Genomic DNA, 57,671 nt, shown 5'->3' with positions numbered 1-57,671 from the left:
GCTAAGCTGGCACCAGCGCGTACCGAAAATGACCTTTCAGGAGCAAAAATCGATGGACGTTAAAATTGTTGATTTCCCCCAAACTCACGTGGCCATGCTGCAACACCGTGGCAGCCCGGATCGGGTTAATGACAGCGCGGCGACATTTATCGCCTGGCGTAAGGCCACGGGGCTATCGCCAGTACGCGAAAGCAGCACGTTTGGCATCGCCTGGGACGACCCGGCAACCACACCTGCCGATGCCTTTCGCTTCGATATCTGTGGCAGCGTTACGGAGGCAGTACCAGAAAATGCGTTCGGGGTTGCCAATGGTGAAATCAAAGGCGGACGATACGCTGTCGGGCGTCACACCGGCTCGCTGGATACGATCTCCAACACGGTATGGGCGATGTTCCGCGACTGGCTACCAGACAGCGGCGAAACGCTGCGCGATGCACCGGTATTTTTCCACTACCTCAATTTTGTCCACGAGGTGCCGGAACATGCGCTGCAAACGGATATCTATCTGCCGTTAAATTAAGACGGATGACTTCCCCCGCCATCAGCTGAACGTCTTACCGCCTGCGCCAGTTTATGCAGTTCCTCCTTAAGCCAGCGGGTCGCCCCCCGCTGGCCGCTGCGTTTATGCGAGTAAATTTTCACTTCAAACGCGCGGATTGAAAACGGTAAAGCAAATATCCTGAGATCCGCAGCCGCGACCAGCTTCTCAGCCGCAAACCGCGGGATCGCCATCAGCAGATCGCTTTGTGCAACGATAAACGGGGCGCTGAGCATCGACGGCGTTTTGATCGCTATGTGCCGGGTATAGCCCAACTGTTCAAGCCGCAGATCCAGAACCCCTTGTTTCTCATTCCAGGGCGTGACCACCAGATGTCGGGCCGCGAGATAATCCTCCAGCGTCAGCCGTGTCCGGCTGGCGTTACTGATGACCACATACTCATCTTCGAACCAGCCTATCTCCTCCAGTTCCGGATGACGAATATCCTCCGAGGTACTGAACCCGAGCGCCAGATCCACTTCCCCGGCTAATAGCTCCGTCAGCGCCGGGCTGTGGGGCAAATAACGCAATTCAAAACGCAAACCAGGGGCAGCATGCTGCAAGGAGTGCATCAGGGTCGGAAAAACGCAAAGCGCGGTAAAATCCGTAATCGCAATGTGTAAGCTCTCGGTACTGCTGGGGGCGTCAAACTCCGGCTGCGGGGTCAGCTCATGATTCAGGAATGACAGTGCGGAAGCGATGGAAGGTGCGAGCTGAGAAGCATACACGCTGGGGGACATACGATGCCCTTCCCGAAAAAAGAGCGGATCGTTCAGCGTCGCGCGCAGACGCGAAAGCGCATGGCTCAGTGCCGATGTGCTCATCGCCAGCTCATCGGCTGCCAGACGAACAGAACGATGGCGGTAAATCGCGTCGAAAACGGGCAACAGGTTTAAATCAAGACGTCGTAAAGCCGGATGCATAATATTCATCATTTGTTGATTTCATTGCACTTAATTCTTCGGACAATACTCCGTATGCTTAACGCCATCAATCGCGAAACAGACAAAAAGCAGGAATAACAATGAGCATTATCCTTCGTCAGGCCCGTCCCGAAGATGCCGCGGCCATTTATGCCATGATCTACGAGCTGGCAGTCTATGAAAAAGCGCCGGAAGAAGTGGTTACCACGCCAGAGGAGATCCGTGAAACGCTCTTTGGCGCGGGAAGTCACACCGAAGCGTTGATCGCTGAGTATGAAGGCGACATCATCGGCTATGCCGTGTTCTTCACCAGCTATTCAACCTGGCTCGGACGCAACGGGATCTATATGGAAGACCTGTACGTTTCCCCGGAGTATCGCGGTAAAGGCGCGGGAAGAGCGTTACTGAAACATATCGCGCAACTCGCGGTAAAGCGGCAGTGTGGTCGCCTGGAATGGAGCGTTCTGGACTGGAACCAGCCCGCCATTGATTTTTACCTGAGCATTGGCGCGCTGCCGCAGTCTGAATGGGTGCGCTATCGCCTTGATGGCGACGCGCTGCTGAGTTTTGCCGAATAACAGCGTCTCTCTGTGCGAGTCCTTTCGCACAGAGATATATCCGAAAACAGCCCTGCCAGGTGCCGAAATTAACCTTTCGTCTCTCATATCTGCAAAGAGCGGCTATCCTTTAATTATCAACACAAGGAGGCAAAGATGTCTGATTTCGGTACTGATAAAAACACCCAGTTTGCTGAAGATAAAGCAAAAAATAAGCTCGATGAAATTGCAGGTTCTGCACAGCAGCAGTTTGGTGAATTCGTCGATTCACCAAAGCACCAGGTAAAAGGCGCGGCTAAAAAATATGCCGCGCAGGCCAGCGATGCGGTTTCTGATGTAACAGAAGCGGTCAGAAATAACCCGCTAACCGGCCTTATCGCCGCCGGTGCCGTCGGTATTGTTCTCGGCCTGCTACTGGGTCGTAAATAATCAAGGCCCTTCGGGGCTTTATTTTTAGCTAAACTGTCTTACCATGCGATCTAATTCCTCCTCCTTCACAGCCCGTGAGAGATAATATCCCTGAAAGTTTTTCACGCCCAGTTCGACTAATTTTTCAAATTTCTCTTCACTGTCCACCCCCTCAGCAATGCAGTCCGTTCCGGTCATGTCGCTGTATATCTGAATCGCTTTAATCAGATTATAATCGTTGTCGTTCGCCACAAAATGCTCGACGATGTCGCGGTCCAGTTTCAACCCGTCAAAATGCACCTGCCTGACAGGAAACATGGTGTGATGGTTAGAGAAACAGTCATCCAGAAACAGTCTGCACCCGGTATTACGCAGATGCCGCATGGTTTCAGGGATCTTCTTGTCTTTGGTCACATCGATATCTTCTGCAAATTCAAAGACAAGCTTTTCCGCCCACTGGGGTTTGAGCAACATGCCGATGGCTTTCCGGGCCATCTCCGGCAACGCTTTCCCGGAAGCGAGACGAGGCGGAATATTGACTGAAAAATAGAATTTCCCATTATATTTATTAATCCCGGACACGGCAGCGTGGATCACCAGGGCCGTTATTTTTAACCATATCTCGTGATTTGAAATGTCATTAAGAAAACAGGCTGGCTTGACTATTTTGCCGTTTTTATTCCAGCGGATCAGTATCTCAAAGCCCACCCCTTTTTTGTCGCGATCGGTAATGATCTGGTAGGCCGGGAAGATCTCCCTTTTCACCAGAGCATTAAAAATATCTGCTTCTTTATCCGTGAATTCTGCTTTAAGACGTTGGTTTTTGTGACTTCTTTCCGCTTTAAAGTTATGCGGATCGTTTAACCATCGTTTAATATAATGTAACTTCTGCACACCTTCCTTACGATGGGTATAAACCGTTTTATTAGAAAGCCCTAGCTTTTCGCACAGATCTTTTACGGACATACCGCGGTAGAAATTTAATAAAACGTCAATTTCTCTTCTTGTAAGCCATTTCAGATTTTCCTGCGGAGAATACCCCAGACAGTGATCGCGTAATAATCGCGAGTGGTCTTTAAACCCCTTATTATGGGTGTGGAAGCAGTTGATGACATCAGAAACGCTGGCGATCCGAATCAGTGATAATTGATGGCTGTTATGTAAAAGGCTACCCAGGGTGCGATATAACCAGCTGTCAGGTATATCACTATAAAGGGTCACGCATCGGATAACAGGCAATGCATTCAGTACGGATGCCAGCCGCGTCAGACTTTCCAGCAGAGTGACAATCCCTTTACCCGGAAACACAACAATGTGAGCTTTTTGATTATTAAGGATATTTTCCCTATCCCTTTGGCAGACATCATCTCCCTCAAAGTGGATATGCGAAGCGTCTATGCCGTACTTTTTCAGGAGCAAAGCATACCCCTGGAAGGTAAAACCGCAGGTTGAGATGACAAACCGCCGATCGTCGCGAGCAACATTTCTGTGAGAAATTTTGTGGGTCATAACCTGCTCCTGGGCACAAAATCGCCATTCTTATTATGAATACGGAATATGTAATACAGCTGGTGTATAGAATAATTTTACAGTACGCCATCAGGTTAAGATACTGTTATCAACGTTCCGCACCGGAACATCTTTGCGTTAATCACTCTCTCTTCTGTCGACAAATGTAAATATATCTTTCTTTTCAAATAACGACGGCAAAACACTGTTTCTCAGGTATAATGAAAATTCCGAAAAAGAAGACTGGATACTTCATCTATCGGTTCATCAAACACGAGAAAAATGCTATGGATAATCACATCTCATCCAGGGCCTTGCTACATCGACGGGATGTTATAAAGAGCAACCCACGATTTGGTGAGGCAATATTAGAGCACTACACAATTAATGACACCATCTATAAAAAACAACCTTTGTTCTACAAGACAATGCTTCAGGAAGCGCGGTTCAACATTATTCTCGCCATGTGTTGTTTTATATTTGGCAATCAGGCCGAGTCAGTATCAGAGATTAAAGAGCTATGCTCCCGCTATAAAATAGCCAGCCCTAATAGTGTGATTGCGATCATTACTCTTCTCAGAACCACGGGGCGCATCAGGACCTGGCGCTGTACGGATGACCGTCGTAAAACACGAATAGCCCCGACCGAAAAAGGATTGAGTGAACTTAAACGCTATATGTCCGGTGCATTTTTGCCCGTCAGCATTCTTTACCCGACGTTTAATATTGATGTAAACCTGCTGGATAATGACACATTGAGAAATAATTTTTTCCGCCGCGCAGCGGAATATCTCTTCCGGGGATTAACCTTCAGGAAAGTGTTACCCGAGGTAGGATTATTTATTGATAAAGATGGCGGACGCATGATTATGCTTTATCTTTATCTGCAGGCCATAAAAAACAAATCTGCTCATGGTGCAGTGATTGATTATTCAGCCAGCACGCTCGCGAAAGAATTCTTTGTTTCGCGGATCCACGTCAACCGGATTATCAAAACAGCGCAAGAGGCAGGATATCTGAAAGATCGCGGTGACGGTCGCCTGTCGGTGTATCCGGCTTTTCTCGAACTGGTCGAAAACTATGCCGGACTCTATTTCGCGTATGTCACCCATTACATTAACGTGGTACCGAAAGAACGACGCCACCCCAACAACGTCACATTAACGGTATAATAAAAATGGCGTTCGGTTCCCCGAACGCCCTGCCCTTATCTCTCCCGCAGCGCTTCTTTCGCTTTGTTGAGCGGCTTCAACAGATAATCAAGAATGGTTTTACTGCCGGTTTTGATATCCACCGTCGCAATCATCCCCGGAAAGACCGGAAATTCCTTACCTTGCTTATTGGTCAGATGGTTACTGTCGGTGCGGATATAAACGCGGTAGTAGTAAACATCCCTTTTCACCTCATCCTGCAAAGTATCCGGTGAAATCATGGTCACTTCCCCTTCCAGCCCACCGTAAATGGAGTAGTCATAGGCCGTCACTTTTACCAGCGCTTTCTGGCCGGGATGGATAAATGCCACGTCGCGCGGGGAGATTTTTGCCTCAACCACCATCTGATCGTCCAGCGGCACCAGGCTCATCAGTTTGCCATTCGGCGGAATAACGCCTCCCACGGTCGTCACGTCAATATCCTTCACGATGCCACGCACCGGCGCATTGAAGGTCAGCCGGGTCAGGGAATCCTCACGCCCTTTCATCACCGAACGCTGAGCTTCAATTTCCGCGTTGGCTTTTGCCAGTTCTTCACGGGCGCGAACGTAATACTGGTTTTTCATCTCGGTGATTTTATTCTCAAGCTCATTTTTTTGACGCTCAAGACGTAACACCTCCACCTTGCTGGCCGCCCCCTGGGTCACCAGCGGACGGGTTAACGACAGTTCACGCTGCACCAGTTCAGCCCCCTGACGCAGGCCGGCCAGCCCTTTTTCCAGGCTTTCGCGACGGGACTGATAGAGCGCCGTCTCTTGTTTGACCAGCTCAACGTCATCATCCAGTTCTTCGGGAAAAATCAGCGCCGTGTCGTTGACCTCGGCCTTCAGGCGCGCCGCCGTTGCCAGCGCGGCATTCAGGCGGGACTCACTCTCCAGCACGCTGGACTCGGTTTTTGTCCGGTCTAACTGCGCAAGCTGCTGACCGCGTTCGACAATGTCGCCTTCGCGCACCATCAGGCTGTGAATAATGCCCCCTTCCAGGGACTGAATCACCTGCTCATGCGAAGACGGAATCACCTTGCCGCTGCCGGTGGTGACTTCATCAAGCTCGAACAGGCTCGCCCAGGCGATAAATACCGCCAGCAGGGCGAACAGCGCCCATGCCACCCGCGACGACCTCGGTAGGCGTGGCTCTTTCAGACGGCTATTAAAACGGGTTAAATCATTCATGCCACACCCTCCTCAGCAACCGCCGCCGCTTTCATGGTCACGGTGCGCTGCGCGGCTTTTGGCGTCGCCATACCGTGCTGATGCAGGATCGCGTCGCGCGGGCCGTCCGTCACCACCTTGCCGTTTTCCAGCACAATGATGCGGTCAACCAGGTCCAGAATTGGCAGGCGGTGGGTAGCCACCACCAGCGTCCGGCGCTTGCCCAGCCACTGGTGAAGATGCTGAATAAACTGCTTCTCGCTCACTTCATCCAGCCAGGCGGTAGGCTCATCCAGCAGCAGAATCGTCGGAGAAGTGATCAGCGCGCGCGCCAGCAGCAGCGCCTGACGCTGCCCGCCGGACAGCCCCGTGCCGCCTTCATTGATAAGGGTGTTCAGCCCCATTTTCTGCTTGCGCACAAACTCCAGCGCGCCGCTGTTCACCAGCGCCTGATGAATTTCTTCGTCAGTCGCCAGTGGGTTACCCATCAGGATATTGTCCCGCACGGAGCCAAAGAACAGCCGCGCCTGCTGGCTGAGCAACTGCATGTCGCGACGCAGATCGGCCGGGTCCAGATGGTTAAGCGCGATATCGTCCAGCAGGATGCTGCCCTGCTGCGGCTCCTGCATGCCCGCCAGAAGTTGCAGCAGCGTGCTTTTGCCGGAGCCATTTCGGCCAAGCACCGCCACGCGCTCCCCGGCACGGATCTGTAGCTTGCTGATGTTAAGCACGCTGAGTTTCTCTTCTTCATCGTAGTAAAACCCGACGTCCTCCAGCACGTAGTCGCCGCGCAGATGGGCTTTATGCACCTTCTTCCCGTGCTGCGGATCGTCAATCGGTCGCTGCATCAGGTCGTCCAGCCCCTTACGGGCCACTTTTGCCGACTGCCAGCGGGAGAGCACGCCTGAGATCTGCGACAGCGGCGCGATGGTGCGCGACGCCAGAATCGAGGTTCCTACCAGCGCACCGGTGGTCATATCCCCGCTGATCACCAGATAACAGCCCACCAGCAGGACTACCGCATAGACGATAGACTGCACTTCCTGGGTCCAGGTCAGCAGCAGGCCCGTCAGCCAGCGCTGCTTCATGCCGACGGTGGCGGCGACATCGTTGGTGTTATTCCACTGGTTCTGGAAACGCTGTTCGGCGCGCATCAGCTTGATGTCCTCAATGCCCTGCACCGCCTCCACCAGCGTGGCGTTACGGATAGCAGATTCGCGCATCCCCTCGCTGGAGAGTTTGCCCAGCGGACGCTGCACCAGCAGGCCCGGAATCAGCAACAGCGGCACGGCGAGCAGCACCACCAGCACCAGCGGGCCGCCGATCATCCACAGAATAAAGACGAACAGCAGGAAGAACGGCAGATCGGAGATCGCCGCAATGGTAGTGGAGGTGATGAGTTCACGCACCGACTCCAGCTCGCGGATCTGCGCAATAAACGAACCGGTTGATTTGGAGCGTGCGCCATTTTTAATCCGCAGCGCGTGGGCAAACACACGCTCTGAAATGCGCAGGTCGGCGCGTTTCCCCACCACGTCAGATATATGCACGCGCAGCATGCGCATGACGAATTCGAAGACAATGGCAATCATGACGCCGCCAAACAGCACCCACAGCGTGGCTTCTGATTGCGACGGTACGACCCTGTCGTACACCTGCATGGAAAAAACCATGCCAGAGAGAGCCAGTACGTTAGCCACCAGCGCCACCAGCATAATGTCGCTGTAGCGTCGCCAGTCTTTCAGCGCCAGCTGCCAGAACCAGTTTTTCTCATACGGTTTAATGTAATCGTCCACGCGGGCATCCGGTGTGGACTCCAGCGGGCGCAGCACCAGCAGGGTCTTTAACCGTGTCCCGAGCGCTTCCAGCGTCAGCGTCGTCTCCAGGCCACCGTCTCCGCTAAACTGCAGGCTGACGTTGCCTTCGTTGTCCATGCGGGTAATCACTGCGATTTGTCCGCCGGTGAATTCCGCCAGCAGCGGTAAACGCCACGGATCGAGAGAGACCGCCTCCGCCGCCACTACACGCATCCCCAGCCCTAGCTGGCGAGCCATCTCCTCCAGCACCAGCTGGCGCGGAGACTGACTTTCATGGTTAATCGTGACCCGAACATGTTCCGCGGAAAAGTCCAGCCGATAGTGCTTCGCGATGATCAGCATGCCCTGCAGCCAGGGTTCGTACTGTGGATGTGTCTTCATAATCTCCGGGTTAACGCTATTCGTGTATAGAAATGCCAAAAGGCCGCGGGGATCGCTCCCCGCGGCAGGGTTTTACGCAATTAACAGTTGATGATTAGCCAGCAGCGTCGCCAGATCCGTCTGCACGCCGTTCAGCGTCACCAGAGTGGTTGGCGAGAACTGGCCGCCGGTACCGTCCAGGTCAACCTGGATCTCGGTATTGCTTCCGTTTCGCACCACGCGGATGTAATCGGTGATATTGCCCGCGCTACTGTCCAGCGTCGCCACGCCGTTCACATAGCTCGCTGAGCCCGTGCCGGTATAGCCGCTGTCTGAGAGCAGATCGCGCAGGTCAATACGGTCCGTGTCCGCCGTCCCTTCCCAGGTGCCGACGGTAAAGCCGTTCACCACATCGTGACCGTTACCGCCCGTGGCATCCGACGCGTTGATCAGCTTGTAGAGCAACGTATCGTGACCGCCGCTGCCGATGTTGAAGGTGTCATTCCCGCCGCGGCCTTCGAACCGGTTATCAGCGCTGTTGCCGGTGATAACATCGTCGAAGTCCGAACCGTTAATGCCTTCAATATTCAACAGCCGTGTGGTACCAAAGCCAGTGTCCTGTGCGGTTGAAAGGCGCAGGTCAACGGTCACGCCGGAGGTCGCATTGCGGTAATCCACCACGTCCATCCCACCGGTGTTGCTCCAGGTGTCGTAGTCGGAATGGGTATTCCAGCCGCCGGAGCCGTTGTAGGTATAGGTGCCATCTTCTGCAATGAAGGTGTCGTTATACCCGGTCCCGGTGATTGTCCCGCTGTGGCCGCCGGTCGCCGCTTCGGCCGTCAGGACGTAGCCCTCTTTGCCGTTGCCCGCGTCCAGACCGCTCCAGGTGACGTTATCCGACACACCGTTGGTGATCTTCACAATCTCTGCCGAGTAGGTTTCATTCGGATCCAGACCGTAGAAGCTCACCAGCGCAGAGGTATCGTTCGACCCGATACCGGACTGGGCGTTGATGATCTGCGAGGCCACCAGCACGCCTGCGGCGTTATACAGGTTGACCGTGTTGCCGTAGTAAGCGTTGATACCCTCGCTATCGACAATGTGCAGATGCATCGCGGTGCCGTCCGCAATGGTTTTGCTGTTCTGAACCAGCACCACCTTGCCGTTCTGCTGAGACACCAGCAGATCCTTCGCGCCGTCCCAGTTGTAGTCCACCGCGGCCACGCCGGTAGCGTAGGCGATACCGGATGCCAGCTGGCTGGAGTTCCAGGTGGAACCGTACCCGTTGTTGGTGAACAGGGTCGCCGTTTGTGACGCGCCGTAGGTGCTGAGCTTGATGATGTCCATCTGCCCGTCACCGTTCCAGTCCACCGCCACCGACAGATACCCCGCCGACGCGTTAGAGGCTTCCACCGCGCTCTTGGTGGTAGAGAGCTTCCCGGTGCCGTCGTTGTAGTAGATCACCCCGCCGTTGTTGTTGTAGCTGCTGCCCAGGTACAGATCCATGTAGCCATCGCCGTTGAAGTCTGCCCACGTCATGGACGCCGCCGTGGTGGTGTTCGCGGCGTTGACCACAAACACGTTGGTCAGGTTCTGGCCGATAGAGAGCGTGCCGTTGCCGTTGTTGTTGATTACGGTTAACGAGTACGCGCCGCTGCGGTTGGTGTGCTGAACAATATCCACCGTGCCGTCGTTGTTCAGGTCAACGCCGGAGATTTCACGCATGGTGGTGAATTGTCCCCAGAAACCTGCGCCGCCGTTGGTGCCGTCCGGCGACAGAACCCCGTTGTTGTTGATCAGGTACGTAATGGAGTCTGCACCCGCATCGCCGTAGGCCAGATCCAGATAACCATCACCGGTTTTGTCGTACGCAATCACGCCGCCGTACCAGATGGTAGTGCCCATTCCCAGCTGGCTGGCGTTATAGGTGCTACCATCGTAGGTCCACATCACCTGCGTGGATCCCGCGTAGGTGTTCTCCGTGGCGAAAATGTCCTGCGTGCCGTTACGGTCAAAGTCAGCGGCGGTCTGGCTCACCACGTAGTAATTACGGGTGTTGGTCAGCGTATTTCCGGCATAGGTCGAGCTATCGCTGCTGGAGTAAGACTGGCCGTTCGCAATGATATTCCACAGACCGCTGCTGTTCATGCCAAGGGTCATGGTGGAGTTGTTGCTGTTCCCCGCCGTGGTTGCCCAGTCGGTATTCACCGTGGTGGTGTCAATCACCAGACTGCCGGTGGTCGTCCCGGTGGTATTGCCGTTACCCGCGCTGCTCTTCACCTGCGCCGTCACGCTGTAGCTCGCGACGTTCAGCGCATCGCTGTCCGGGATCTGCAGATACCAGGTGTTGTGATCCGGATCGACCACCACCGCACCGCCCGTCTGGGAGGTGTAGGTTTTCCCGTTCACCGTCACCACCAGATACTCACCGTTCACCAGATCGGCGGAGACGGTCCCGCTGACGATCGGCGTGGTATCCGGCGTGGTCTGCGCGGTAATCGCCGCCGTGGTGGTCGGTATGCTGGTATCCACGCTCAGCACAAAGCCGTCCGATTCCGTATAGTTACCGGCCTTGTCGGTGACACGCACAATGTAGGTGTGATTGCCATCGCTCAGGCCGTTATCCTGGAAGGACCAGCTTGCGCTGCCGTTCATGGTCACCTGGCCGAGCAAGACGCCATCGCGGTAAAGCTGGACGATCTCGCCGTCGTCCGGGGCGCGGTTGAGCGTCCCATTGATCACCGGTGAGTTATCGTCAGTGGCGACCGAGCTGCCAAAGGTGCCCGTACGTTCCCCTTCAACGTCGGTATAGCTCACGACCGTTCCCACCGTGTCTGGCGGCGTGGTATCCACCGTCACCACCTGCGACGCGGTAGAGCCCACGTTGCCCGCCTGGTCGATGATCCGCACCTGGTAGGTGTAATCGCCGTCCGCCAGATCGCGGGTATCGGTGTAGCTCCAGCGCTGGTTGGTGACCGTGGCGTCAGACCAGGTATTCCCGCCGTCGAGGCTTATCTGCACGCGCTCGTCGTTTGCCAGCGCGTTGCCCAGCGAGCCGTTAATGGTCAGCGTGGTGTCCATAGTGATGAAATCACTCCCGGACTGACCGGTATCTTCGCTGATGCTGTCGATGGTGATGCCATACTGCGGCGCCTGAGTATCCACCGTCACCGCCTGCGAGGTGGTTGCCCCGACGTTACCCGCCTGGTCAATTACCCGCACCTGGTAGTTATGGCTACCGTCGGTCAGGGTACGCGTATCGCTGTAGCTCCACTGGGTCCCGCTCACGGTGGCATACACCCAGGTGGTGCCGCCATCCATGCTCACCTGAACGAACTCACCCGCCCCCAGCTCTGCGCCAAGCGTGCCGTGCAGCGTGTACGAGGTCGAACTGGTCAGGAAGTCATTGTTGTCAAACCCGGTGTCGACGGTAATGTTATCCACGGTCACCGTAATCGCCGCATCCGGGGCGACCGTATCAACGGTCACCTGCTGATGAGCGCTGGCCCCCACGTTGCCCGCCGCATCCACCACGCGAACGTAGTAGTCATAGGTCTGGTTCCCGAGCGTGCGGCTGTCGACGTAGTACCAGCTGTTGCCGGTCACAATCACGTTCTGCCAGGTGACGCCGCCGTCGATGCTGATCTGGGCGTACTCGCCGTCAGCCAGCGTCGCGCCGAGCGAGCCGTGCAGCGTCAGGGACGTATCGTTGGTGATAAAGTCGCTGCTGCTCAGGCCGGTATCGTCGCTGATGCGGTCGATGGCGATGGTTTTGCTGGCGTCCGGCGCGACGGTATCAATGGTCACTACCTGGCTGGTGGTGGCGCTGATATTCCCCGCGTCGTCAATCACGCGCAGCTGGTAGTTGTAATCTCCGTCGGCCAGCGTACGGCCATCGACATACGTCCAGCTCAGCCCGCTGACGCTGACGTCGGTCCAGGTCAGACCGCCGTCGAGGCTGATCTGCGCGTGGTCACCGCTGCCCAGCGCCGCGCCGAGCGTCCCTTTCAGGCTGATCTGGTTGTCGCTGGTGATGAAGTCACTGTCGGACAGGCCGGTATCCTGGGAAACGGAATCCACGGTAATGGTCGTTGCCGCCGGTTTCGTCAGATCAATGACCACGTCCTGGCTGTCCGTTGACCCCACGTTGCCCGCGTTATCAATCACCCGCACCTGATACTGATAGGTCCCGTCGGTCAGGGTGCGGCCGTCCGTATAACGCCATGTGGTGCCGGTCACGGTCAGGTCAATCCAGGTTGCCCCACCGTCGAGGCTGATCTGCGCCTTCTCGTTATTGCCGAGCTGCGCGGTCAGCGAGCCGTTGACCACGACCTGAGCGTCGTTGGTGATGAAATCACTCGCGCTCAGGCCGGTGTCGTTTTGCAGAGAATCAATGCTGATGCCCATCGACGGCGCGGTGAGATCCACGGTGACGCTGTGGTTATCGCTGCCGCTGTTGCCGATGGTGTTGCTGACCTGCGCGTTAATGACGTACGAACCGCCGTCCGCCAGCGCGGTCACGTCTGCGTTTCCGACCGTATAGCGCCAGGTACCGTCATTCTGAACGGTCGCCGTGTAGGTTTTACCGTTCAGCGTGATGGTCACCGTCTGGCCCGCAGGCGCGTCGGTGGTGCCGCTGATGACCAGCGGCGTGCCGTGTTCGGCGGCGCTGACAATGTCATCTTCCGCAAAGGTGTTGATGGTGATAGTTGGGACATCACCGTTCAGCGTTACGTCGTGCGTTGCGCTGCCAGGGTTACCTGCTTTATCACTCACCGTGGCGGTAATCGCGTACTGCCCGTCACTCAGGCCGAGGAAGTCACGGCCCGGCACGAAGACCGACCACGATCCGTCTGCCCCGACGGTGGCCTGATAGCTGTGCCCGTTGAAGGAGACGGTCACCGTCTGGCCCTGTTCCGCCGTGGTGGTACCGCTGATGGTCTGGCCCGCCAGCTGCTCGGCATTGTTAACGATGTCGTCATCGGCCACGGTGCTGATGGTCACGGTCGGCGCGACGGTATCCACCGTTAAGGTGTGCGTCGTCTGACCGCTGTTCCCGGCTTTGTCGTTGACCGAGGCGGTCACCGTCAGCGCCCCCTGGCTCAGCGCGGCCAGATCCGCCGCGGGTACGTCCAGCGTCCAGGTGCCGTCGTTGGCCACGGTAGCGGTATAGGTTTTGCCGCCCAGCGTCACGGTAACGGTCTGGCCGGCCTCGGCGCTGGAGGCACCGTGAACCGTCAGCGGCTGCTGCGCTTCTGCCGCGTTCAGCACATCGTCACCCGACAACGTCGCAATGCTTACCACCGGCGCGGTGGTATCTACGCTGATGTCGTGCGTTGCCGAGGCGCTGTTACCCGCGCTGTCCTGCGCCGAAACAGACACCTGATAGCGCGCGCCATCGGCCAGTGTGCCTACGTCGGCGGCCGGGACGGTAGTCGTCCAGGTGCCGTCGCTCTGAATCGTGGCGGTGTAGGTCTTGCCGTTCAGGGTCACGGTCACCTGCGTACCGCTGGCAAACTGGGCGCTGGAGCCATTAATCACCAGCGCGTTACCCGCTTCTGCCGCGTTGATAACGTCATCGCCGCTGAGGGTATTTACCGTCAACGCCACGGAGGCGGTGTTGACCACCACGTCGTGCGTCTGGGTGCTGCTGTTGCCCGCGCTGTCGGTAATGGTTGCGCTCAGCGTCACTGTGCCGTCGCTCAGCGCGGAAATCACGCTGGCCGGCACGCCCACGCTCCAGTTGCCGCTGGCGTCAACGGTGGTGGTGTACTGGTTCGAACCCAGCGTAATGACCACTTTATCCCCGACGTTCGCGCCGGTTGCCGTGCCGCTGACGATCTGCGCCTGTCCGTGTTCCACGCTGTTGATCACGTCATCGCCCGCCACAACGTTAACGCTGACGGTCGGTGGCGTGGTATCAAGCGTAATCGCTTTACCCGCGCTGCCCGGGTTACCCGCCGCGTCGCTCACGCTGACCTGCACGGTATAGCCGTTATCCGCCAGTGCGGAGAGATCGGTGCCCGGCACGTTGACGCTCCAGATACCGCCCTGCTGCACCTGCGCGGTGTAGCTCTTACCGCCCAACGTCACGGTAACCGTCTGCCCGGCTTCCGCGGTGGTGGTACCGGAGATAGCCACGCCTGCGGACGCTTCGCTGGCGTTGATCACGTTATCGCCCGCGACCGTATCAATGGTGACGGCTGGCGCGGTGGCATCCACGCTGTACTCGCGGCCCGCAGAGGCGCTGTTGCCGTTCACGTTAGTCACGCTCACCTGCACGCTGGCATCGCCATCCTTGAGGCCCGCCAGATCGGCGGAAGGCACGGTAGCCGTCCAGTTGCCGTCGGCATCCACTTTCGCGGTGTACGTCTTCCCGGCGAAGGTGATGGTAACGGTCTGGTTTTCCTCAACGTTCGACGTGCTGCCTGAAAGCACCAGATCCGCGCCTTTCTCCGCCGCGTTAATCACGTCATCGGTAGCAATCGCATCAATGCTGATGGCGACCGCGGCCAGATCCACGTTCACATCGTGGCTGATGGAGACCGGGTTACCCGCGGTGCTTTGGCCTGCCACGGTAACGGTGACCGTGCCTGCTGCCAGCGCACCCACGTCTGCCGCCGGGATTGCCGCGCTCCAGGTACCGTCTGCCAGCACGGAGGCGGCATACGTTTTGCCGTTGACGGTCACGGTGAGCGTGGTTCCCACCGCCAGCCCGTCGCTGGAACCGGTGACGATCAGGTTCTGACCGTGTTCGATGCTGTTGATCACGTCGTCACCCGCGACGGTATCAACGCGCAGGCCCGGCAGACTGGCGTCTATAGCGATTTCGCGCTCGCCCGCCCCGGTATTGCCGTGGCCGTTGGTCACGGTCGCTGACACCGTCAAATCGCCGTTGCCCAGCGCCGTCAGAACAGACTCCGGCACGTTCACGGACCAGGTCAGATCGTTCTGCACCGTCGCGGTGTAGCTGTTGCCGCCAAGGGTCACGGTAACGATATTGCCCGCCTCCGCGTTCGTCACGCTGCCGCTGATGGTCTGGCCTGAAGCCACTTCCGCCGCGTTAATAATGTTATCGCCCGCCACGGTGTTGATAGTGACCGTTGGCAGCGCGGTATCCACCAGCAGGTTCGCGGTGTTGCTGACGCTGTTGCCCACGCCGTTGGTCGCCGTCGCGCTCAGGGTGTAATTGGCCTGACCGAGACCCGCCAGATCTGCCGCCGGAACGGTCAGGCTCCAGCTGCCGTCCGCCGCCGTGGTGGCGGTGTACTGCTTGCCGTTCAGGGTCACGGTGACCACGGTACCTTCTGCCAGGTTGGCGCTGGTGCCGCCGACGCTCAGGTCCTGGCCTTTCTCCACCGCGTTCAGCACGTTGTCGCCGCTGAGGGTGTTGAAGCCGACCGACGGCAGGCCGGTATCGACGGCCACGTTATGGCTGCCGGTGCCGGTATTGCCTGCGGCATCGGTGACTGACGCCGTGACGGTTACGGTGCCGTCGCTGAGGCCGGAAATCACGCTCGCCGGTACGCCCACGCTCCAGTTGCCCGCCGCGTCCAGCACGGTGATGTACGTCTGGCCGCCGAGGGTAACGGTGACCTTATCGCCCGCTGCCGCCCCGGTGGCGGAACCGCTGATAATCTGCGCCTGAGCGTGCTCCGCGATGTTAATCACGTCGTCGCCCGCCACGGTGTTGATGGTGACCGCTGGCACGGTGATATCTACCGTCAGGTTATGGTCAACGGAAGCAGGGTTACCCGCTTTGTCGCTCACGGACGCGGTCACGGTCACGCTGCCGTCGCCGAGCGCCGCAACATCCGCCGCCGGAACGTTCAGCGTCCAGCTCCCGTCCGCGCTGACGGTTGCGGTGTAGTCTTTACCGTTCAGCGACACGGTGACCGTCTGGCCCGCTTCGGCGGTGCTGGTGCCGGACACGGTCAGATCGCTCTTCGCTTCGGCCGCATTGAGAATGTCGTCACCCGCGATCGTGTTGATGGTCACGGACGGCGCGGTGGCGTCCACGCTGTACTCGCGGCCCGCCGAGGCGCTGTTGCCGTTAACGTTTGTGACGCTCACCTGCACGCTGGCGTCGCCGTCCTTAAGGTGTGCCAGATCCGCGGACGGTACGGTATACGTCCAGTTGCCGCTGTCATCAACGGTAGTGGTGTAGATCTTGCCGTTCAGGCTCAGGGTCACGGTCTGCCCGGCTTCCACGTTGGTGGTCGCACCGGACAGCACCAGGTCTGCCCCTTTCTCCGCCGCATTGATCACGTCGTCGGTGGCGATGGCGTTGATGCTGATGGCAACGGTCGCCAGATCCACCGTCACGTCGTGGCTGATGCTAATCGTGTTACCCGCCGCGCTGTCGCCGGTGACGCTGATTTTCACGCTGCCTTCCGGCCACGCGCTCACGTCGGCAGACGGGATCGCCGCGCTCCAGGTGCCGTCCGCCAGCACCGTAGCCGCATAATCTTTGCCGTTAACGGTGACGGTCAGCGCCGTGCCCGCCGCCACTCCGTCGCTGGATCCAGTGACGATCAGGTTTTGCGCATGTTCGATGCTGTTGACCACGTCGTCGCCCGCGACGGTATCGACGCGCAGGCCCGGCAGGTTAGCGTCTATAACGATTTCGCGTTCGCCGGAACCGGTGTTGCCGTGGCCGTTGGTCACGGTCGCCGTCACGCTCAGGCTGCCGTTGCCCAGCGCGGTCAGCACGTCAGACGGTACGTTTACGGACCAGCTCAGATCGTTCTGTACCGTCGCGGTGTAGGTATTGCCGCCAAGGGTGATGGTCACGGTGTTACCCGCTTCGGCATTCGCCACGGTACCGCTCAGGGTTTGCCCGGCCGCCACTTCCGCCGCGTTAATAACGTTATCGCCCGCCACGGTGTTGATGGTGACGGTCGGCAGCGCAGTATCCACCAACAGGTTCGCGGTGTTGCTGACGCTGTTGCCCACGCCGTTGGTCGCCGTCGCGCTCAGGGTGTAGTTGGCCTGACCGAGACCCGCCAGATCCGCTGCCGGAACGGTCAGGCTCCAGCTGCCGTCCGCCGCCGTGGTGGCCGTGTAGTTTTTACCGTTGAGGGTCACGGTCACCACGGTGCCTTCCGCGAGGTTAGCGCTGGTGCCGCTGACGCTCAGATCCTGACCTTTCTCCACCGCGTTCAGCACGTTGTCGCCGCTGAGGGTGTTGAAGCCGACCGACGGCAGGCCGGTATCGACGGTCACGTTATGGCTGCCGGTGCCGGTATTGCCTGCGGCATCGGTGACTGACGCCGTGACGGTTACGGTGCCGTCGCTGAGGCCGGAAATCACGCTCGCCGGTACGCCCACGCTCCAGTTGCCCGCCGCGTCCAGCACCGTGGTGTACGTCTGGCCGCCGAGGGTGACGGTGACCTTATCGCCCGCTGCCGCCCCGGTGGCGGAACCGCTGATAATCTGCGCCTGAGCGTGCTCCGCGATGTTAATCACGTCGTCGCCCGCCACGGTGTTGATGGTGACCGCTGGCACGGTGATATCTACCGTCAGGTTATGGTCAACGGAAGCAGGGTTACCCGCTTTGTCGCTCACGGACGCGGTCACGGTTACGCTGCCGTCGCCAAGCGCCGCAACATCCGCCGCCGGAACGTTCAGCGTCCAGCTGCCGTCCGCGCTGACGGTTGCGGTGTAGTCTTTACCGTTCAGCGACACGGTGACCGTCTGGCCCGCTTCGGCGGTGCTGGTGCCGGACACGATCAGGTCACTCTTCGCTTCGGCCGCATTCAGAATGTCGTCACCCGCGATCGTGTTGATGGTCACGGACGGCGCGGTGGCGTCCACGCTGTACTCTCGGCCCGCCGACGCGCTGTTGCCGTTCACGTTAGTGACGCTCACCTGTACGCTGGCGTCGCCGTCTTTCAGACCTGCCAGATCGCCCGCTGGCACCGTGGCGGTCCATTTACCCTCAGCATCCACCGTGGCGGTATAATTCTTGCCGCCAAAGGTAATGGTGACGGTCTGGTTTGCTTCCACGTTCGAGGTGGTGCCGGAGAGCACCAGATCCGCGCCCTTCTCGGCCGCGTTAATCACATCGTCTGAGGCGATGGCATCAATGCTGATGGCAACGGTCGCCAGGTCCACCGTCACATCGTGATTAATGGAAACCGGGTTACCCGCACCGTTCTGGCCTGCCACGGTAACGGTCACCGTGCCTGCCGCCAGGGCACCCACGTCCGCCGCCGGGATCGCCGCACTCCAGGTGCCGTCAGCCAGGACGGTCGCCGGGTAGGTTTTATTGTTCACGGTGACGGTCAGCGCCGTGCCCGCCGTCAGCCCGTCGCTTGTACCCGTAATAATCAGGTTTTGATTATGTTCGATGCTGTTGATCACATCGTCGCCCGCGACGGTATCGACGCGCAGCCCAGGCAGGTTAGCGTCGATAGTGATATCGCGCTCAGCGGAGCCGCTGTTACCCACGCCGTTGGTTACGCTGGCAGATACGGTCAACTCGCCGTTGCCCAGCGCTGTCAGTTCGGCTTGCGTCACGTTAACGGACCAGGTGAGATCGCTCTGGACCGTCGCGGTATACGTTTTGCCTCCGAGAGTCACGGTAACCGTGTTGCCTGCTTCGGCATTGACTACCGAGCCGCTGATGCTCTGGCCTGCCGCCAGTTCAGCCGCGTTAATGACGTCATCGCCCGCCACGGTGTTGATAATGACACCCGGCAGAACGGACTCGACATTCACGGTATGAGAGGTACTGGTGCTGTTGCCAACGCCGTCCGTTGCTGACGCGGTAACGGTATAAAGCGCTTCACCCAGTTGACCGACCTGATCCGCCGGAACCGTGGTCGTCCATTTACCGTTAGCGTCCACCGTTGCGCCGTACGCTTTGCCGTTGAGCATCACGGTCACCGCCGCGCCTGCCGCCAGGCCGGAAGCCGTACCGGAGATCGTCAGATCCTGGGTTTTCTCTGAACTGTTGATCACATCGTCACCGGAAACGGTGTCAATGGTCAGCACCGGCGCGCTCAGGTTTACCTCCACGCTGTGTGTGGTGCTGTTACTGTTGCCCGCTTTATCGGTCAGCGCCGCGGTGATGGTGTAATCTCCCGCGGTCAACGCGGTCACATCCGCCGCCGGTACACCCACGCTCCAGTTGCCGGAGGCATCCAGAGTGGCTGTGTATGATTTGTTGTTGATCGTCACGGTGACCACATCACCCGCCGCCGCGCCGGACACAGAACCGGTGACAATCAGCGCCTGCGCATGTTCGGCGCTGTTGATCACATCGTCGTCGGATACGGTGTGGATGGTCAGCTGTGGAACGGTAGTATCAACCAGCACGTCGCGATCGGCAGAGGCCGGGTTGCCCGCTTTATCCGCGACGGCGGCGCTGACGGTGTAGTTACCGTCAGCAATCGCGCCCAGATCCGCAGACGGCACGGTTACGCTCCAGCTGCCGTTTGCCGCTACGGTGGTGGTGTAGTCTTTACCGTTCAGCGTGACCGTCACCGTCTGGCCCGCTTCGGCGTTGGTCACGCCATTAATGACCAGATCCTGCTGCGCTTCGGCCGCATTGATGATGTTGTTGTCGCTGATGATGTCAATCGAGACCGTCGGCGCCGTCGCGTCCACGCTGTACTCACGGCCAGCTGACGCGCTGTTGCCGTTCACGTTGGTCACGCTCACCTGTACGCTGGCGTCGCCGTCTTTCAGGCTGCCCAAATCGGCAGACGGTACGGTGGTCGTCCAGTTGCCGCTGGCATCGACCGTCGCGGTGTACGACTTGCCGCCGAAGGTGATGGTGACGGTCTGGTTAGCTTCCACATTGGTGGTGGAGCCGGACAGGACCAGGTCCGCGCCTTTTTCCGTCGCGTTAATCACGTCGTCGGTGGCAATCGGATTAATGCTGATGGCGACTGCGGCCAAATCTACCTTCACGTCGTGGCTGATGGTGACCGGCGTGCCCGCCGTGCTCTGGCCGTTAACCGTTACGGTGACCGTGCCTGCGCCCAGCGCGCTAACGTCTGCCGCCGGGATCGCCGCCGCCCAGGTGCCGTCTGCCAGCACGGTTGCCGCGTAGGTTTTTCCGTTGACGGTTACCGTGAGTGCCGAACCGGCTGCCAGGCCATCGCTTGACCCGGTGATAATCAGGTTTTGCGCATGTTCGATGCTGTTAATCACATCGTCGCCCGCGACGGTATCGACGCGCAGACCGGGCAGGCTGGCATCGATGGTGATGTCGCGCTCGCCGGTGCCGGTATTGCCATGGCCGTTGGTGACGCTGGCGGACACCGTCAGATCGCCGTTACCGATGGCGGTTAAGACCGTGGACGGCACGTTGACCGACCAGCTCAGGTCGTCCTGTACCGTGGCGGTGTAGATGTTGCCACCGATGGAAATAGTGACAGCGTCACCGCTCGCTGCCCCGCTCACTTTCCCGCTCAGGGTCTGGCCTGCGGCGACCTCTGCCGCATTAATCACATCATCCGTGGCGACAGGATTAATGGTCACCACCGGGAGCGCGCTGTCGACCACAACGCTGTGGCTGGTACTCGCGCTGTTACCTGCCGCGTCGGTCACGTTTGCCGTCACGGCGTAGCTCGCTTCGCCCAGCGCCGAGACGTTTGCCGCCGGTACGGTGACGCTCCAGTTGCCGCTGGCGTCCGTGATGGCGGTGTAACTGATGCCGTTCAGGGTCACCGTAATGCTGGTTTCCGGCTGGTTACTGCTGCCGGAAACCAGCAGGTCCTGGCCTTTTTCGGCCGCGTTGATCACGTCGTCAACCGCCAGGCTATTGATGGCAATCACCGGCGCGGTCAGGGAGACCTCAACGTCATGCGTTGCGGTGGTGCTGTTACCCGCTTTATCGGTGAGTGTCGCCGCAATCGTCAGGTTGCCGTTCACCAGCGCGCCCACGTCCGTTGCCGGAACGCCCACGCTCCAGCTCCCGGACGCATCCAGCATTGCGGTGTAGTCTTTCCCGTTCAGGGTCACCGTGATGACATCGCCCGCCTGCGCGCCCGTCACCTTACCGGAGACGATCAGCGCCTGACCGTGCTCAGCAATGTTCACGATGTCATCGCCCGCGACGATGTTGAAGCTAATCTGTGGCACGGTGGTATCCACCAGAACGGAGGCATCCGCGCTTGTCGGGTTGCCGGCTTTATCGGAAACCGATGCCGTGACCGTGGCGTTACCGTCGCTGATGCCTGCCAGATCCGCCGCCGGCACGTTGAGTGTCCAGCTGCCGTCCGCCTGCACCTGCGCGGTGTACTGCTTGCCGTTGAACGAGACCGTGACCGTCTGGCCGGCTTCGGCCGTGGTGGAGCCGCTCAGGGTCAAATCCTGCCCCGCCTCAGCCGCGTTGAGCATATTGTCATTGCTGATGGTGTTGATGCTGACCGTTGGCGCAGTGGTATCGACGCTGAATTCCTGCGCGGACGATGCCGCGTTGCCGTTCGCGTTGGTGACGTTAACCTGCACGCTGGCGTCGCCGTCTTTCAGGCCGCTCAGATCGGCTGCCGGTACGGTATACGTCCAGTCGCCGTTGGCATCCACGGTCGTGGTCCAGGTTTTACCCGCAAAGGTAATGGTCACGGTCTGACCCGCTTCCACATTGGAGGTGGTGCCGGAAAGCAGCAGATCCTGACCTTTTTCCGCCGCGTTCAGCACGTTATCGTCAGTCACGCTGCTGATAGTGATGGCGACAGGCGCGAGATCGACATCCACAACGGTGCCAATATTCACCGGGTTGCCGGAGGTATCCTGTGCGCTTGCCTTGATATCGAGCGCACCCTCCGCCCACTGCGACACATCCGCGGCCGGGATCGCCGCCTTCCAGGTGCCGTCCGCCAGCACGGTGGCGAAATAGTTGCTGCCGTTAATGGTTACCGTGACGGTGCTGCCCGCGACCAGATCGGTGCTGGAGCCGGACACAATCAGGTTTTGACCGTGTTCGATGATGTTAATCACGTCATCGCCCGCCACGGTGTCAATACGCAGTCCAGGAAGCTGGGCGTCGATGGTGAAGTCCAGAGAGGATGAGCCGGTATTACCGTGGGCGTTGGTGACGCTGGCTGACAGCGTCAAATCGCCATTGCCGAGCGCGGTTAACTGGCTCTCGCTTAACGGCAGGCTCCAGGTGAGATCGTCCTGCACGGTGGCCGTGTATGTCTGGCCGCCAAGGATAATCGTGACAGTGTCACCTGGCGCCGCGTGAGTCACTTTACCGGTCAGGGTTTGCCCTGCCGCAACCTCCGCTGCGTTAACGATATTATCGCCCGCCAGGGTATTGATCGTCACAACCGGCAGCGAACTGTCCACCAGCACATCGTGACTTGCAGAGGCGCTGTTGCCCACGCTGTCAGTCACGTTCGCCGTCACGGTGTAATGCGCTTCGCCCAGCGCACCTACCGCCGTCGCCGGTACGGTGACGCTCCAGTTACCGCTGGCATCGGCAATAGCCGTGTAGTCGATGCCGTTCAGGGTAACGGTGATACGGGTTCCTTCCGGCTGGTTGCTGGTACCGGAGAGTTGCAGATCCTGACCTTTCTCGGTCGCATTGATCACGTCATCTGCTGCCAGGGTATTAATACCGATGACCGGCGTCACGGTATTCACCACCACATCCAGCGAACTGCTTCCGGTATTACCGGACCTGTCGGTCACGGAGACGTCGATGGTCCAGGTACCGTCGGCCAGCCCCTGCACCACGGACGCTGGCAGACCGAGGCTCCAGTTGCCCGCCGCATCCACCACGGTGGTGTAATCCACATTGTTGATGGTGATGGTCACCCGGTCGCCCGCTGCCGCGCCGGTCACGGAGCCGCTCAGGATCTGCGCCTGAGAATGGGCAAGCTGGTTAATGGTGTTGGTGGCGGTGACAAAGTCGTTGATGGTCACCTGCGGCACGGTTGCGTCTACCAGACCGACGCGATCGGCGCTGCTGGTGTTACCCGCCACGTCGCTCACGCTGGCCGTCACGGTCACGATACCGTCGGCCAGAGCGCCAACGTCAGCCGCCGGAACGCTCAACTGCCAGGTACCGTCCGTCTGGACCGTGGTCTGGTACGTTTTGCCGTTCAGCGTTACGGTGACCGTCTGGCCCGATTCTGCCGTGCTGCTGCCGCTTAAGACTAAATCCTGCTGCGCTTCGGCCGCATTAATGATGTTATCCGCGGTCAGGTTATCGAGGGTAATCGCTGGCGGCAGGGTATCCACCGTGACCACGCGCGACGCGTCGGCAGTGTTACCGTTGATGTTGGTGACGCTGACGCTCACCTGTGCGCGACCGTCGATCAGCGTGTCCATCGCGCTGGCCGGTACGGTCAGGCTCCAGGAGCCATCCTGCTGCACCTGGGCGGTGAAGGTCTGGTCGGCGAATTTCACCACCACGGTCTGCCCCGCTTCCACGCCCTGCGTCTGGCCGGACAGGGTTAAATCGCTGCCTTTTTCTGTCGCGTTGAGCATGTCATCGCTGGAGACGGTATCAATGGTGACCGCCACGGCGTTGAGGTCGAGTTCAATCGGGTGTTCTGCCGAAACGGTGTTGTTCCAGGCATCTTTCGCGCTGACGTTGACCGTCACCTCGCCCGCCGTCCAGGCCTGAAGATCCGCCGCCGGAACGCCAATCTGCCAGTTGCCGCTGGCGTTAACCGCGGTGACGTACTCGACGTTATTGATGGTAACGACAATCTGTGTGCCCGCAGCCAGATGGGTGCTGGCACCGGTGACGGTCAGATCGTGCTGCTGTTCGATGGCGTTGATCACGTCATCGCCGGAAATGGTGTTCACGCGCAGACCCGGCAGCTGAGCGTTGATGTTGATATCACGCTCGCCGGTGCCGGTATTACCGTGCCCGTTGGTTACCGATGCGGTGAAGGTTAAATCACCATCGCCGAACGCCTGAAGATCCGCCGACGGAATGGTGACGCTCCAGGTGAGATCGCTGCCTACCGTGGCGCTGTAGCTCTTACCGCCCACGGTAACAGACACCGTATCGCCCGCCGCCGCGCCGGTAACGCGACCGCTGAGGGTTTGATCCACGCCCGCTTCGGCGTTATTGACCAGGTTGTCGCCTGCAAAGGTGTTGATAATGACCTGCGGCAGCACGGTATCCACCAGCAGATTCGCTTCGGCAGAACCGCTGTTGCCCACGTTGTCGGTGCCGCTAACGGTAACGGTGTAAAGCGTGTTCGCCAGATTCAACACGTCGGAAACCGGCACCTGGATGGACCAGATACCGTTTTCGACGGTGGCCGGATAATTCACGTTATTCAGCGTGACGGTGATGGCGCTGCCGTCAGGCAGATTGCTGGTGCCGGACAGGCTCAGCGGCTGCATCGCCTCCTGGGCATTCAGCACGTTATCCTGGCTGATGGCGTCAATCGTGAATTCCGGCGGGTTGCCGCTCAGCGTGATGCCGTGCGTGGCGCTGCTGGTGTTGCCTGCCGCATTGGTCACGGACACCGAAAGGGTGTGGTGGCCTTCTCCCAGCGCACCCACAACGGACGCCGGGACGCCTACGCTCCAGCTGCCGTCTGCCAGCACCACGCCGGTGAAGGTCTTACCGCCCACGGTTACGGTCACCACATCGCCTGCGGCGGCACCGCTCACCTGGCCGGAGATAATCTGTGCCTGGCCCTGCTCGCTGGTATTGAGAATATCATCGCCCGCCACGGTGTGAATGGTAATGACCGGCGCCGCAGTATGAACCGAGAAATCTGCCGTCGCTGATGAACCGTTACCCGCTTTGTCACTGACGTTCACCGTCAGGGTGTGGTTGCCCTCACTGAGAGCCTGCACCTCGCTGGCGGCAAGCGTGACGGACCAGGTGCCATCGCTGCCCACCGTGGCGTTATAGTTTTTGCCGTTCAGCGTTACCGTCACAATTTGTCCGGCTTCCGCGTTGGTTTTACCGGTCAGCGTCAGCGGCTGGTTGTGCTCGGCGGCATTGATGATATTGTCCTGCGCGAGCGTATCAACAGAGAGCGTTGGCGCAGCGGTATCCACGCCAATCGTCTGGCTTCCGCTCACGGTATTCCCCGCCGCGTCTTTGCCGCTCACGTTGACCGTCCAGGTGCCATCCCCCAGCGCCTGCGCGTCTGCCGCTGGCACTTTTACGCTCCACGCGCCGTTGGCCCCCACTTCCGCCGTGTAGGTTTTACCGTTCAGCGTCACGGAAACGTCGGTTCCCTTTGCCAGATGCTGGCTGCTGCCGGACAGCGTAAAACCGGCAGACTGCTCGCTGGCGTTTATCACGTTGTCACCCGCCGTTGTCGCCAGCGTAATGGAGGCCTCGGCCGTGGAGACGGTTACCGTGATGCTGCCTGCAGAGGTGGTTTTGCTGCCGTCGATCTGCACGACCGACCACGTATGCTCTCCGTCAGACTGGGTCGGGAGTTTTACCGTCCAGGTGCCGTCTTTACCCACCATCGCGCTGGCAATGGTGCTTCCGCTGCTGTCTTTGATCTGAGTGGTTGCGCCCGGTTGGCCGCTACCGCTAAAGGTCGGGGTGTTATCGTCCGTGATCGCGTTTGCGCTCAGCACACCCTGCTTGTCACCCACCTTGTCCGACAGCAAAAAGGTCGGCGTGGCACTTTCCACTTCTTTGGTGTTATCAATGACTTTCGTTTTCGTTTCGCCGTCACCGCCGTTGGCCAGCAGCGCCCCGATGGCGCCACCGCCTAAGGCAGCACCCGCAATCCAGCCCCACGGCGCATCGCTCAGGACACTTTCCTGCTCAAGGAAAGGTTCAATGCTGCTAATGGGTGTGGCCTGGGCGGTTAACTCAGTGACAGCAGCGCCAGACGCTTCCCCGGCATCGGCAAAAGAAATATGCGTCAGTTCCTGATGATCGTTGAATACCAGCTCTGACTGATGATGGGTTTCAGGATCTTCGACAAAATAGTTATTACAGCGAATAACGCTGCCATCTTTCATATAAATGAGAAGGTCTTTACCCTGGCGGACATAACGCACCACATCCTGAGCTGAGCCCTGGATTTCAATCACACTCGGCGATGAAATGGATACCGAGAGATTTCCGTCTCCGGTTAATTTCGTTTTTTCTGCCGTTTTGCGAATGATGACATCAACAACCTTTACGTTACTCATATTCTTCTCCTTGCAGGTGTGCGGATTCCTGTGGATATGTCCACCAGATGGATGTAGCTATCCCTGGGAAAAAACACCCATTATTTTCAGTCTTATTTTGCGCAGCTATGCGCGTCTGTTTTTAACTCAAATCGGGTAATTTTGCGGCAGCGTTTTTCTCTATTCCAATAAGCGACATTAAATTATCAACCGCGGAAGCATAATTAATTGCCGAACTCCACCCATCATACTCAGCGATTATTTTTGCCGACGTGGCCTGCCAGACATCCTGCTCAACGCTGAGCAAATCATTAATACTCCGCTTGCTCAGGGTGTATTCATTTTTATAAACATCACGGGCACGCAGTGCATTTTCCAGCTGCAGCTTACCGGCTTCCATTCTTCCCCGTGCACCGGTCCAGTCAGCCTGCGCAACGGAGGCTTTTTGCAGAACATCGAAGCGAGCCTGATCAACCATAGAAGAGGCCATAGCCCGTGCGCCTTCTGCCTGACGCACACGTGCGGAGACCGCGCCGCCCTGATAAAGCGGTGCATCAATATTGAGCTGGATCTGGTCGTCCCAGTAAGAACGGTTGTCCGACTCATAACGGGTACGCCCCCCCTTCAGGCTTAAGGTCGGCCAGTGCTGGGACTTCGCCGTTTCCACGCCGTACTGGGCCGAACGCTCCCGGTTCTGCGCCGCTAACACCGTGGGTATCAAGGAATAATCAATGCGGTTAAGCGAATCAGGCTCAACGGCGAGGTTCGCAGGCACGGGCGAATAAGCGTCAGCCTGCATCCCGGTTAAGACCGCAAGCCTTGCGCGGGCGCTGTTTAAGGCGGCGTTATACTGCGCAACCGTTGCCTGCATGCCAGCAATACGCGTGCGGGTCTGCAGTTCATCGGAGGTGGAGCTCACCCCTGCATCCGCACGCAGTTTTGCCAGTTGCTCAACATTTTTAAGCGCCTGAACGTTGTCCTTTGCCGCCTGGAGCAGATCGGAATAGCGTTTAACTTCCACGTAGCTGAGTGCCGTTTTCTCCGCCACCTCAGAGAGCGTACTCATCAGCTGGTAGCGGTAACTATCGCGCTGGGCGGAAGACTGGCTGATGCTGTTATTGGTTTTCCCGAAATCGTACAGCAGCTGGGTCAGGCTAATCCCCCAGGCCGCAGAATTCTTCAGCGATCCGCTGGAATCGGTGGTCTGGCTATGACCCGTGCTCCCGTTCAACGCGATTTGTGGCATCCAGCCGCTACGCGCTTCATCTATTTGCGCCTGACCAATACCTAATTGCGCGGCCTGCTGACTAATTGAGGGATCGCGATCGATAGCAAAAAGAATACTTTCTTTTAAGGTCGTCTTTGCCACTGCGGCAATCCCTGCCTGGTGACTATTGGCATAAGCCGTATTTATGGCGAATGAAATTAATGCCAGTGCTGTTGTAAATCGGCGTAACATAGGCTTTCGCAATATCGTCATTTTTATCTCCCTGACTCTGAGCCAAACTCAGGCAATTACCCAAAAAGAGGTATAGATAATTAGACAAATATCTTCTTTAGCGTCCTCACTGAATTTCAGGTAAAACTCCCCCATACCCATTTCCATTGGAAGTGAGAAAGTCCGTCGTCTTATTTCAATTAAGAATTTACTTATTTCTTAAACTGATTTGCAGCATAACAAAATGTGGTATAGGCCACTACACCCACAATGTTAATGTGGTGTTACAAATAAGAAAAAAGATGGGGTTTCTGGACAAAACCATAAAAAGGGCATTTCAAATGAAACATATAAACCCTCTGTTATTTAAGGAAAATTCCTAATCTGCTCTCTGTACATTTTTGCGTTAATTTCGAAGAGCGTCAGACACAAAGATTTTCAAAGAAGTGTCAATTTAAGTCATTGCCGACCTCACGCCAAAATAAAAATCCATTAAAAAACTAAAGTAAGAGATTAAACGCCATTATAAATCTTATTTACAGAGCTTTATTCCGTACAATGGTATTATAATGGTTACATAACCCAAATCATTAAATAAAACATAACAATAACACTGTGGTTAACATTCAAAACGGCTTAATGATATCTGCTTAATACAAATGTAATAATCACCTACCGGAATGACTGCACCTCCCGACCGCTTACCCATTCCCCTGCTTCCCTCTGCGCAAAAATGCTGTATTATGCGAATTATTGCGACATTTTGCAGGAGTGCATCCATGCACAAGACCGCACGTCAACGTTATGTCCTTGATATTTTGAGCGATCAAGGTCAGGCCAGCATTACTGAGCTGGCAGAAAAGCTGCAGGTTTCAGCAGATACCATCCGTCGGGATCTCACCGACCTGGAAAATCAGGGGCTGGCCCAGAAGAACCACGGTGGCGCTATCGCCCTTAATCTTTCCGCCATGAATCGTCAGGGCCGCAACACGCTGCTGCCTGAAACCAAGCAACGCCTGGGGAAACAGGTCGCGCAGGCGGTTCCAGCCGGTTCCACCCTCTTTCTGGATGCCGGCAGCACAGTGATGGCCGTCGCGACCTTTCTTCAGGGGCCTCACACCGTGATCACCACTTCGCTGGACATCGCCCAGCATTTTAGCGACCGGGAAGACATTGATCTGATCCTGCTCGGCGGGAAATGGGACCCGAAACAGCGCCTGTTTGCCGGAAGCGCCACGTTGTCGTTGCTCTCCCGCTATCGGGCAGATATCGCCATTCTTGGGGCCTGCGCCATTCATGCCGAACTCGGCCTGAGTGCCGGTAAAGAGGCCGATGCTGAGGTGAAACGTGCGATGCTCGCCGCAAGCCATGAACACTGGATCGTGGCCGACCATCTGAAAGTTAACCGCTGTGAACCGTATCTGGTTTCGGGGTTATCCGACATTCATCAACTCTTTTTAGATCGTCCCTGGCCTGAGCTTGGGGACCCTGGCGCATTACAGGTCACGGTATGCGCGCAATAACGTGGAGAAGGTCATGAGTAAAGTTCAAACAATCAACATTGCGCTGATCGGGTATGGATTTGTGGGTAAAACCTTCCATGCTCCGCTGATCCAGTCCGTGGACGGGCTTAGGCTGGCGGTGGTCTCTTCCCGTGATGAAGAGAAGGTAAAACGCGATCTTCCGGATGTGCTTGTGGTCGCGACACCGGAAGAGGCTATTCAGCATCCTGATATCGACGTGGTGGTGATTGCCTCGCCTAACGCCACTCACGCCCCGCTGGCTACGCTGGCCCTGAACGCCGGGAAACATGTCGTCGTGGATAAGCCTTTTACCCTCGACATGAAGGAAGCCCGCGACCTGATCGCGCTGGCGGAAGAAAAACAGCTTCTGCTCTCTGTTTTTCATAACCGCCGCTGGGACAGCGATTTCCTCGGCATTCAACAGATTATTGCGCAAGGCACGCTCGGCAAGGTCAAGCACCTGGAGTCGCATATTGACCGCTTCCGTCCGGAAGTCCGCGTGCGCTGGCGCGAGCAGAACGTTCCCGGGAGCGGTCTGTGGTTTGACCTGGGGCCGCACCTGATCGACCAGGCGCTACAGCTGTTTGGCCTGCCTGAGTCGGTTCAGGGGAATATCGCGACGCTGCGCGAGGGTGCGGAGATCGACGACTGGGCGCACGTGGTTTTAAATTACCCGGCGCACAAGGTTATTCTGCACGCCAGCATGCTGGTCGCTGGCGGGACGGCGCGCTTTACCGTTCACGGGGATAAAGGCAGCGTGGTGAAGGCCAGAATCGATCAGCAGGAAGCACAACTGCTTGCGGGTGTGATCCCCGGCAGCGAAACCTGGGGAGAAGACAGCGACAGCATGATGTTCTTCGGGGCAGACGGTGCAACGCAGACCGTTGTCACGCCGAAAGGCGACCAGCGCCAGTATTACATCCACGTGCGTGATGCGCTGCGCGGGGAAATCCCCCACCCTGTTCACCCTGTCGAGGCATTAGCGGTCATGGCTGTGCTGGAAGCGGCGGTGAAATCATCAGAGACCGGGACAACGCAGACGCTGGCGTTAACGGCTGAAGAGCGTGCGCTGCTGGGTTAAAAAACAAGCCGGGTGGCGCTGCGCTTACCCGGCCTACGAGTTTGAGCCGTTTGTAGGCCCGTGCAAGCGAAGCGCCGCCGGGCGAAAAGACTACTGACGCTTTTTCGGCATCATGCGCAGCAGCGTATTGTCTTTCCAGAAATAGTGATGCATTAGCGCTGCCGCCGCGTGCAGACCAATCACGAAATAGCCGAGATTGGCCAGCGTCTCGTGCCACTCCTTCAGCACATCCACCAGATCAAAATTCCCTTCCGCCGCATGCGGCATCAGCATGCCAAAGGCAAACCAGTCGTTTCCGCGGTTATACATCATCACAATGCCAATCAGCGGCAGCGCAATAAACAGCAGATAAACGATGAGATGCCCAAGGTGCGACATACCGGTGATCATCGCTTTGGGTTTCGGCTGAATAGGCGGTGCGGGATATTTAAGGCGGATGAGCAATCTCGCCACCATCAGCACCAGCACCGAGATCCCGCAGGAGACGTGGATCATGTTTATCACCGGGCGATCGGTACGCGGGAAAAAGCCTCTAAACTCCATCGCGCAGTAGGCGACGACAACTAACAAAAACACCAGCCAGTGAATCGCAATCTGCAGGCTTGAATATTTAGTACGCATGGGATTTCCTGAAAAAAAACAGTCACCGCGCCAACATAATCTCCTTTCCTTAAAAATTCATTAACTTTTCTGTATTACTTTTCAGTCACTTCCCTGCGGATGAAGTATCTTCAATTGCCGCCCTGTCCGTGATGGTCTAAGCCTGGATGAGTTCAAACTGTCGTATCGACATGTTCACAGGAGAACACAATGAGTAAAATTGGCATTAACGGATTCGGACGCATTGGACGCCTTGTTCTGCGCCGCCTTCTTGAAACTCAGGACAGTAATACTGTCGTCGCCATCAACGACCTCACCTCCCCGAAAGTGCTGGCTTACCTGCTCAGACATGATTCCAACTACGGTGGCTTCCCGTGGAGCGTAGATTTCACTGAAGATGCGCTGATCGTCGACGGTAAGACCATTGCGGTATACGCGGAGAAAGAGGCAAAGCATATTCCATGGAAAACGGCGGGGGTGGATATTGTCGTGGAGTGCACCGGCTTCTACACCTCTGAAGAGAAATCCCGGGCACATCTGGACGCAGGTGCGAAAAAAGTGCTGATTTCGGCACCTGCAGGTGACATGAAAACCATCGTCTATAGCGTGAATGACGACACGATTAACGCCAGTGACACCATTATTTCCGTCGCGTCCTGCACCACCAACTGCCTGGCCCCGCTGGCAAAAGCCCTGCACGATGCGTTTGAAATAAAAGTGGGCACCATGACCACCATCCATGCCTACACCGGCACCCAGGCGCTGGTCGATGGACCGCGCGGGAAAGATCTACGCGCCTCGCGGGCAGCAGCTGAGAACATTATTCCGCACACGACCGGTGCGGCAAAAGCCATCGGCCTGGTGATCCCTGCGCTCAGCGGCAAGCTGAAAGGCCACGCGCAGCGCGTGCCGGTAAAAACCGGCTCCGTCACCGAGCTGGTCGCCATTCTTGGCAAGAAAGTTACCGTTGAGGAGATCAACGCTGCGCTGAAAAAGGCGACACAGGGGAATAAATCGTTCGGGTATACCGATGATGAAATTGTGTCGTCAGACGTGATTGGTTCGCACTACGGTTCGGTATTCGACGCCACACAGACGGAGGTGTCGGAAGCGGGAGACCTGCAACTGGTGAAGGCCGTCGCGTGGTATGACAACGAGTATGGTTTCGTGACGCAGCTGGTGCGTACGCTGGATAAGTTCGCCGCGCTGTGAAATTCCCCCTCACCCTGACCCTCTCCCCAAAGGGGCGAGGGGATTGCCCCGTGCTCAGATGATTTTACGCGCCACCTTCAGGACCGGATCCTGCTGAAGCTGTTTCCAGGCTTCGGTGACAGCCTCAGGGAATTCGACGTGCGCGATAAAATCCCGCCCGGCCGGGCCATAGCCGTTCTCATCGTCATACAGACGCGGCAGTTCCCCCATCACCAGCGAAAGGTAACGCTCAACGGCCCACAGCCCTGCGTTACCCTCGCTAAATACCACGCCGTTTTTGCCGTTTTGCAGTATTGGCGTCATTCCCGGGTGACTAATCCACTGCGGAGAAACGGGCTCATCGCGGCAAACGCGGGCGAATGTCGCCATCGTACGGCGCTGCATCGTCGGATCCTGCACCACCAGCATTCGTCCGCTTGTTCGCTGGTGCTGTTTCAGCATGTTCCAGCTAAATCGGGCATTTTCTCCGCAGTTAGTGGAGCGATCTTCAACCCACAGGCGCGACTCGGGGATCTGCCAGAACTCCCGCGCAATGTCGGCAAGAATGCTTGCTTCCGCCCGCCCGGACACCGGCAGTGGGTGATAACGGGGGTGGTGACGGATCGCATCATACAAAAACGTTGTCGAGTGGCCGATACCGCCGCTAATCAGCAGCGGAACCTGCTTTTCTGCGGCAATTCGGCAGGCGGCTTCAATGGTCGGGATCACCGCGTTTCCTGCCAGAATCACCCCATCAACATCCGGGGTTTGAGACGTGCCGCGGAGATCGTCCTGCGCCAGCCATTCACCGACAGTATTGATGGCCGTAAGCGTAGCGTCCGGCAGGACGGGGAAATGGGGCTGAACCATGGTGAACTCCTCCTCAGTGTTACCTCAGGGTAGCGACTTCGACTTATCAACACAACGGCGGTGCTGTGCCGCTCTTTTTCCTTAAAAGCCCTCTCAACATTTGATTAACATGCGTAAATCATATTCACTTGAATTATCATTTGCGGCAGACGTAGAATCGCCAGTCGACACATTTTTCCATTATTTCTAAGGTAAACAACGTTATGCGCCTGCCCGAACGCGATCCTTATGCTCCTCGCGAGTGGCAGCCACATGAGAAACCCGCTCTGCTGGGGTCGCCTTCCACACCTGAACACAGCACGCCCAAACGGATTGCCTACGGCGTCGTGGGCCTGCTGGTGTGCCTGACGGGGGCGCTGGGTAATGCGGTGGTGACCGCCAATCTGCAAAACCTGCAGGGCACCTTCGGCGCCTGGTCAACGGAAATCGCCTGGCTGCCCGCGGTCTATGTGATGACCAACATCTCCATCAACCTGCTGCTGGTCAAATTCCGCCAGCAGTACGGTCTGCGCGCCTTCACCGAAGGGTTTCTGGTGCTGTATGTGCTGGTCACCTTTTTCCATCTGTTTGTTAACGATCTCAGCTCAGCGCTGATGGTGCGCGCCGCGCACGGGATGGTGGCCGCCGCGCTCAGTTCGCTGGGGATTTACTACCAGATCCAGGCCTGGCCGGCGAAACATCGCCTGAAGGCGCTGACCATCGGTATTACCGGCTCGTCACTCGCCATTCCGCTGGCGCGGCTGTTTTCGACTGAACTGCTCCAGCTTGACGAGTGGCGCGGATTGTATTTCTTTGAACTGGGGCTGGCGCTGATCTCCCTGGCCTGCGTGATCGCGCTGAAGCTGCCGCCGGGCGACCGGCGCAAGGTCTTTGAGAAGAAAGACTTTGTCACCTTCTTTCTGCTGGCGCCGGGCATGGCCTTGCTGTGCGCGGTGCTGTCGCTGGGACGTCTGGACTGGTGGTTTGAAGCGCCGTGGATCGGCTGGTCGCTGGCGTTATCGCTGGTGCTGATTGTGTCCGCCATCGTCTTTGAACATAACCGCACTAACCCACTGCTGAATACCCGCTGGCTGTCGAGCGGCAGCATCGTCCGTCTGGGACTGATTATGCTGCTGATCCGCATCGTGCTGGCGGAGCAAAATACCGGGGTGATTGGCTGGTTACAGTATGTGGGATTACAGAATGAGCAGATGACCCATCTGGCGTGGTCCATTTTCGCCGGGATCGTCTGCGGGATCGTCACCAGCTGTCTCACCATCAAGCCCACAAAACTGGCGTGGCCGATTATCACCTCCCTGGCGCTGATGATCATTGCCTCGCTGCTGGACAGCCAGTCCAATAACCTGACCCGCCCGGACCAGCTGATGGTCAGCCAGTTCCTGCTGGGCTTCGGTAGCGCTTTCTTCCTCGCCCCGGCCATGCTGGCCGCCATTGGCGGAGTGATCGCCGACCCGCGTAATCTGGTCAGCTTCTCGGTCATGTTTGGCATGAGCCAGAACCTCGGCGGTCTGCTCGGGTCGGCGATCCTCGGTACTTTCCAGACCTGGCGTGAGAAGTACCACTCCAGCCTGCTGGCAGACCAGCTCACCACGCTCAACCCGCTGGTCAACGAACGCATTCAGCTTTATACCCAGATGTATAAAAGCCTGATCGGCGACAGTTCGCTGTTGGGGACTCAGGCGATTACCCAACTACAAAGCGTCACCGCCCTTGAGGCAAACATTCTGGCTTACAACGATACTTATCTTCTGACGGCAAGTATCGCTGCTGCCACGCTGGTCTGGATTTTATGGCGCTTGCTGCGTCTGCGCATCACTGCCCGTATGGCGCTGAAGAACGCCACCGGCAACAAGTAATTGAAAGAGTTCTGGAGAATTTATGAGTCAGCAGGATGCCGCCAAAGAGCAGGCCAACACCCGCAAAAATGTGCGCATTGTTTCCGTTTTCACCGCCGCTGCCATCGGTCTTGTCGGCGTGCTGGTGATCCTTTACGCCTGGCAGTTACCGCCCTTTACCCGACACGTGCAGTTTACCGACAATGCCTACGTGCGGGGACAGACGACGTTTATCAGCCCGCAGGTGAATGGCTATATCACAGAGGTGAAGGTTCAGGACTTTGTGCAGGTCAAAAAAGGCGATCTGCTGCTGCAGATTGATGACCGCATCTACCGTCAGCGGGTGCATCAGGCCGAGGCGCAGCTGGCGATGAAAATTGCCGCCCTGAATAATAACCTGCAGCAGCGTAAAAGCGCCGAAGCGACGATTGCCAAAAATGAAGCCGCGCTGAAAAATGCCCGCGCTCAGAGCCTGAAAACCCAGGCGGATTTGAAGCGCGTGAAGGATCTGACGGCGGATGGGTCACTTTCCGTTCGCGAACGCGATGCCGCCCTGGCAAGCGCGGCTCAGGGCAGCGCCGATATCGACCAGGCGAAAGCAACGCTTGAGATGTCGCGTCAGGATCTGCAGACGGTGATTGTCAATCGTGGGGCGCTGGAGGCGGACGTTGAAAACGCCAAAGCGGCGCTGGAGCTGGCGCAGATCGATCTGCAAAACACCCGCATTGTGGCCCCACGTGATGGCCAGCTGGGGCAGATTGCCGTGCGTCTCGGGGCGTATGTGACCGCCGGGACCCATCTCACCACTCTTGTGCCACCCCAGCACTGGGTTATTGCCAATATCAAAGAGACCCAGCTCGCGGAGCTGCGCGTCGGTCAGCCGGTGAAATTCACCGTCGATGCCCTGAACGACAAAGCGTATCAGGGCCGCGTGGAGAGCATCTCTCCCGCAACCGGCGTGGAATTCAGTGCGATCACGCCGGATAACGCCACCGGTAACTTTGTCAAAATTGCCCAGCGAATTCCGGTGCGCATTGAGGTACTCGGTAAGCCAGAGGAATCCGCCCTGCTGCGTCCGGGCATGTCGGTGCAGGTAACAATTGATACGCGGGAGGCGAAACCATGATCCTGCGTCCGATAGCCGGACTGGTCGTGGCGGTGATGCTGGCCGGATGCCAGTCCGTCGACGTCAAACCGGCGCAGCCCACGCTGCACATTCCTGCGCAATGGCGGGCCACCTCGGGGCCAGCCAGCCCGACGGAACAGCTCTGGTGGCGTAATTTTCATGACAACCACCTGAACCGTTATGTGGACCAGGCGCTTAAGAATAACAGTGACGTGTTGATCGCCCGCGAACGGATAAACGAGTATCAGGCGCGGGTCTTTGCGGCCGACGGCAGCCTGTTTCCCTCACTTGACGCGGGCGTCACGGGGACGCGCGCCCGTTCGCAATCCGCTGCGACCGGGTTGCCCGTCTACGGTACGGTGTACAGAGGCAGCCTGACGGCGAGCTACGACGTTGATATCTGGGGCGTCAACCGCAGCACGGCGAATGCCGCTCAGGCGTCGCTGGAGGCGCAAAAAGCCGCCGCTGCCGCCGCGGATTTGACCGTCGCCTCGTCCGTGGCTTCCGGGTACGTCACCCTGCTCTCACTTGACGAACAGCTGCGCGTGACCGAAGCCACGCTGAAGTCCCGCGAAGAGGCGTTTAACCTCGCGAAACGTCAGTTTGAAACCGGCTACAGTTCGCGCCTGGAGCTGATGCAGTCTGACTCCGAATTACGTTCAACGCGGGCGCAGGTGCCCGTGTTACAGCATCAGATTGCGCAACAGGAAAATGCGCTTAGCCTGCTGCTGGGAAGCAATCCCGGCGCGGTAGCGCGCAGCGAAAGCTTTGCGGCGCTGACGCCGCTGAAGCTGCCGTCGCAGCTGCCTTCCACGCTTCTGAACCGTCGGCCGGATATCGTTCAGGCCGAACGCCAGCTGGTGGCGGCGGATGCCTCCCTTGCCGCGTCGCGCGCCAGCCTGCTGCCATCGATCAACCTGACCGCCACCGGATCGATTCAGGATCGTACCCTTTCTGGCCTGCTGGACAATCCGCTTCAGCTCTGGAGCGCCGGGGGCAGTATTCTTGCCCCGCTGCTGAACCGCCAGGCGCTGAATGCGCAGGTGGATATTTCCCAGTCCCAGCGTAACCAGGCGCTGTACGCCTATGAAAAAACCGTGCGTAACGCGTTTGCGGAAGTGAACAACAGCCTTGATGCCATTACGCGCTATCAGGAACAGCTGACGGAGCTACTCGCCCAGCAGGATGTGGCGCAGGAGACGCTGCGCATTGCGCAGAACCGCTATCGCAACGGCTATTCTTCCTATCTGGACGTGCTGGACGCGCAGCGCACGCTGTTCTCGGTCCAGACCAGCGTCGTGCAGGTGAAAAATAACCTGCTGCTGTCGCAGATTGATTTATACAGGGCGCTGGGCGGCGGCTGGGGCAGTGCCTGAAATCCTGCCCGGTGGCGCGTCGCTTACCGGTCCTGGATTTCGCACCCGTAGGCCCGGTAAGGCGTAGCCGCCACCCGGCAATCCTTCCCAAGGAGTCAATCTATGCAACAACAGTGTTCTGCAGTAGATAATTTCATGATTTCTTCGCTGATCCCTGACGATGACATACTGAGTCAGGTACTGGAAAACAACAAGCGCGCCGGGCTGCCCGAACACGACGTGGCGGCCAATCAGGGGCAGCTGCTGGCGCTGTTCGTGCGCATGACGCAGGCAAGACGCATTCTCGAGATCGGGACGCTGGGTGCCTATAGCTCAATCTGGATGGCGCGCGCCCTGCCGCCGGACGGAAAGCTGATTACGCTCGAGGCCGACCCGAGTCATGCCGACGTTGCGCGTCAGAATATTCACCTCGCGGGGCTGAACGATCGCATTGAACTGATTGAAGGCCCGGCGCTGAGCTCGCTCGAAAATTTTGGTGACGTTCCGCCGTTCGACCTGATCTTTATTGATGCCGATAAGCCGAACAATCCCGGCTATCTGGAGTGGGCGTTGCACTATTCCCGTCCCGGTACGGTAATTATCGGCGATAACGTGGTGCGCGAGGGTGAAGTCGTTAACGGGCAAAGCGACGACGCGCGCGTGCAGGGCGTGCGGCGTTTTATCGAGATGACTGGAGATAACCCGCGCTTAACCGCCACCGCGCTGCAAACGGTGGGGGTTAAGGGATGGGATGGGTTTACGCTGGCGATTGTGAACGGGTGAAAATTGTGCGGGCTGATGCCCTCACCCCGACCCTCTCCCACGGGGAGAGGGAGAAAATCGGGCAAGGCTTTTAGCCAGAGATCTGCTCCATCGCCTGCAGGATACGCTTATCCGAAATCGGATACGGCGTACCGAGCTGCTGGGCAAAGAAGCTGACGCGTAGCTCCTCGATCATCCAGCGGATCGCCTGCACGTCCTCATCGTCGCGGCGCGCCGGCGGCAGCTTGTTTAGCCACTGCTGCCACGCCTGCTGCACGCTTTCCACTTTCAACATCTGCGCGCGATCGCGGTGCGGGTCGATGGCCATTTTCTCCAGACGTTTTTCAATGGCCTGCAGATAGCGCAGCGTATCGCCGAGACGGTTGAAGCCGTTGCCGGTGACAAAGCCACGATACACCAGCCCCGCCATCTGCGCCTTCACGTCCGACAGCCCCAGCGCCATGGTCATATCCACGCGCCCCTTCAGGCGCTTGTTGATGTTGAACACGGCGGTGAGGATCTGCTCGACCTGTTTGGCAATCTCCACCACGGTGTCGTTGAGCTCCGCGCGGACCTTTTCATGAAGCTGAGCAAAGCCCTCTTCCGTCCAGACCGGACCGCCCGCCTCGTGGATCAGTTTGTCCACGCCGCAGGAGATGCAGTCGTCAATTAGATCCAGCACTTTGCCGTACGGGTTAAAGTACAGACCCAGCTTGGCCTTGTTCGGCAACTTCTCGTGCAGATATTTAATCGGCGACGGAATGTTCAGCAGCAGCAGGCGACGCAGCCCGCGCCACATCATCTGCTGCTGTTCCTGCGGATTATCAAACAGCTTGATCGCCACGCTGTCGCGCTCGTCCACCAGCGCTGGCCAGGCTTTCACCTTATAGTTACCGCGTTTTTGCTCGTAGCTTTCCGGAAGCTGACCAAAACTCCAGATATGCAGCCCGCTCTGCTCGATACCGTCGTCCGCCACCGCAGAGAGCGTCTCCTGGACTTTCCCTTTCAGCGCCTCTTTTAGCTCGCTCAGGGAACGCCCTTCCAGCAGCTTTTTGTTTTTATCATCCACCACGCGGAAGCTGATTTTCAGGTGATCGGGTACCTGTTCCCAGTTCCAGTCTTCGCGGTCAATGGTGGTGCCTGTCATGCGGCGGAATTCTCGCTCCAGCGCGTCCAGCAGCGGCAGCTCCAGCGGCGTGACGCGGCCCAAAAACGCTTCCGCGTAGTTCGGCGCAGGCACAAAATTACGCCGCACCGGTTTCGGCAGCGATTTAATCAGCGCAATGACCAGCTCGCGGCGCAGGCCGGGGATCTGCCATTCAAATCCGCTCTCGTCGACCTGGTTTAACAGCGGCAGCGGAATGTGGACGGTCACGCCGTCCGCATCGGCCCCCGGTTCAAACTGATAGGTCAGACGCAGCTTGAGATTGCCCTGATGCCAGAAGTTCGGGTAGTCGAGCTTGCTGACCGACTCCGCCCCCTCTTTAATCAACATGCTCTTTTCAAAATTGAGCAGGTCCGGCGTCTCTTTACTGGCTTTCTTCCACCAGCTGTCAAAGTGGCGGGCGGAAATCACATCGTGACTGATGCGCTGATCGTAAAATTCGAACAGCGCCTCGTCGTCTACCAGGATGTCGCGACGGCGGGATTTATGCTCAAGCTCTTCCACCTCGGCGCGCAGCTTCAGGTTTTCGCGGAAGAACGCATGGCGCGTCTGCCAGTCGCCCTCCACCAGCGCGTGGCGGATAAACAGCTCGCGGCTGAGCGCCGGGTCAATCTGGCTGTAGTTGACCTTACGCGCGGCCACCACCGGCAGGCCATAAACGGTCACCTTCTCGGTCGCCATCACTGCCCCCTGCGCACGCTCCCAGTGTGGTTCACTGTATGAGCGTTTCAGCAGATGCTGCGCGACTGGCTCAACCCATTCCGGGTCGATCCGCGCGGCAATGCGTCCCCACAGGCGGCTGGTTTCCACAAGCTCGGCCACCATGGTCCACTTCGGCGGCTTCTTGAATAAGCCGGAACCGGGGAAGATGGAGAAACGGGCATTGCGCGCGCCGGTATACTCCTGCTTCTCTGCGTCCTTCATCCCAATGTGGGACAGCAGGCCGGTCAGCAGCGCGATATGAATTTCACGGTACTCCGCCGGCTCGCTGTTCACCGGAATGCCCAGCTCTTTCACCACCTGGCGCAGCTGAGTGTAGATATCCTGCCACTCGCGCACGCGCAGGTAGTTGAGGAAATCCACGCGGCACTGGCGGCGGAACTGGTTCGAGGAGAGCGCTTTCTGCTGCTCGCCGAGATAGTTCCACAGGTTCACGAAGGCGAGGAAATCGGACTCTTTGTCGTGGAAGCGACGGTGTTTTTCATCTGACGCCTGCTGTTTATCCATCGGACGCTCGCGCGGATCCTGAATGGAGAGCGCAGAGGTAATAATCATCGCCTCGCGCACGCAGCCGTGCTTCTGGGCTTCCAGCACCATGCGCGCCAGACGCGGGTCGACCGGCAACTGGCTGAGCTGACGACCCAGCGGCGTCAGTTTATAGACCGTAGCCTGCTCGTCGGTGGTAATGGCCCCCAACTCTTCCAGCAGGCGGACACCGTCCTGAATGTTGCGTTTGTCCGGCGCCTCCACGAACGGGAACGCCGCGATGTCGCCCAGCCCCAGGGCGGTCATCTGCAGGATAACGGACGCCAGGTTGGTACGCAGAATTTCCGGGTCGGTAAACTCCGGGCGCGACAGGAAATCGTCTTCGGAATAGAGACGAATACAGATCCCTTCCGACACACGACCGCAGCGGCCTTTACGCTGGTTGGCCGACGCCTGAGAAACCGGCTCTATTGGCAGGCGTTGCACCTTGGTGCGGTAGCTGTAGCGGCTGATACGCGCCGTGCCCGGGTCGATCACGTATTTGATCCCCGGTACGGTCAGCGAGGTTTCCGCCACGTTGGTCGCTAGTACAATGCGGCGTCCGCCGTGCGGCTGGAACACGCGGTTCTGCTCGCTGTTCGACAGGCGCGCGTACAGGGGCAGGATCTCCGTATGACGCAGATCGCGCTTGCTGAGCGCATCGGCGGTGTCGCGAATTTCGCGCTCGCCGCTCATAAAGATCAGAATGTCGCCCGCACTTTCGTTGCCCAGTTCGTCGACAGCGTCGAAGATGGCCTGGAGCTGGTCGCGCTCGGTATCATCCGCCTCTTCGACAATCGGGCGATAGCGCACTTCCACCGGGTACGTGCGTCCTGACACTTCAATTATCGGCGCATTGTTGAAATGCTTCGAGAAGCGCTCCGGGTCGATGGTCGCGGAGGTGATGATGATTTTCAGATCCGGACGACGTGGCAGCAGTTCTTTCAGGTAACCGAGCAGGAAGTCAATGTTCAGGCTGCGCTCGTGCGCTTCGTCGATGATGATGGTGTCGTACTGCATCAGCAGGCGATCCTGCTGGATTTCCGCCAGCAGGATACCGTCAGTCATCAGCTTGACCATGGTGTTATCGCTGACGTGGTCGCTGAATCGCACCTTGTAACCGATGCAGCCGCCCGGCTCGGTTTGCAGCTCTTCGGCAATACGGTTCGCCACGGTACGCGCCGCCAGACGACGCGGCTGGGTGTGGCCAATCAGACCTTTCACCCCGCGTCCCAGCTCCATGCAGATTTTCGGCAGCTGGGTGGTTTTCCCCGAACCGGTTTCCCCTGCGACAATTACCACCTGGTGGTCGCGCACGGCTTCCAGGATGTCCTGTTTTTTCTGACTGACAGGCAGGTTTTCCGGGTAGGTAATTGCCGGACGTGCAGCTTCGCGCAGCACAACTTTCCCTGCTGCCTGTTCAATCTCTTTCGCCATCTCCTGATAAATGGCCTGTTGTGCATCAGGATTTTTAACCTTCTTCACACCGTGCAGACGACGCGCAAACCGCTGTTTATCGCGCAGCATCAGGGCATCAAGCCTTTGCAGGAGCATCGGGAAGGTGATTTTTTGGTGTTCTGTCATAGCGTTAATGGGCAGTGCTCTGCCGGGTAAAATCTCTTTTTAATGATTGCTATAGAGTACCACATTGACGCTTTCTGCGCCTTATTCAAAAAATTCGAACATAGACTTCGATATATTGCGCTATCTCTGTGGCAGGATTGTGAATAGAGTGTCAACAAGCAACGGGGCAACCCCCTTCAATCAAATGCAAAAACAGGAATCACCCATGAGCAAAGTATTAGTGTTGAAATCCAGTATTCTGGCAGGGTACTCTCAGTCTGGTCAGCTGTCTGATTATTTCGTTGAACAGTGGCGTGAACAGCATTCCGCTGACGAAATCACCGTGCGCGACCTGGCGGCAAACCCTATTCCTGTGCTGGACGGTGAACTGGTTGGCGCGCTGCGTCCGAGCGATGCTCCGCTGAGCCCGCGTCAGCAGGAAGCCCTGGCCCTGTCCGACGAACTGATTGCTGAGCTGCAGGCGCACGACGTTATCGTGATTAACGCCCCAATGTACAACTTCAACATCCCTACTCAGCTGAAGAACTACTTCGACCTGGTGGCGCGTGCTGGCGTAACCTTCCGTTACACTGAAAACGGCCCTGAAGGTCTGGTGAAAGGCAAGCGTGCGATCGTACTGACCAGCCGCGGCGGTATCCATAAAGACACCCCAACCGACCTGGTTGCGCCGTACCTGAGCCTGTTCCTGGGCTTCATCGGCATCACTGACGTGAACTTCGTGTTCGCGGAAGGCATCGCTTACGGTCCTGAAGTGGCAACGAAAGCGCAGACCGACGCGAAAGCCGCGATCGACAGCCTGGTTGCCGCCTAAGATTTCCCCCTCTCACCGCCCGGTGGGAGGGTTTTTCTTTTCTCCACATTTCGTTATCATCCGCTCCCACTCTCCAGCCGGGCGGCCTGATGTCTGCGATTATTGATTCTTTTATTGCCCCACCGTGTCATGACGACATCGAGATCCTCTGGCAGGATGAACATCTGCTGCTGATCAATAAGCCTTCCGGTCTGCTCAGCCTCTCGGGGAAAAATCCGCAAAACCTTGATTCTGTCCATTATCGTCTGGTTCAGACGTTCCCGGGCTGCACGCTGGTGCATCGTCTCGATTTCGGCACGTCCGGGCTGATGGTGATTGCGCGTAATAAAGCGATCAATGCGGCGCTCTGCCAGCAGTTCAGCCAGCGCAGCGTGGAGAAAGTTTACAGCGCCCTGCTTTGCGGACATCTGGAAAACGATGAGGGCGTGATAGATGCCCCGATTGCCAAAGATCCGGTGCTGTTCCCGCTGATGTCAATCTGCGCCATTAACGGTAAACCCGCCCGCTCCCGCTATCGGGTGGTGGAACGTTTTTATCAGGGAACGGGAGTGCCGTTAACGCGGGTGACGCTTACCCCGGAAACCGGGCGAACCCATCAGCTGCGTATTCATTGCCAGCAGCTGGGGCACCCGATTCTGGGCTGCGATCTGTATGGCGGTCTTGACGCGCCGGGGGCGGAAATCACGCCCCGGCTGATGCTGCATGCCTGCGAGCTGAATTTTATTCATCCGGTGAGCGGCGAGCCGGTTACTGCCCGTCACACCGCCCCATTCTGACGGCGGTTTACCACATCAAATCGTCAGGGATTTTGAAGTCCGCGTAGGGATCGTCTTCATCCTGCTCTTCCTGACTGAGCGCGCTGTTTAACACAATGCAGTCGGCATCACGCTGGGCAATTTTATCGGCCACAACTGCCGGGATAATCGCGTATTCACAGTCGCCGCTGGCGTTAATCACCAGACGGGCAATCGCCAGACGGCCGTTGATCAGCTGAGTCTGGGTTTGCTTGTCGACGTCGAGTTTTTTGATCAGATTACCGTCAGTGAAGTTAAAGGTGATATTGCCTTTCGCCACGGTGATGCGGTTCATTTCAATCAGCTGCTTCACCTGTGCTTTAAACTCTTTTGCCAGCACGGCCTGCTTCTGCTGTTCGCTGAGCTGCTTGTCACGCTCGATCTGCGCTTTTTTATTCTCTTCTACTGCTTCGCGCGCCTCACGAGCCTGAACGCGTGATTTCTTTGCCGTACGCTGCACTTTCGCCGCTTTCTTGCTGCTAACGAGGCCCGCTTTCAGCATCTGCTCTTGTAAGGTGAGTTTTGTCATGATCGTTTCTAAACCGGTTGGAAATTTTGGGGATTATAGCGGGAATTGAACAGAAATAAAAAAATGCCAATCCTCTACAGCGGGTTAACGGCAACGGCAAAGCACATATACGACGCTGAACCGTAGGCCGGGTAAGCGCAGCGCCACCCGGCAAGAAGGCAGCGACACGCGAGTATCACGCTTCATGAACTTCGCTCATGTTGCAGTGAAATTAAGTCACTTCCCCTGCGCCGCGGGGTCAGGCATAAATTATGCATCGGTAACTTCTTAGCAACATGAACTTAGGATGCATAACGACAATGAGCAAAGCTTTCACCTATACCCTTAAGCGCAGTTGCTTCGATGAGAATTACAACCCGTCAGAAAATACGCGTACCACCACCAACTTTGCCAACCTGGCGCGCGGAGAAAAGCGTCAGGAAAACCTGCGTAATACCCTGGTGATGATCAATAACCGCTTCAACGCACTGGCGCGCTGGGATAACCCCAACGCCGATCGCTACGCGGTTGAGCTTGAAATTATCTCCGTCGATCTGAACATTGGTGCGGATAAGCCGTTCCCGGCCATTGAGATATTGCAAACCACCATCGTCGACAAGAAAAACAACCTGCGTATCCCGGGAATTGTCGGCAATAACTTTTCGTCTTACGTGCGGGATTATGATTTCAGCGTTCTGCTGCTGGAACATAACAAGAACCAACAGCACTTCAGCGTTCCGGAAAAGTTTGGTGAATTGCACGGCAACATATTCCGCCATTTTGTGAGTTCGCCGGAATACAAAGAGAACTTCAGAAAAGGACCGGTGATCTGCCTCAGCGTTTCCAGCAAAGACACCTACCGCCGCACCGGCAACCAGCATCCTGTACTTGGCATTGAGTATCAGCCGGATGGCGAGTCATTAACGGAACTGTACTTTGCCAAAATGGGCCTGAAGGTGCGCTATTTCATGCCAGAAAACAGCGTGGCACCCTTTGCGTTCTTTTATACCGGTGATTTGCTGAACGATTACAGCAATCTTGAACTGATCGCCACCATCAGCACGATGGAAACGTTTCAGAAAATCTATCGCCCGGAAATTTATAACGCCAACTCGTCGGCGGGACTGTGCTTCCGACCGGATCTGAACCAGCAGGATCACTCATTCACCAAAATTGTTTATGACCGCGAAGAACGAAGCCGTCTGGCGATTGAACAGGGTCGATTCACCGAAGAATACTTTATTAAGCCTTATAAACACATTCTTGAGCAGTGGTCTGATAACTACACGCTTTAATTCATCAAAATAGGTCTTTTATTATGAAAACATTGCTCCCGACGTCTACGGCTGGCAGCCTGCCTAAGCCGACCTGGCTTGCACAACCTGAAACGCTGTGGTCTCCGTGGAAATTAGAGGATCAGGAATTACTGGCAGGAAAACAGGATGCGCTGCGTTTGTCACTGGATGAGCAGATCCGTGCGGGAATCGACATTGTCAGCGACGGCGAACAGACCCGCCAGCACTTCGTCACCACCTTTATCGAACACCTGAGCGGCGTGGATTTTGAAAACCGCCAGACGGTACGCATTCGTAACCGTTATGACGCCAGCGTGCCGACCGTGGTTTCTGCTGTGGCACGTCAGAAACCGGTATTCGTCGACGATGCAAAGTACCTGCGCCAGCTCACGGATAAGCCGATCAAATGGGCCCTCCCCGGACCGATGACCATGATCGACACCCTTTACGACGCGCACTATAAAAGCCGCGAAAAGCTGGCCTGGGAATTCGCCAAAATCCTCAATCAGGAAGCGCGGGAGCTAGAGGCTGCAGGCGTGGATATTATCCAGTTCGACGAACCGGCATTTAACGTCTTTTTTGACGAGGTCAACGACTGGGGCATCGCCGCGCTGGAACGCGCCATTGAAGGGCTGAAGTGCGAAACTGCGGTCCATATCTGCTATGGCTACGGCATCAAAGCCAATACCGACTGGAAAAAAACGCTCGGCTCTGAGTGGCGCCAGTACGAAGAGGCTTTCCCTAAGCTGCAGACCTCGAACATCGACATTATCTCTCTGGAGTGCCACAACTCCCGCGTGCCGATGGATCTGCTGGCGCTGATCCGCGGTAAAAAAGTGATGGTTGGCGCGATTGATGTGGCAACGAACACCGTTGAAACGCCGGAGGAAGTCGCCGATACCCTGCGTAAAGCGCTGCAGTTTGTCGATGCCGACAAGCTTTACCCTTCGACCAACTGCGGTATGGCCCCCCTTTCCCGTCACGTCGCAAACGGTAAGCTGAGAGCCCTCAGCGCAGGCGCAGAGATTATCCGCAAAGAGCTCGGCGCGTAATCCTTTACGTTTGCCAGTACGGCGGCGTACCAAAGCGTTCGACGTAATAATCAATCACCGCCCTGACGTTCAGGGGCGGATGACGTGCATGTGGATAGATCGCCGCAATGTTCAGCGGCTCCGTGTTGATCGCACACGCCATTTCCGGCAGAAGTGCGACAAGCTCTCCCCGCTGGAGCCTGTCGCCAATCAGCCAGTCCGGAAACAGGACGATCCCCATCCCGCCCAGCGCGGCAGTGAGCAACGACTCCGCATTATTGGATGTCATCCGCGCCACCACCGGATAGTGTATCCAGTTCTCCCCCTCGCGACGCACCAGCCAGCGGTTAGGCCCGGACGAACCGCGATAGACCAGACATTGATGATCGCTCAGCGTGGCCGGATCGTCCGGCACACCGTGTTTGCGCAGATACGCGGGCGACGCGGCAAGGTGGTAACGCTGCTGACCAAAAATGCGGGCGTGGAACGTCGAGTCCGTCAACATGCCAATGCGAAAGATAAGATCGGCCGCATCCCGGTGCGGGTCGATAAAGTCATCGGTCAGCGTGAGCTCAATGTTTAACCGCGGATAACGCTCGGTCAGCTCCGCCAGGCCTGGCGCAACATGCCTCTGCCCAAAAAATACCGGCCCATTAATGCGGATTGTGCCGGATGGTTCCGACGAACGTTCATCCAGCTCACGCCGCGCCTCTTCGACGTTTTCGACCATCGCCCGGGCATAGCGGATAAACAGATGACCACTTTCTGTGGGGATCACCGCGCGCGTATTGCGGTAGAACAGCTGCTGACCGAGGGCATCCTCAAGCTGGTGAATAACGCGCGATATCTGTGAGGCTGATATCCCCTGCCGCCGCGCGACGACGGAGAAATTCTGCGCTTCATAGACCTCAATAAAGATCAGCAGCGCGCGGACGTTGATATTACTGGCATTGAACATTAATGCATTTCCTGCAAAGGTGTTTCCTGCATTATGGCATTTTTCTCACTGGACGACCGACGTAATCTTCTTCGCCTTAAAACGGAGGAAGCGTTATGCAGTTTGTGTTGATTTTACTGGTGATAGCCGGAGGGATGGGTCTCTCCATCGAGGCGGGATTACTGGGGCCACTGGGGGGCGAAGTGGGCGACTTATGGGCCACGTTCAGCATTTTTGGGGTCGGTGCCGCACTGACGTTTTTACTGATGCTGTTTTTTAGCCCGCGTAACAGCCCCTCGTTTTTTGCCCAGCCCGGCTGGCAGTTGCTCGGCGGCGTGCTCGGCCCGGTGTACGTGGTCATCCTGACCGTTGCGACACCCGCCATCGGCATCGCAATGACCATGATTGGGATTTTGGCCGGTCAGGTCTTTAAAAGCCTGATCATTGACCACTACGGTCTGCTGGGCTCGCCGCACAGAAAGATAAATGCGAAGCGCATTATTGCACTGGGGTTCATCATTGCGGCACTGGTTCTGGTCGCACAGGGGTAACGTATGACACTGATTATGATTCTTCTCGCCGTTTGCGGCGGCGCTACGCTGAGCATTCAGGCCGCGATTAACGGACAGCTCGGCAGCAGCGTGGGGGTATTCAAAAGCGCGTTTCTGACCTTTTCCGTCGGCGCACTGGTGACCGCCCTGCTCATATTTTTCTTTGAGCCTAAGCATGCGGTCACGCTGCTGGACGTACCCAAATGGCAGCTCCTCGGCGCGATGTTTGGCGTGCCCTATATCGTGATTATGGTGCTTGCCGTACAGCGCATCGGCAGCGCCGTCGCCACGGTGGCGGTGATATTCGGCCAGCTCACCATGAGCATGTTGATAGATAACTTTGGCTGGTTGGGTAATCCCGCTATTCCCTTTTCGCCGAGCCGTCTGGGCGCGGTTATCTGCCTGGGGATTGCGCTGTATTTCATCTACTCGAGCAGCAAAATCTACAGCGCCCGCGACTAGACTCACGTCTTCCGGGTAAAGAACAGCGTCACCGTGGCGACGGTGACGCCAAATTTCTTCATCTCGGTTTTATTAAACAGATGGGTCTCATCCTGCAGGTACATCCAGTCGTCAAACTTCAGTAGCCAGCTACTGCCGTTGGCTTTGACCTTCATGCTGTAATGCCAGTTAAAGGCGTTACCTGCCGCCTGCCCCGTAGCGGCCCCTTCGATATCCCCCGCCGTTCCCTCGTAGCGATCGTTCCCCAGCCTGCGGATGTGCCATACCCGCTGTTGCTTCTCGCCATCGTCATACACGAAGTGCTCATTGAGCGTCAGCGTATCGCCGATAACATCCCCGGCAATCTCCACGTAAAAGCGGCGGATCTGTTTACCGCTGCGATCCTGCACCATGCCCCACGCTTCGGTTTTCCCCTGGAAGTAGTCGAAGATATCAAGCCGTGGCTGCTGCTGGCGATACTCGGCCACCTCTGTGCTACAGCCTGCCAGCAGCATGGTCAATGCCAGCACCATCATCAGGAAACGTTTCATTTTTGTCCTCCAAGTAACTGCTGACGCAGTTCAGGATATTGCGTGCGGGGATCGAGCCAGATGGCCAGAAAGCGCGTGCTGAATGCTTCTGACTGGCGCGGGCCAAGTGGAATAAAGCTTTTCTGCGTTGCTGACGCGCGGTACCAGAACTGTCCCTGCTTATCATCGAGGACAAACGCCAGCTGTGAGCCCGGCCGGACATCCGGCCACAGCGAACGAAGCATCTGTAACCAGCCTTCGCTTTGCGGCTCCCGCTGCAAAATCCCCTGCGCCTGCCACTGATCGCGCGTGGCCTCCACCAGTTCATCACGTTCAATGTCGCGCGCGTAGGTGATAATCAACGCCTGATCCTGATCCGCCGCGCGGTAGTGACCGTCCGGCGTGCGCAGCTGGGAGGTATAAACCGTAAACGGGCCCCAGGTGAGCGTGGCGTCACCCACCTTACGCCAGGCCAGCCAGTCGGCGGCGTGGGCCGCAGGGATCACCATCGTCAGCCAAAGGAGGAAAACCGCTGCTCTCATTTTTGTCTCCCCATCAGCAGGTGGAAAAACAGCATTAATACCAGCCAGCCCGGCACCATCCAGCTAACGACGATAAAAGTCGGCTCCTGAAAGGTGATAGCACCCAGCCGCTCGCCAATCAGGTACGCCACCGGCCCTCCCACGGCGGCCAGCAGCGTCAAAAGCCAGCCGGGTAACGTGGTCGTGCGCGCTAGCTGTGTCCAGACAGTGGCGAACATCAGCCACAATGCCACCATCCATAGCGGCATCAGGGACTCGCCGGTGAAGGCAATCAGCCCCGTCAACGCCCAGAGCGCATCCAGTACGCTGCCCGCTGCAGCCAGACCGATGGCGTAAAGGCGGTATACCGGCGGCAAAAACAGGCAGGCGAGCACCGCCAGCGCAAGCCAGATAATCAGGCCCTGCTCACGAAAGATCACCACCAGCGCCCAGTAAAGATCGAACCCGACGGCCAGCAGAAAGACCTGAAGATAACGTCTCATACGCGTTCGGCGGTCAGTTGCACCACGCTGATGGTGCGGGCGTTAAACCCGGCTTCGCAGTAGCCAAAGTAGTACAGCCACATACGGCGGAACCGTTCGTCGAAGCCGAGCTTTTCAATCTCCTGCCAGGCATGAACAAAGCGCTGCCGCCAGTGGGCCAGCGTGCGGGCATAGTCTGGCCCCATGTCAAAGAGGTTACGGACCACAAAATCGGTATGGCGCGTCATCAGCTCATTCATCGCTGTGATGCTCGGCAGGAAGCCGCCGGGGAAAATGTAGCGCTGGATAAAATCGACGCTTTTGCTGTAGTCGCGGTAGCGCTGGTCCTGAATGGTAATGGCCTGAATCGCCATCCGGCCACCCGGGCGCAGCCGCGCCTGACAGGTTCGGAAGAACACGGGCAGATAGCGTTGCCCGACGGCTTCAATCATCTCTATCGAGACCAGCTTGTCGTACTGCCCGGTGAGGTCGCGATAATCACAAAGCAGAACCTCAACGCGGTCCTGCAACCCGGCGCGGGCGATCCGCTCGGTTGCCCAGATATACTGCTCCTGCGACAGCGTGGTGGTGGTTACCCGACAGCCGTAGTGACGTGCCGCGTATTCCGCCATCGCCCCCCAGCCGGTACCGATTTCCAGCAGGTGATCGGACTCACACAGCGCCAGCTGTTCGCACAGACGCGCCATTTTGGCCTGCTGCGCCGCCGTGAGATCCTGCTCATCCGCAGTAAACAGCGCGCTGGAGTAAAGCAGCTCCTTATCCAGAAAATGTGAATAAAAGGTATTGCCCAGGTCGTAATGCGCGGCAATATTTTCACGCGCCTGGGCCCGGGAATTGCGCCGCGTCCAGTGGCGCAGCCGCTCCAGCGGTCTACCGAGCAGCCGGAACCCTTTCTCCAGACGGCCAAGCACCTCGCCATTAAGGGCCAGGATTTCCAGAAGCGGCGTGAGTTGCGTGGTTTCCCATTCGCCATCCATCCAGGCTTCTGCGGCGGCAAGGCTCCCGCCCGTTAAGACGCGCCAGTAGACGCCGGGCGCGAGGATCTGAATGTCGGCGTGCAGCGCGGAGGATGTCTCGCCAAAATGGAATGTCTGTGCCCCTTCACGCAGCGTGAGCGAGCCGCCACGAATACCGCTTAACAGACGGAAAAGCAGCCAACGCGCAATGCGGACGTTGCGCGGGATATCGGGTTCTAGCGCAAAGACGGGATCGGTCATGAGCGTTCACTCCTGCTGACGGGATGGTTATGCAGCGGCACGCGCTTGAGCCACAGCCTCAGCGCCTGCCAGTAAATAGCGAAAACGGTTTTCAGGGTCATCAGGGGAATGCGCAGCAGTAACGCACGCAGTGCCGGACGCGTCAGAGGCTCCCGGCGTAGCGCCAGCGTGGCGTCAAACACCTTCGCGTCCTGATGATTTTCAATGTGCATATGCAGCGTGTTATCCGGGTTGTTGAAGCGCCAGTGGTAGATCATGTCCATTGGGTTGAAGGGGGAAACGTGAAACGCTTTTTCCGTCGGCTGCGCGTCCTGTCCGTTGACGGCATAGTAATGCCGCTCGTTCCACGGCGTGTTGCGGACCTCCGCCAGCACCCAGCCCAACGTCCCCTTCTCGTCATAGCAGTAGTAAAAGTTGACTGGATTGAAATGAAACCCGAAATAGCGCAGCTGCGTCAGGAGCATGACTCGTCCGCCGGGACGTTCTCCGGTGAGCCCCTCCAGCGTGTTGAGGACGTTCTCTTTGAGCGGCGTACCCAGCGGATAGTCCGTGTCATAAAACGCGGCGGCGGCGAAGCGATTGCGCCGTACGCCGACGTCAGCCAGCAGTGGCAGTTCATCCAGATCCAGCCAGGCCATAAAGACGCTGTAGCGAAATTCGTGGGTTTTCGGCTGGAGGCGGCGGTGGCGTAATACGCCGTGATAGAGGCAGCTGTTCATCTCAGTTCCCCTCTCCGGCCGCGATCGCGTTGACCACGTCCAGCGCGCTGCGCACGCCATCCTCGTGAAAACCGTTGTACCAGTAAGCCCCGCAGAACCAGCTTCGCTGGTGACCGTTGATCTCACCGCGACGCGCCTGCGCCCGCCAGCTTTGCGGGTTAAACAGCGGATGTTCATAAACAAAGCGCTGTAACACGAAGCGTTCATCCACCGGCGTTTCCGGGTTCAGGGTGACGCAGAACAGCGGGCTCCCCTCTGGCAGCCCTTGCAGAATGTTCATGTTGTAGGTGACGCAGGCGCTGGCCTGCTCATGTTCGCTCAGGCGGTAGTTCCAGCTGGCCCACGCGCGCTTGCGTACCGGCAGCCAGCGCGGATCGCTGTGCAGAATCACCTCGTTGCGCTGCCAGCCGATATCCCCCAGCACCTCGCGCTCTGCTGGCGTCGGCGCCTCAAGCATGGCCAGCGCCTCGGCGGAGTGGCAGGCAAAAATCACCTGATCGAAGGTATGGCTGGCGTTTTCGAGCTGAAGCGTGACCCCGTCATTGTGGCGGCTGACACGCTGCACCGGCGCGTTCAGGCGTAACGTCAGGCGGTCGCCCAGCTTTTCCAGCATGGCGCGGATGTACTCCCGCGAGCCGCCCGGTACCACGTACCACTGCGGACGATGGGTAATATCCAGCAGACCATGATGATTAAAAAAGCGCAGGAAGAGCGGCAGCGGGAAACGCTTCATCTCCTGCAACGACGACGACCAGATGGCGGCGCCCATCGGCAGAATGTAGTGGCGCGCAAAAAACGGCGTGAAGCCATGCTGTTGAAGAAACGTCTCCAGCGTGGCGTGCGGATCCACGTCCCCTTCCAGCGCCTGTTTTGCCAGCCGATTAAAGCGGACGATCTCTCCGAGCAGACGCCAGAATGCCGGATTCACCAGATTTCGGCGCTGGGCAAACAGCGATGTCAGGGTGTGTCCGTTGTACTCCAGCCCCGTCTGGGGGTTGTGCACCGAAAAGCTCATCTGCGTTTTTTGCCCGCTGATGCCGAGCTCGCTGAGCAGGCCCATAAAGCGCGGATAGGTCCGGTCGTTGTAGACGATAAAGCCGGTATCAATCGCCCAGGTGCCCTGTGGCGTCGAGACATCTACCGTTGCGGTATGGCCGCCAGGCGTGGCGCCCGCTTCAAACAGGGTCACCTGATGGTGACCGGCCAGCCGCCAGGCGCAGGTCAGCCCGGCAATTCCGCTGCCGATAATCGCAATCTTCATGAACGTACCATCCTGCGCAGCAGTGTGCGCTGCAAAAACGCGGGTAGCCTGGAGAGCAGTCGCAAAATGAAGCCGAACCGGGTGGGAAACGCGATGTGCATTTTCCCTTTCGCCAGTCCGGAACGGATCGCCTTGACCGCCTCGTCAACGCTCACCCTGCCCGGCATGGCGAAATCGTTTTTGCGCGTCAGGGGGGTATCGACAAAGCCTGGGGAGATCACCGTGACGGCAATCCCTTTGGGCTCCCAGTCCAGGCCCAGACTGTCCGCAAACCAGCTCAGCGCGGCTTTAGACGCGCCGTAGGCTTCTGCCCGCGGGAACGGAAGCCAGTGGGCCATCGAACTCACCAGCACCACGCGGTTGCCGGCAACCAGCTGCGGCTGCAACGCGGCAAGACAGTTCACCGGGCCGAGGAAATTGGTGTTCATAACCCGCTCCACCAGCGCCGCGTCCACTACGCCCCGATCGAGGTACTCGCAGGTACCGGCGCAGAGAATAACCAGATCGGCGTAAACGCCGCTCAGCGCCTGGCGACAGGCGTCCCTGTCTGTCATATCGAACAGGCGAACCGTGAGATTGGGGCAGGTCTGATGCAAGGCTTCAAGGCGCGCAGGATCCCGCCCACAGGCAATCACGTGGTACCCCTCCGCAGCGAAGGAGGTCGCCAGCCCGGCGCCAATACCCGAGCTTGCGCCGGTGATCAGTACCGTTTTCATGATTTCACCCTCCGCTTCACGCCGCGTACCGCCCAGCCCAGCAGCGGAAGATGTTCGTAGATCATCTCTCCCGCATCGTAGTAGTCACGCTGACGCGTGATAAGCCCCTTTTCCGTGTCCACCACCGAACAGCCCGGCAGTTCGAGCGGGTCCCCTCCGGCGATGCGCGGGTGCGACCAGTGCATCACCCAGGTCACAACAAAGCGGTTTTCACTGCACAGCGGTGGATCGATGGTAAAACGGCAGTTTTCGACATTCGCCAGCAGATGGGTGAAATAGCGCTGAAGCGCAAAGATACCGTCGTGCTCGCCGAACGGATCGATTAGCGTGGCATCCGAATGATAAAGCCCGACCAGTGCGGAGGGCGGCTGGCTATCCAGTGCGCTGTAGTACTCAACAAACCGACTCACGACAGAGGGCAAAGTGCTCATGGGTCACATCCTGGCTGTAAACAACGTGGCGTAATCGCATAATTAAAACTTACACAATTAACGTTATTTGTCCAAGTTTGTGAATATCTATTTTTAATATTTGAAATATATCAATAAGTTAATGTCAGACCAAAAACTGTCTTTTGTAGGCCGGGTAAGGCGTAGCCGCCACCCGGCTTTGTTTTTTCAGTTTAACCTTAAGGCAAATCCCTCAAACTTCATCCAGGCTTATTCTTTTAAATTCATAAGGATATCTGACATGAGACGTTTCTTTTTCTCGCTTTTCTCAAGCCCTGAATCCTTGCTGCAGGTGATGAGTCAGCAGGAGATCATCGAAGCCGTGGAGGATGGTGACCGCATCATCATCGACCAGGACGGGAATACATCGGTGAACTACAAAAGCAATGAGGTACGGCAGGATTTTCTGCGTCACGTCAACGCGCTGAAGAGGGCCTGATATGGGAACGGCGATATTTATGGTGCTGATGGTATGCGGGTACTGGTACACCAGTCGCGATCTGTCGACGCGCTTTAAAATCAAGCGCTCTTTCGGCTGGGACGTCTATTTCCTTGTTGCGCTTTATGGCTGTATTTTCGTGCTGCAGGGCGTGGTTGCCACGGGACTGCTTTGGCTCCTGCTTCTCGCCCTTTCTGCCGCCAATAACGCCTTTCACTTTGCCTCACCGAAATATACCGACTGGCAAATCGACTTTATGAACTGGAGTTTTTTAGGCATTCAGGCGCCAGTGGTCGTGATGCTGGCGTTTGCCATCCTGTTTTGCCTCTATCGCTCCAACTGGGCAGGCAGCGCCAGGCTGGACGGTGAAAGCCGGAAAAAGCTCTACAAACGGCTTGCCCAGTCGAGCGGTATTGAACAACTGCTCTATCAGTGTATGGAGCAAGGCGAGCTCGCGCAGGTGACGCTTCGGTCGCGGCGGATATATATCGGCATGATCCACACCGCGACGCTGGAATACGAAAACACGGCCAATATTGTGCTGATACCGATGTTAAGCGGGTACAGAGACGAGAAGACAATGAATTTGCGCATCGAGAATAATTACAGCAAGTGGTATGCGGAGCATGACATTACGCTCGACTCCGAACCCCGCAGCGCTATGTCATTCCGAAAGGTGATTTTACTCAATCAGATAGAGAGCCTCTCACTGTTCGATCCCGCCAGCGCCAGCGCGCTGTCTCTGGCGCAGCGGGAGTGACCAATATTCTGGTGCGATTCAGCCCTGGGCCTTTTGAAAGAGGTCCCAGCGGTTGCCGTAGAGATCTTCAAACACCACCACCGTACCGTACTCTTCCTCACGAGGTGCTTCACAGAAATGAACGCCTTTTTCTTTCATGGCATGGTAATCGCGCCAAAAATCATCTGTCTGAAGGAACAGGAAAACACGGCCACCGCATTGATTGCCGATAAAGGCTTCCTGCCTCTCATTAGAAGCCCGTGCCAGCAGAATATTGCAGTCGCTTTCCGGATTTGGCGTGACGACGACCCAGCGTTTATCCTGCTGCGGCGTGTCCTCGACAAGGTTAAACCCCAGCTTGTCGGTGTAGTATTCAATTGCACGATCGTAGTCATCAACCACAATAGCCACGCACCCCAGACATCGCTTCTGTGTTCTCATTTTCCGTTTCCTTTACCCTGAATGGTTTTGCCCAGCGCATTCCCACAGAATACGCGTGCATAAAAATATTTTACAGTTCGGTTAGCGTCGCAAAAATCCGTGCCGCTAAGGCGGCGGGGATCCTGATGAAGGCAGCGAAGGATGCCGACGCACCCGTCCTGCTGATGGGACACGGAATTATCAACCAGTATATTGCGAAAGAACTGCTCGCATCTGGCTGGAAAGAACAGACCCGCCCCCGTACCGGTTACTGGGGTGCGGGTATTTACAGCCGTTAACCCCCCCGGAAAAGCTTATTTTTCCATTAACTGTTCCAGACCGCGTGATAACGAGTGGAGGACAGCATCCGTCTCCACGCCCATTTGCGCATGAATAATGGCGCCGTCAATAAGCAACATGATTTCGTTGATCACGCGCTCATCAGCGACCTTCGTCAGCGACGTAATCATTTTCTTTGTTTCGAGTTTATGGTCACGGCATATCGCCTTTATTTCACTTTCAATATCTTCAGACTTCGCCTCTGCACTGGCGTTAATAAACGCGCAGCCGTGAAACTCGGGTGAAACAAACCATTCGTAAAGCGTGGCAGATAATGCCTCTGACGATGTCTGACCTGCGTTGAGATTACGCCGCAATGAGGCTTCAAACCAGTTCATCCATATTTCATGTCGATAGTGCAAATAGGCGAGAATCAATAAACTTTTACTCGGAAAGTGGCGATAGAAAGTTACCTTGGTCACTTTCGCCTCTTTAATCAACGTATCCACGCCCGTTGCCTTGAAGCCCGTGGAATAAAAGAGATCGTGAGCGGTATGTAATATTTTATCCCTGACGCTGATTTTTGTCTCGTTGCTTGCGGGTTCTGTTTTCATTTTTCGGCAGCCTCAAAAAGGGATGTTGACAACGTTATTTTTAAGGCATAGATTAACGCAAGTAGACAGATCTGTCTACATAATATCACACTGAGGTAATCGCCATGAATACACGCCCTCCTTTACCGCCCTTCACGCGTGAAAGCGCCATCGAAAAAGTCAGACTCGCCGAAGACGGCTGGAACAGTCGCGACCCGGCAAAAGTCGCACTGGCCTATTCGCTGGATACCCAATGGCGCAACCGCGCAGAATTCGCCACCAACCGTGAAGAAGCGCAGGCGTTTCTGGAACGGAAGTGGAAAAAAGAGCTAGGTTACCGCCTGATTAAGGAGCTCTGGGCATTTACGGATAACCGGATCGCGGTGCGCTATGCTTATGAATGGCATGATGATTCCGGCAACTGGTACCGTTCCTACGGCAATGAAAACTGGGAGTTTGAAGCGGACGGGTTGATGAAGCGTCGTTTTGCCTGCGTGAACGATATGCCAATAAAAGAATCTGAGCGACTGTTCCACTGGCCGCAGGGCAGACGCCCGGACGATCACCCCTCGCTGAGCGATCTGGGGTTATAG

At 57.4% G+C, this 57,671-nt stretch carries 41 protein-coding genes and 2 pseudogenes (1 of these 43 only partly in view); 21 read left to right on the top strand and 22 right to left on the bottom strand.

What is annotated here, in order from left to right; all coding sequences use genetic code 11:
* Positions 1-520, top strand: the 3' portion of a protein-coding gene (locus tag ACOTYN_RS10060; protein ID WP_014883776.1) for an AraC family transcriptional regulator. Its footprint begins 347 nt before the window's first position; the window shows 520 of its 867 coding nt (coding positions 348-867); the start codon falls outside the window, past its left edge; it ends in the stop codon at positions 518-520.
* Here ACOTYN_RS10060 and ACOTYN_RS10055 read toward each other — a convergent pair.
* The gene (locus tag ACOTYN_RS10055) at positions 517-1,473 is read right to left on the bottom strand and encodes a LysR family transcriptional regulator (protein WP_045268121.1); all 957 of its coding nucleotides are present in this window, start codon (positions 1,471-1,473) and stop codon (positions 517-519) included. The two genes, ACOTYN_RS10060 and ACOTYN_RS10055, sit on opposite strands and share 4 nt — an antisense overlap.
* Before the next feature lie 89 nt (positions 1,474-1,562).
* On the opposite strand from ACOTYN_RS10055, the gene ACOTYN_RS10050 reads away from it, so the two are divergent.
* Positions 1,563-2,039, top strand: a complete 477-nt coding sequence (locus ACOTYN_RS10050) for a GNAT family N-acetyltransferase (protein WP_047625442.1) — start codon at positions 1,563-1,565, stop codon at positions 2,037-2,039.
* Between the two features lie 135 nt (positions 2,040-2,174).
* Positions 2,175-2,447: a DUF883 family protein gene (locus tag ACOTYN_RS10045; RefSeq protein ID WP_014883773.1), complete on the top strand. Its 273-nt coding sequence runs from the start codon at positions 2,175-2,177 to the stop codon at positions 2,445-2,447.
* Positions 2,448-2,471: 24 nt separating this feature from the next.
* Here ACOTYN_RS10045 and ACOTYN_RS10040 read toward each other — a convergent pair whose 3' ends face one another.
* A complete protein-coding gene (locus tag ACOTYN_RS10040; protein ID WP_071922252.1) occupies positions 2,472-3,935 on the bottom strand; it encodes an EAL domain-containing protein in 1,464 nt (487 codons plus the stop codon).
* A 287-nt stretch (positions 3,936-4,222) separates the two neighbouring features.
* Here ACOTYN_RS10040 and ACOTYN_RS10035 point away from each other — a divergent pair, with 287 nt between their 5' ends.
* On the top strand, positions 4,223-5,107 hold the full coding sequence (locus ACOTYN_RS10035) for a hypothetical protein (protein ID WP_032629235.1): 885 nt from the start codon (positions 4,223-4,225) through the stop codon (positions 5,105-5,107).
* Positions 5,108-5,142: 35 nt separating this feature from the next.
* On the opposite strand, the gene ACOTYN_RS10030 is transcribed toward ACOTYN_RS10035, so the two are convergent.
* The 5 genes and pseudogenes from ACOTYN_RS10030 to ACOTYN_RS10010 all read right to left on the bottom strand — a co-directional run bounded on the left by ACOTYN_RS10030 (position 5,143) and on the right by ACOTYN_RS10010 (position 28,029).
* Positions 5,143-6,318, bottom strand: a complete 1,176-nt coding sequence (locus ACOTYN_RS10030; protein ID WP_071922253.1) for an HlyD family type I secretion periplasmic adaptor subunit — start codon at positions 6,316-6,318, stop codon at positions 5,143-5,145.
* The gene (locus tag ACOTYN_RS10025) at positions 6,315-8,495 is read right to left on the bottom strand and encodes a type I secretion system permease/ATPase (protein WP_071922254.1); all 2,181 of its coding nucleotides are present in this window, start codon (positions 8,493-8,495) and stop codon (positions 6,315-6,317) included. Before ACOTYN_RS10025 ends, ACOTYN_RS10030 begins: the two co-directional genes overlap by 4 nt.
* A gap of 72 nt (positions 8,496-8,567) precedes the next feature.
* Positions 8,568-10,166 (bottom strand): annotated as a pseudogene (locus tag ACOTYN_RS10020) (FG-GAP-like repeat-containing protein); the annotation flags it as partial.
* A gap of 314 nt (positions 10,167-10,480) precedes the next feature.
* Positions 10,481-26,570 (bottom strand): annotated as a pseudogene (locus ACOTYN_RS10015) (Ig-like domain-containing protein); the annotation flags it as partial.
* Between the two features lie 121 nt (positions 26,571-26,691).
* Positions 26,692-28,029, bottom strand: a complete 1,338-nt coding sequence (locus ACOTYN_RS10010; protein WP_047344206.1) for a TolC family outer membrane protein — start codon at positions 28,027-28,029, stop codon at positions 26,692-26,694.
* Between the two features lie 737 nt (positions 28,030-28,766).
* On the opposite strand from ACOTYN_RS10010, the gene ACOTYN_RS10005 reads away from it, so the two are divergent.
* A complete protein-coding gene (locus tag ACOTYN_RS10005) occupies positions 28,767-29,510 on the top strand; it encodes a DeoR/GlpR family DNA-binding transcription regulator (RefSeq protein ID WP_023338309.1) in 744 nt (247 codons plus the stop codon).
* A 13-nt stretch (positions 29,511-29,523) separates the two neighbouring features.
* Positions 29,524-30,591: an oxidoreductase gene (locus ACOTYN_RS10000; protein ID WP_071922257.1), complete on the top strand. Its 1,068-nt coding sequence runs from the start codon at positions 29,524-29,526 to the stop codon at positions 30,589-30,591.
* A 90-nt stretch (positions 30,592-30,681) separates the two neighbouring features.
* Here the strand turns inward: ACOTYN_RS10000 and cybB are convergent, their stop codons facing one another.
* Positions 30,682-31,212: a cytochrome b561 gene (cybB, locus tag ACOTYN_RS09995; RefSeq protein WP_071922258.1), complete on the bottom strand. Its 531-nt coding sequence runs from the start codon at positions 31,210-31,212 to the stop codon at positions 30,682-30,684.
* 189 nt (positions 31,213-31,401) lie between these two features.
* Between cybB and gap the strand changes: the two genes are divergently transcribed.
* On the top strand, positions 31,402-32,403 hold the full coding sequence (gene gap / locus ACOTYN_RS09990) for a type I glyceraldehyde-3-phosphate dehydrogenase (protein WP_023330368.1): 1,002 nt from the start codon (positions 31,402-31,404) through the stop codon (positions 32,401-32,403).
* Between the two features lie 54 nt (positions 32,404-32,457).
* On the opposite strand, the gene ACOTYN_RS09985 is transcribed toward gap, so the two are convergent.
* Positions 32,458-33,252: a YdcF family protein gene (locus tag ACOTYN_RS09985; RefSeq protein ID WP_014883762.1), complete on the bottom strand. Its 795-nt coding sequence runs from the start codon at positions 33,250-33,252 to the stop codon at positions 32,458-32,460.
* Between the two features lie 203 nt (positions 33,253-33,455).
* Here ACOTYN_RS09985 and ACOTYN_RS09980 point away from each other — a divergent pair, with 203 nt between their 5' ends.
* From ACOTYN_RS09980 to ACOTYN_RS09965, 4 genes are all read left to right on the top strand, one after another.
* Positions 33,456-35,108, top strand: coding sequence for an MFS transporter (locus ACOTYN_RS09980; protein WP_023337255.1), 1,653 nt, complete (start codon positions 33,456-33,458; stop codon positions 35,106-35,108).
* Between the two features lie 22 nt (positions 35,109-35,130).
* On the top strand, positions 35,131-36,213 hold the full coding sequence (locus tag ACOTYN_RS09975) for an HlyD family secretion protein (protein ID WP_023330366.1): 1,083 nt from the start codon (positions 35,131-35,133) through the stop codon (positions 36,211-36,213).
* Positions 36,210-37,589, top strand: a complete 1,380-nt coding sequence (locus tag ACOTYN_RS09970; protein ID WP_063614537.1) for an efflux transporter outer membrane subunit — start codon at positions 36,210-36,212, stop codon at positions 37,587-37,589. Before ACOTYN_RS09975 ends, ACOTYN_RS09970 begins: the two co-directional genes overlap by 4 nt.
* 102 nt (positions 37,590-37,691) lie before the next feature.
* A complete protein-coding gene (locus ACOTYN_RS09965) occupies positions 37,692-38,351 on the top strand; it encodes an O-methyltransferase (protein ID WP_063614536.1) in 660 nt (219 codons plus the stop codon).
* Between the two features lie 70 nt (positions 38,352-38,421).
* Here ACOTYN_RS09965 and hrpA read toward each other — a convergent pair whose 3' ends face one another.
* A complete protein-coding gene (gene hrpA / locus ACOTYN_RS09960; RefSeq protein WP_023330363.1) occupies positions 38,422-42,324 on the bottom strand; it encodes an ATP-dependent RNA helicase HrpA in 3,903 nt (1,300 codons plus the stop codon).
* Positions 42,325-42,529: 205 nt separating this feature from the next.
* Here hrpA and azoR point away from each other — a divergent pair, with 205 nt between their 5' ends.
* Together azoR and ACOTYN_RS09950 are read left to right on the top strand one after the other, a co-directional pair.
* Entirely contained in the window at positions 42,530-43,135 is a 606-nt protein-coding gene (gene azoR, locus ACOTYN_RS09955) for an FMN-dependent NADH-azoreductase (RefSeq protein ID WP_008502313.1), read from the top strand.
* A gap of 89 nt (positions 43,136-43,224) precedes the next feature.
* Positions 43,225-43,911, top strand: a complete 687-nt coding sequence (locus ACOTYN_RS09950; RefSeq protein WP_332957548.1) for an RluA family pseudouridine synthase — start codon at positions 43,225-43,227, stop codon at positions 43,909-43,911.
* Between the two features lie 7 nt (positions 43,912-43,918).
* On the opposite strand, the gene ACOTYN_RS09945 is transcribed toward ACOTYN_RS09950, so the two are convergent.
* Positions 43,919-44,458 (bottom strand): DUF2058 domain-containing protein, encoded by a 540-nt coding sequence (locus tag ACOTYN_RS09945; protein WP_032636630.1) that lies wholly within the window; start codon positions 44,456-44,458, stop codon positions 43,919-43,921.
* Between the two features lie 299 nt (positions 44,459-44,757).
* On the opposite strand from ACOTYN_RS09945, the gene ACOTYN_RS09940 reads away from it, so the two are divergent.
* Both ACOTYN_RS09940 and ACOTYN_RS09935 read left to right on the top strand, forming a co-directional pair.
* The gene (locus ACOTYN_RS09940) at positions 44,758-45,732 is read left to right on the top strand and encodes a DUF1852 domain-containing protein (RefSeq protein WP_014883755.1); all 975 of its coding nucleotides are present in this window, start codon (positions 44,758-44,760) and stop codon (positions 45,730-45,732) included.
* A 23-nt stretch (positions 45,733-45,755) separates the two neighbouring features.
* Positions 45,756-46,784: a methionine synthase gene (locus ACOTYN_RS09935; protein ID WP_014883754.1), complete on the top strand. Its 1,029-nt coding sequence runs from the start codon at positions 45,756-45,758 to the stop codon at positions 46,782-46,784.
* A 4-nt stretch (positions 46,785-46,788) separates the two neighbouring features.
* Here the strand turns inward: ACOTYN_RS09935 and ACOTYN_RS09930 are convergent, their stop codons facing one another.
* The gene (locus ACOTYN_RS09930) at positions 46,789-47,721 is read right to left on the bottom strand and encodes a LysR family transcriptional regulator (RefSeq protein WP_332957550.1); all 933 of its coding nucleotides are present in this window, start codon (positions 47,719-47,721) and stop codon (positions 46,789-46,791) included.
* Positions 47,722-47,816: 95 nt separating this feature from the next.
* Between ACOTYN_RS09930 and ACOTYN_RS09925 the strand changes: the two genes are divergently transcribed.
* Together ACOTYN_RS09925 and ACOTYN_RS09920 are read left to right on the top strand one after the other, a co-directional pair.
* Positions 47,817-48,251, top strand: a complete 435-nt coding sequence (locus ACOTYN_RS09925) for a DMT family transporter (protein WP_014883752.1) — start codon at positions 47,817-47,819, stop codon at positions 48,249-48,251.
* 3 nt (positions 48,252-48,254) lie between these two features.
* Positions 48,255-48,713: a DMT family transporter gene (locus ACOTYN_RS09920; protein WP_332957553.1), complete on the top strand. Its 459-nt coding sequence runs from the start codon at positions 48,255-48,257 to the stop codon at positions 48,711-48,713.
* Positions 48,714-48,715: 2 nt separating this feature from the next.
* On the opposite strand, the gene ACOTYN_RS09915 is transcribed toward ACOTYN_RS09920, so the two are convergent.
* Genes ACOTYN_RS09915 through ACOTYN_RS09880 form a run of 8 tightly spaced genes read right to left on the bottom strand, consistent with a single transcriptional unit; the run spans position 48,716 to position 54,590 of the window.
* Positions 48,716-49,243, bottom strand: coding sequence for a DUF3833 domain-containing protein (locus ACOTYN_RS09915; protein ID WP_332957555.1), 528 nt, complete (start codon positions 49,241-49,243; stop codon positions 48,716-48,718).
* The gene (locus ACOTYN_RS09910; RefSeq protein ID WP_047344195.1) at positions 49,240-49,764 is read right to left on the bottom strand and encodes a hypothetical protein; all 525 of its coding nucleotides are present in this window, start codon (positions 49,762-49,764) and stop codon (positions 49,240-49,242) included. The genes ACOTYN_RS09915 and ACOTYN_RS09910 overlap by 4 nt, the downstream gene beginning before the upstream one ends.
* Positions 49,761-50,246, bottom strand: coding sequence for a DUF2878 domain-containing protein (locus ACOTYN_RS09905; protein ID WP_014883748.1), 486 nt, complete (start codon positions 50,244-50,246; stop codon positions 49,761-49,763). The genes ACOTYN_RS09910 and ACOTYN_RS09905 overlap by 4 nt, the downstream gene beginning before the upstream one ends.
* Complete coding sequence (locus tag ACOTYN_RS09900; RefSeq protein WP_014883747.1) at positions 50,243-51,463, bottom strand: SAM-dependent methyltransferase; 1,221 nt, start codon at positions 51,461-51,463, stop codon at positions 50,243-50,245. The genes ACOTYN_RS09905 and ACOTYN_RS09900 overlap by 4 nt, the downstream gene beginning before the upstream one ends.
* Positions 51,460-52,182, bottom strand: a complete 723-nt coding sequence (locus tag ACOTYN_RS09895; protein ID WP_014883746.1) for a DUF1365 domain-containing protein — start codon at positions 52,180-52,182, stop codon at positions 51,460-51,462. Before ACOTYN_RS09895 ends, ACOTYN_RS09900 begins: the two co-directional genes overlap by 4 nt.
* 1 nt (position 52,183) lies before the next feature.
* Positions 52,184-53,443: an NAD(P)/FAD-dependent oxidoreductase gene (locus tag ACOTYN_RS09890; protein WP_014883745.1), complete on the bottom strand. Its 1,260-nt coding sequence runs from the start codon at positions 53,441-53,443 to the stop codon at positions 52,184-52,186.
* The gene (locus ACOTYN_RS09885; protein ID WP_332957562.1) at positions 53,440-54,159 is read right to left on the bottom strand and encodes an SDR family NAD(P)-dependent oxidoreductase; all 720 of its coding nucleotides are present in this window, start codon (positions 54,157-54,159) and stop codon (positions 53,440-53,442) included. Before ACOTYN_RS09885 ends, ACOTYN_RS09890 begins: the two co-directional genes overlap by 4 nt.
* Positions 54,156-54,590: a nuclear transport factor 2 family protein gene (locus ACOTYN_RS09880; RefSeq protein ID WP_014883743.1), complete on the bottom strand. Its 435-nt coding sequence runs from the start codon at positions 54,588-54,590 to the stop codon at positions 54,156-54,158. Before ACOTYN_RS09880 ends, ACOTYN_RS09885 begins: the two co-directional genes overlap by 4 nt.
* 259 nt (positions 54,591-54,849) lie before the next feature.
* Between ACOTYN_RS09880 and ACOTYN_RS09875 the strand changes: the two genes are divergently transcribed.
* Both ACOTYN_RS09875 and ACOTYN_RS09870 read left to right on the top strand, forming a co-directional pair.
* Complete coding sequence (locus ACOTYN_RS09875) at positions 54,850-55,047, top strand: hypothetical protein (RefSeq protein ID WP_332957564.1); 198 nt, start codon at positions 54,850-54,852, stop codon at positions 55,045-55,047.
* Position 55,048: 1 nt separating this feature from the next.
* Complete coding sequence (locus ACOTYN_RS09870) at positions 55,049-55,807, top strand: hypothetical protein (RefSeq protein WP_023330351.1); 759 nt, start codon at positions 55,049-55,051, stop codon at positions 55,805-55,807.
* Positions 55,808-55,825: 18 nt separating this feature from the next.
* Here ACOTYN_RS09870 and ACOTYN_RS09865 read toward each other — a convergent pair whose 3' ends face one another.
* Positions 55,826-56,227 (bottom strand): VOC family protein, encoded by a 402-nt coding sequence (locus ACOTYN_RS09865; RefSeq protein ID WP_332957566.1) that lies wholly within the window; start codon positions 56,225-56,227, stop codon positions 55,826-55,828.
* A gap of 125 nt (positions 56,228-56,352) precedes the next feature.
* Here ACOTYN_RS09865 and ACOTYN_RS09860 point away from each other — a divergent pair, with 125 nt between their 5' ends.
* On the top strand, positions 56,353-56,505 hold the full coding sequence (locus ACOTYN_RS09860; RefSeq protein WP_023338297.1) for a hypothetical protein: 153 nt from the start codon (positions 56,353-56,355) through the stop codon (positions 56,503-56,505).
* A 15-nt stretch (positions 56,506-56,520) separates the two neighbouring features.
* On the opposite strand, the gene ACOTYN_RS09855 is transcribed toward ACOTYN_RS09860, so the two are convergent.
* Positions 56,521-57,099 carry a TetR/AcrR family transcriptional regulator gene (locus tag ACOTYN_RS09855; protein ID WP_332957569.1) on the bottom strand — a complete coding sequence of 193 codons (579 nt, stop codon included), beginning with the start codon at positions 57,097-57,099 and terminating at the stop codon, positions 56,521-56,523.
* A gap of 104 nt (positions 57,100-57,203) precedes the next feature.
* Here ACOTYN_RS09855 and ACOTYN_RS09850 point away from each other — a divergent pair, with 104 nt between their 5' ends.
* The gene (locus ACOTYN_RS09850; RefSeq protein ID WP_014883739.1) at positions 57,204-57,671 is read left to right on the top strand and encodes a DUF1348 family protein; all 468 of its coding nucleotides are present in this window, start codon (positions 57,204-57,206) and stop codon (positions 57,669-57,671) included.

This window comes from Enterobacter cloacae complex sp. IR5458, from assembly GCF_049238025.1.
GTDB lineage: Bacteria > Pseudomonadota > Gammaproteobacteria > Enterobacterales > Enterobacteriaceae > Enterobacter > Enterobacter kobei.
This window is presented reverse-complemented; position numbering and strand designations above follow the sequence as displayed.

Coding starts and splice junctions, on each gene's coding strand:
- ACOTYN_RS09910 (WP_047344195.1), bottom strand. CDS start 49,764: ATGAGAGCAGCGGTTTTCCTCCTTTGGCTGACGATGGTGATCCCTGCG.
- ACOTYN_RS09915 (WP_332957555.1), bottom strand. CDS start 49,243: ATGAAACGTTTCCTGATGATGGTGCTGGCATTGACCATGCTGCTGGCA.
- azoR (WP_008502313.1), top strand. CDS start 42,530: ATGAGCAAAGTATTAGTGTTGAAATCCAGTATTCTGGCAGGGTACTCT.
- ACOTYN_RS10045 (WP_014883773.1), top strand. CDS start 2,175: ATGTCTGATTTCGGTACTGATAAAAACACCCAGTTTGCTGAAGATAAA.
- ACOTYN_RS09945 (WP_032636630.1), bottom strand. CDS start 44,458: ATGACAAAACTCACCTTACAAGAGCAGATGCTGAAAGCGGGCCTCGTT.
- ACOTYN_RS10010 (WP_047344206.1), bottom strand. CDS start 28,029: ATGACGATATTGCGAAAGCCTATGTTACGCCGATTTACAACAGCACTG.
- ACOTYN_RS10040 (WP_071922252.1), bottom strand. CDS start 3,935: ATGACCCACAAAATTTCTCACAGAAATGTTGCTCGCGACGATCGGCGG.
- ACOTYN_RS09855 (WP_332957569.1), bottom strand. CDS start 57,099: ATGAAAACAGAACCCGCAAGCAACGAGACAAAAATCAGCGTCAGGGAT.
- ACOTYN_RS10050 (WP_047625442.1), top strand. CDS start 1,563: ATGAGCATTATCCTTCGTCAGGCCCGTCCCGAAGATGCCGCGGCCATT.
- ACOTYN_RS10030 (WP_071922253.1), bottom strand. CDS start 6,318: ATGAATGATTTAACCCGTTTTAATAGCCGTCTGAAAGAGCCACGCCTA.
- ACOTYN_RS09965 (WP_063614536.1), top strand. CDS start 37,692: ATGCAACAACAGTGTTCTGCAGTAGATAATTTCATGATTTCTTCGCTG.
- ACOTYN_RS09885 (WP_332957562.1), bottom strand. CDS start 54,159: ATGAAAACGGTACTGATCACCGGCGCAAGCTCGGGTATTGGCGCCGGG.
- ACOTYN_RS10000 (WP_071922257.1), top strand. CDS start 29,524: ATGAGTAAAGTTCAAACAATCAACATTGCGCTGATCGGGTATGGATTT.
- ACOTYN_RS09905 (WP_014883748.1), bottom strand. CDS start 50,246: ATGAGACGTTATCTTCAGGTCTTTCTGCTGGCCGTCGGGTTCGATCTT.
- ACOTYN_RS09850 (WP_014883739.1), top strand. CDS start 57,204: ATGAATACACGCCCTCCTTTACCGCCCTTCACGCGTGAAAGCGCCATC.
- hrpA (WP_023330363.1), bottom strand. CDS start 42,324: ATGACAGAACACCAAAAAATCACCTTCCCGATGCTCCTGCAAAGGCTT.
- ACOTYN_RS09925 (WP_014883752.1), top strand. CDS start 47,817: ATGCAGTTTGTGTTGATTTTACTGGTGATAGCCGGAGGGATGGGTCTC.
- ACOTYN_RS09880 (WP_014883743.1), bottom strand. CDS start 54,590: ATGAGCACTTTGCCCTCTGTCGTGAGTCGGTTTGTTGAGTACTACAGC.
- ACOTYN_RS09980 (WP_023337255.1), top strand. CDS start 33,456: ATGCGCCTGCCCGAACGCGATCCTTATGCTCCTCGCGAGTGGCAGCCA.
- ACOTYN_RS10005 (WP_023338309.1), top strand. CDS start 28,767: ATGCACAAGACCGCACGTCAACGTTATGTCCTTGATATTTTGAGCGAT.
- ACOTYN_RS09975 (WP_023330366.1), top strand. CDS start 35,131: ATGAGTCAGCAGGATGCCGCCAAAGAGCAGGCCAACACCCGCAAAAAT.
- ACOTYN_RS09950 (WP_332957548.1), top strand. CDS start 43,225: ATGTCTGCGATTATTGATTCTTTTATTGCCCCACCGTGTCATGACGAC.
- gap (WP_023330368.1), top strand. CDS start 31,402: ATGAGTAAAATTGGCATTAACGGATTCGGACGCATTGGACGCCTTGTT.
- ACOTYN_RS10055 (WP_045268121.1), bottom strand. CDS start 1,473: ATGATGAATATTATGCATCCGGCTTTACGACGTCTTGATTTAAACCTG.
- cybB (WP_071922258.1), bottom strand. CDS start 31,212: ATGCGTACTAAATATTCAAGCCTGCAGATTGCGATTCACTGGCTGGTG.
- ACOTYN_RS10035 (WP_032629235.1), top strand. CDS start 4,223: ATGGATAATCACATCTCATCCAGGGCCTTGCTACATCGACGGGATGTT.
- ACOTYN_RS09860 (WP_023338297.1), top strand. CDS start 56,353: ATGAAGGCAGCGAAGGATGCCGACGCACCCGTCCTGCTGATGGGACAC.
- ACOTYN_RS09900 (WP_014883747.1), bottom strand. CDS start 51,463: ATGACCGATCCCGTCTTTGCGCTAGAACCCGATATCCCGCGCAACGTC.
- ACOTYN_RS09935 (WP_014883754.1), top strand. CDS start 45,756: ATGAAAACATTGCTCCCGACGTCTACGGCTGGCAGCCTGCCTAAGCCG.
- ACOTYN_RS09970 (WP_063614537.1), top strand. CDS start 36,210: ATGATCCTGCGTCCGATAGCCGGACTGGTCGTGGCGGTGATGCTGGCC.
- ACOTYN_RS09895 (WP_014883746.1), bottom strand. CDS start 52,182: ATGAACAGCTGCCTCTATCACGGCGTATTACGCCACCGCCGCCTCCAG.
- ACOTYN_RS09940 (WP_014883755.1), top strand. CDS start 44,758: ATGAGCAAAGCTTTCACCTATACCCTTAAGCGCAGTTGCTTCGATGAG.
- ACOTYN_RS09875 (WP_332957564.1), top strand. CDS start 54,850: ATGAGACGTTTCTTTTTCTCGCTTTTCTCAAGCCCTGAATCCTTGCTG.
- ACOTYN_RS09890 (WP_014883745.1), bottom strand. CDS start 53,443: ATGAAGATTGCGATTATCGGCAGCGGAATTGCCGGGCTGACCTGCGCC.
- ACOTYN_RS09930 (WP_332957550.1), bottom strand. CDS start 47,721: ATGTTCAATGCCAGTAATATCAACGTCCGCGCGCTGCTGATCTTTATT.
- ACOTYN_RS09870 (WP_023330351.1), top strand. CDS start 55,049: ATGGGAACGGCGATATTTATGGTGCTGATGGTATGCGGGTACTGGTAC.
- ACOTYN_RS09985 (WP_014883762.1), bottom strand. CDS start 33,252: ATGGTTCAGCCCCATTTCCCCGTCCTGCCGGACGCTACGCTTACGGCC.
- ACOTYN_RS09920 (WP_332957553.1), top strand. CDS start 48,255: ATGACACTGATTATGATTCTTCTCGCCGTTTGCGGCGGCGCTACGCTG.
- ACOTYN_RS10025 (WP_071922254.1), bottom strand. CDS start 8,495: ATGAAGACACATCCACAGTACGAACCCTGGCTGCAGGGCATGCTGATC.
- ACOTYN_RS09865 (WP_332957566.1), bottom strand. CDS start 56,227: ATGAGAACACAGAAGCGATGTCTGGGGTGCGTGGCTATTGTGGTTGAT.